This window comes from Streptomyces albospinus (assembly GCF_014648695.1).
Lineage (GTDB): Bacteria > Actinomycetota > Actinomycetes > Streptomycetales > Streptomycetaceae > Streptomyces > Streptomyces albospinus.
Window position 1 is genome coordinate 11,205 of the sequence record NZ_BMRP01000034.1, and the last position, 52,104, is coordinate 63,308.

Here is a 52,104-nt window from a genome sequence, read left to right on the forward strand (position 1 = left end):
AGCAAAAAAAATGGGTGCTATGTTTTATAATATAATTAGAAAAGAAAGAAGTTAAATTACTTTAAAATGCTTTATTTTGATAGTGAGGATTTCATTCCGGCCGGTGTGGTTTGTAGGCGCTAAAGGAAACCTTTTAATTAATTTATTGGTCCCCACCTAACTTTAATCTATTAGTAGCTAGAGGCTTACTACGCTCTTCTAGAACTATAAATTAGTTGGATTGTAAAGTTATGGTTTTAGACCGCTCAACTGTAAAGCAATTAAACTCTGCTGTTATTAATAATCAGGTTAAGATTAGTAATCTATTTAAGTAAGGTAAAAAAGGAGTGGTAAATTGCCTACTACGCTTCGACGGTGACCTCTAATTTTTTTGACCCTACTGCTTTTTTTTTGCTGCAACCCTATTTTGAGCGTTGCGCCGCCTGTATATTATATATATTGCTTTACCTTGATTTAGATTCAATTTATTCGGTCGCTGATTTAAGATTAATTTAAAGACAGAAAGGACCTATTATAAACAATTTAACCTTGAATCTATCATCAAATGATAAGGGCCATCTGCCTTCTAAAAAATATTATGCCTCAATTAGTACCATTTTACTTTGTAAATCAAGTTACATTTGGTTTTGCTGTTCTATTAGTTATGCTATATTTATTTTCTAAATATATTTTACCTAAATATTTAGAATTATTTTTAACTCGAACATTTATTACAAAATTATAAGTTGGTTTGGCACAAAGAAAAAATAAAATGCGGGTCGCCTCTTCTTATTCTATGTTTGTCTTAATAAAATATTAAGCCAACAATATGAACGGCGGCTGGATTTAATCTTGCAAATAGGATAACTATAACCAAAGCCAGCTTACAGCAAAAAATTCTTCTGCTAAATTAAAAGAACGTTAAAATCATAATTATCTTAATCTAGTCGATTTACGTGTCCCTACCGCTAAAAGGAAGAGGACTGACTAAAAAAAAAAAAACAAATTATATAATCTGGAAATATTTTTTAGATTATTATAATAACAACAGAATATTTTAGAAGACAAGTAAAAAAAGCTTTAGTATAAGGCTTCATGTTCTAAGATATCTAATCTAATAATTGCGGTTTGGCCATAAGCCTAGTCGCCTGCGTTCATATTCTTAGCTATTGCTAAAAATAGTGTTTATTATTATTATTATTATTATTATTATTATTATTATTATTATTATTATTATTATTATTATTATTATTATTATTATTATTATTATTATTATTATTATAATAATAACTAGATAAATAATATTATATTAATATATAATAATATTCTTTCGTAAGGATAGAAGGAGAAGTGGCAGATAAAATCTCTCCTAGAGTTAGGATCTAAAGATATCTTATCTTTAATTCTTTTCTATATACTGATTACAAAATAAAAACATAATATCACTTGTATTAAAAATTCTTCTTAATTTAGCAGAGGCTTTTCTTTAAGAGATTTACGCAGTTCTAACTAGTTCTCTTTTTGACAGAGGGCAAAGGGTTCTTTTTTTTTGACCCTACTGCTTTTTTTTTTGCAGCATTAATCCCTTGGACCTTATTTGTAAAAGTTTCTAAGTTATTATAGCAAAAGCACTGTAACAAGAAGTTAAAACAAGAAAAAAAAAATTTTTTTTATGACATATACACATATACAAAGTCCTTTAGAACAATTTGAAATTAATAGTTTAATGGGTATTAATGCACCGTTATTTGGTTATGCCCAATTATCATTAACAAATATAGGATTATATTTTATTTTAGCTTTAATAGTAGTAGTAGGATTTAATGTTATTGCAAATAACAACAACCAAATTATTGCAAACAAATACTCGATTAGCCAAGAATCATTATACACTACAATATTAAATATGGTTCAAGCTCAAATAGCTAGTCCCAAAGGTCAGCTTTACTTTCCTTTTATTTATTGTTTATTCATGCTAGTTTTAGCTGGTAACTTTATTGGAATGGTTCCTTATAGTTTTGCTATTACATCACATTTAATCTTCACTTTATCTGTAAGTATGACTATTTTAATAGCTGTTACTATTATCGGATTCCAAGAACACGGATTAAAATTCTTTTCATATTTTGTTCCAGCAGGAACACCATTAGCTTTAGTGCCTTTATTAGTTCTAATTGAATTAATTTCGTATATTGCAAAAGGTCTTTCATTAGGTATCCGATTAGGAGCTAATATTATGGCTGGGCATATGCTTACAAAAATTATAGGAGGGTTTATTTATCAAATAATGGCCGCAAGTCCTTTAATGTTTGTTATAGGTATTATACCATTAGTTTTATTAGTAGCCATTACAGGATTAGAGTTAGCTATTGCATTTATTCAAGCTTATGTTTTTGCAATTTTAACTTGTAGTTATATTAAAGATAGTTTAGATCTTCATTAGTAACTTAAGCTTATAGCTAATATTAATAGATCTCATTTATATTATCAGACGTTTATTATATAAGCTCAACCAAATGATTATAAATTAATACTTCCCCATTCTTAAATTAGATTATCCCAAATAGTTGGATTAAAACCTAAACAATTAAATCTGAATTTTTCGGCCGTTACACTCTTTTTTATTTTTGTTAATAGATGTTGGTTAGGCAGTGCTTTTTCTAGAGACAGAAGGAGGATTCCATTCTAGTTTACTTACGGTTAGTAGCTCGCGATCCCAAGATATAAACGGCATCCAAATGATAAATCTATGCTCAATTGCATCGGTCCCCCTTTTCTTTTTTATTACTATAAATAGTAATTGGTGTTAAGTATAATATTAATATATTCTATGGTAAATCAAGTCTTATTACAGTCATTTCTATTATTTGTTCTAGAAACTAAAACCAGCTTTCTTTGCTTAATCGGTAGAGCGTGATACTTCTAATATCTTAGTCTAGGTTCAAGTCCTAGAGAGAGCTTATAATATATCTATATATATATTTTAGTAATTTTGTCCAAAAGGAAAGGCGAGTAAATATAAGGCAACTAGTCTAGTTTAATTAAAAATTTGGCTCCTTGTCTTGGAGATGAAATCCAGGGGCGGGGCTGGGCTGGGCTTGGCTTTGCTTTGCTTTGCTTTGCTTTGCTTTTTTTTTTTGCTTTGCTTTGCATGGCTTTGCTTTGCTTTTTTTTTATAGCTGCCCTAACTCTGTAGTGGCAAAAGCTAGCGGTCAATGGTTGTAGCCGGGAAATTTATTTAAGCTTTTTTATAGTGCATATTAGTGTAAATATATGGGGTGGAATTGCATAAGGTATGCATTTGGATTGCAAATCTAACGAAGTGGGTTCGATTCCCACTCTGCCTTATCTCTATAATAATTAAACGGGCGGGCCGCTTTTGGCAATAGAATAATAAATCTCTTTCCTTCTTTGAAAGAATAATATTATTTATAATATTATTTATATTTTAATCTAAATAATCTTTTGATTCTTCCTGTTTGCAGTAAAAAAAAAAGCTAAAAAAAAAAGTACTACTGTAAGAGTAAAATGGATCGCCTTTTCTTATTGTCGGTTGGTTAGGCTGTGTTTTCTATTACTAAGAGAAAAAGGATTTCAAACTAGTTTTACTTACGGTTAGTAGCTCGCGATCCCAAGATATAAACGGCCTAAAATATAAATCCACAGGAACGGTTTTATTTATTTTTTTACTTTTTTTTGGACCCTAGTGCATTTTTTTTATTCTTTTTCTTTAAAAGAAGTAAGAGGAAATAGATTTGTCTAATATAAAAACTATAAAATATATATCTTTCTCGGCCAGTTTCTAGTCCTAGAAAAAATAATATTATAAAGAGGAGATGAAATCTTGCTTCTAATTTAGTATTGAATATTTTTGGATGTTCAAAGGGAACGTGCTAAATATAAAACCTTTTGGTCCCTTTTAGTAATCCTTTAAGGTTTTATTAAAAGAGTGTAGTTTAATGGTAGAATAAGTGGTTCCAAACCATTTGATGAGAGTTCAATTCTTTCCATTCTTGTTAATATTGTACACATAGGGTTCAAAAGGTTTTCTAAAAAAAAGAAAAGCGGCAGCGCAGTGTAAAATAAAAGTCTAATGCTTACAGTAGGGTGGGGGGCGCTAGCTCGCCCTACCCTACCCTACCCCCACTCTGCGGATAAATAATAAAGTTTCTAATCTAATTCTTTCAGTTGTCTTAATATTCCATTAAGCCAACCGAAATAGTGAAAATGTTTTCACTATTTCTTGGCTTCTTGTTTAAAATATAATTCTGCCCTGCTGCATAAAGAGGTTGCATCATAGTTTACTGACCTAAAAACCTAATAATATTGTCTCTAATAGAATAAACAGGTTTCTTCTATAGCTTTGTTAACATAATAAAATTTAATAAATTTGCAGCAAATTTAAGCTTTAAATAAAAAAAAAAGCAGCACGCGAGGGTGACTTTCAAAAAGGTAGCGCACTGCCAAAAGTTGGGGGCTGGCGATTTCGCTACTATCTTTTGGCTAGGTTCCCTTAGAACCTTAAGCCAAATAATAATAATTGTCTTTTCTTATTGTCGGTTGGTTAGGCTATGTTTTCTATTACTAAGAGAAAAAGAATTACAAACTAGTTTTACTTACGGCCAGTAGCTCGCGATCCCAAGATATAAACGGCCTAAAATTGAATCTTAAATTTCTTTAAGAGATCTAAAAACTATTTTATACCTATTTTGTAATATGGTTTTTTAACTTAACGGTTAAAGTGCAAACTTGATAAGTTTGAAATGTTGGTTCGATTCCTTCAAAAATCAACTAATGGACGGGGCGGAGCCTCCTACGGAAAGATAAGGGAGGCGCAAGCTCTCCTTTTAATATGTCGTATATTATAACGAACGAAATTAGTAAGAGTAAAGAAAAAAAGCAGCAAAAAGGATTGCTAGGCGATTTAACCCTAGAACAAATCACCGCATTAATATATTAGTATAAAAAGCATTTTTTGTTATGACCTCTTCTTATTATGAATAATACAAGGAAAAGTGGCTGAGTCTGGTTTATAGCGTAATACTTGAAATATTAAGGGTCTTTGCCCGCGCGGGTTCGAATCCTGCCTTTTCCTTACAGGGAACCTCTAATGGAAAAAATTAGGAGGACTCCATCCCTTCTTTTTGCTGTCATTCTTTTAATGGGCTAAAAATATTTTTTAGCCTACTGCTTTTTTAATTCTTTTTGCTGGATTTCATTCCTTTTTTTTTTTTATTTGGCCAGCTTTAAGTAATACTTGCAAAGTAAAAAGGAGTAGTCGTTGGTTTACTTTGTGCTATTTAAGACTACTAGAGGTTCCCTGATATAGATTTATTTCTATCTAAAATCTTTCTTTTCATAAAAGAAAGATTAGGCTTTAAGTTTATTTTTAGCAAAAGTCGGCGTAAAGCAAAAAAAAAAAGCAGCACGCGAGGGTGACTTTCAAAAGAAAAGAAAAGACGCGCAGCTAAAAAAAAAAAACAAGACTGCCTATTTATAGTAAGTTTTATTTAGCAGCACGCAAGGCTGACCTCCAAAAGATAATATTAATTATATTACTTAAATTGTTTTTAGCTTAAGATAATGGGTTAAAGGTTAAAGCGCTATTTATTTAAACAAAGATATGTTTATATAGACAACTAACCTTAAACTTAAACGAACCTGATTATTTATATATGGGGATATAATTTAGTTGGTAGAATATTGACCTTGCACGTCAAAGAGATGGGTTCAAGTCCCATTGTCTCCAATAGTCATAGATGTAGTGCTTATAATTTGTCTTAAGGTTGAAAAAAAAAGCAGCACGCGAGGGTGACTTTCAAAAGACGCGCAGCTAAAAAAAAAAAAGGGAACTTGCCAAATAATAAGGTTAGTCTCTCTTTTATTCTGGTTTTATTGTAAGTAGTTCTCGGCGGGTCGCCTCTTCTTATTCTATGTTTGTCTTAATAAAATATTAAGCCAACAATATGAACGGCGTTAAAGAGATAATCAAACATAGGGATAGAGTCAAAACTAGAAACAACATATATAATATAACAATATTAGTGCAGCAGCTACTAAATATCTACAGCTATATAAATATATTTTTGCAATACTATAAGGTTAAATAAATTAGATCCATTTGCACTAAGGATCGCCGGAGGCGGTCAGATTGCTAAATCTATTATTTATGGCAGTGCGCAAGCTTTTTGCTAGTTTTTTTTTTTATTTGTTATTAATTTAACAGAAAAAAGTTTTACTGTGCTTTTATAAAAAAAAAAAACAATAGGGTCAAAAATATTATGACTAATGTTATTCTTTTGCTAAATACTCCTTTCCTTTTTTTCTAAGATATAATAATATTATCCTTTCGAGTTTCCCTTATGGGCTAAGGATAAAAGATAAGCCCGGATAGCTTAACGGTAAAGCACAGCCCTGAAGATGCTGTGATAGAGGTTCAATTCCTTTTCTGGGCGGTAATCGCAAAAGCAAAGATCTTTTAAGGCTTTGTATAGATCTTATAAAGATGAAAAATTTGCAGCGCAATTTAAAAGCAGAAGCTTTTCTTTGGTTGATAATATATTTTATAAGATGGCTTTTCTGTCACATAAAAAAGTTTTTTCCGGTCCTTAAAAGTTTGTACGGTTGTGGCGAAATTTGGTATCCGCGATTAGTTTAGGTCTAATTGTCTCACGACATGAGGGTTCGAGTCCCTCCAACCGTAAGTTTGGCTTTTTTTTTAAAGACGGTTGGTCCGCCTTACATAGTTTGAATTAGTTTTATAGTTTTGAGGAGCGCTGTAGAATTTATATAATATATATATAACTAAACAAAGAGTTATTATTATTATTAATTATTATAATTATTATTATTAATATTATTATTAATAATAAAATAAAGCACCTTTAGCTAAATGGTTAAAGCGTCGGTCTTCGAAACCGTCCATTGTGGGTTCAAGTCCTACAGGGTGCTTATCGCAAGTTATTACTATGCGCTAGCAGCTTTTAGCGCTGCGCAGTTTTTAGCAGCAGGAGCAAAATCTAGGTTTTTGATAAGACCGGCTATTTTTTATACCAGTGACAAGTCTAAAAAATAGATCTTTTATACTTATTTTTGACCCTACTGTTTTTTTTTGAGCCTAAAAAAGTATTTTTCTAATCTAATTAGATTAGAAAGGGAATTATTAATAATAAAGCAGGTATAAGTTAATTGGTAGACTCACTGATTTCCAATCAGTTCGTGCTTGTTCAAGTCAGGCTACCTGTAAAAAAAGCAGCAAAAACAAAAAAAGTGAATCGGGAATGAAATAGCGCAAAAAAAAAAAGTAAAGGCTCCAAGGACAGAAACCTTTATTTATAATTTTTGCTGCCGCACTCTTTTTGCTATTACAAATAAAATTTTAGACCAGGAGCCAAATTGGGGATCCTATTGCAGCAATTAAATAGATATAATATTAAAGAGACAGTTAATTATAAAGTTAAATTATTAAAATACAGTGCTAATTAACTCCAAATAATTGAAGGGCTTGTAGCTTAACGTAAAGCTCCAGCTTGTCACGCAGGAAGATGCCCGTTCGTGCCGGGTCAAGCTCGACTAAATGCAAATCAATACTAAGCTTACCGCGGAATAAAAAGAAAGAAAAAGCAGTAGGGTCAAAAAAAATGCGGGTCGGCGACGCTGGCAAAAAATATTGGAGGGTAACCAGTAAGAGGAATTTGTTTACTTCATTTATATATTGTAGAGCTTATAACTCTAGCTATTATCGATAAATTTTTTTGCAGCACAATGGTAAGGGAATAAAAATAACTTTTTACTCTAATAGAGTTTTTAATTTGGCTTAATAAATAAGAGGACTTCATTGGCTTTAATAATAAGTTTTTGGATATTGAGGGTAACCTCATTAAGAAAATACAAATAATATTATTAATAATAATATTCTTTCGTAAGGATAAGAATAAGAATAGAAGGGCAGTAGCTGAACGGCGTCAAAGAACCACTTTGCCGGCCTTTGTCATAACTAAGTCTAACCTGGTTAGAATAAATAAATTAGCAATAAATTTATTCTTCTTTGGCCAATGACTCCAAAGGAAAAATTTCCATAGGTAAGGTAAAATACTTGCTACGTATTTGGATGAAAGTCCTTGAGGGTTCGACTCCCTCTTTTTCCACTTCTACGTATGAACTATAGCGAGGAATGCTTAGCTATTGACTAGTTGTTTTAAATACCACCAACGAAAAGAAATAAGGACGGTCAGCAGCAAATCTGACTGTTATATAATATAATTAGACTATAAATAATTAGTAGTATGAAATAGCACATAGTAAGCTTTAGGAGTGTATTCAAAAAAAAAGCAGCAAAAAGCAGTAGGGTCAAACTGCAATAATAATATTCACTTATTCGCCCTCTTTTTAGCTTAGAGATAATTATATTATATTAATAATATTGTTTGTATTTTTATAATGCAACATTAAGAAAACTTATAATAATTATAATAATTATTATTATTATGATAAACATTTATCTTTAAGAAAGAACTAAGGATGAGAAAAAAAGCAGCACGCGAGGGTGACTTTCAAAAAGAAAATTGTTTAACCATTATTTCTATCCTTAGTCCAAAAGAACAATTAATTGTTATTCATTGTAATTTCCGTTTATATTGTTAGCTTAATGACTAATTAAGACTAGTCTTATTGGCAATATGTTATGACAAATATTGCCAATAGAAGAAGTTTTGGACGGCTGCGCCTTTAGGATTTTATCTGCATATGTCCCCGGTCCTATTACGCAAAGCTCTTCTACTAGGGACAGTGACAGCGTAAAAATAGTTATCATTATAATGATAATTTAATAAAGTTATTTTTAGTTTGCTGCAAAATTATATTATAATACACTTTTGCAGCCGCTTATCTAAGATAATTCTGCTTGGCTATAATCTCGCAAAAATGAACCGAATAGAATAAAATAATTGATTGGAAGTTCCTTTTTAACTTTGCAGCAGTTATTAACTTTAGCCAATTATAGCCTACAATCCATTTGCAGTGCATTATTATAATATTATATATATAAGTAGTATTGCGATATGAAATATATAATCAACGTTCTTAAAAAAAGTGCTCCTTCTCCATAGGTAGAAGGACTACTACGAAATAATATATTATAATATATTATATTCTAGAGAACGAATGTATAAAAAGGGACTATTATGGATTACTAGCTAACATATCAAGGAGGGAGCTAACAATGCAAAATCATAGTTAAAAAATTATCTATGTAACTCCTAAGGGAAACCAATTATAATTACAGAGTGAAGTGAAACATCTAAATAACTCTAGGAAAAGAAATCAACCGAGATTCCATTAGTAGTGGTGAGCGAACGTGGATTAGCCTAAAATATATAAATATTATTTAACTTAATAATATTGAGTTTTATAAAAAAAAGATCTTAATTTGATTAAGGTTCAATTAAGGGATTAATAGATTTGAAAATCTAGCCAAAGATGGTAATGAGCCCAGTATCAACCTTAATATATATTTAAACAAGTAGAACGGCAGAAAAGCTGTTTGAATTGTTTCTCAAGTGGGGGAACCATCCTCTAAGGCTAAATATGGTATGTTAAGCGATAGAGAAAGTACCGTGAGGGAAAGTTTGAAAAGATTTGCCTAAGGCATAGTGAAAAAGAGATGAAATAGTAGTTCTACAAGCAGCCGGAATGAAGCTTTTAATAGCTAATAACGGTGTACCTTTTGCATAATGGGTCAGCAACTTAATCGGTGATGCAAGCAGAAATGCCTAGATAAAACGACTATATAAAGAATGATGGTATAATCTTTCTGCTCCTAATTTAATTTATTAAGAAAGATATAAGTATCCTCGATTAGACCCGAAACCAAGTGATCTTACCATGGTCAAGTATATAAATGACTGAACGGGTAGAAATGCCCATTAGATAGGTGACTATCTATTATTATTAATTAATAGTTAATAATAAGTTAATATAATTAAATTATATTTTCTATGTACCAGCTCAAAACGGTGGAACCCTAAAATAAATATTGAATTTATCATGGCAATACCGTGGGTAAGTTTTATAATTCTAGAAATCAAGAATGCAGTAGGGTCAAAAAATTCTTATTGTTATTTTAACGAGAAATAAATTAACAAGCTTTATAAAACCCTGTAACGACTGACCGAAAGGAAGGCTTTAATTATTATTAAGGCAACACGCTGGCACTCGATGATTTCAGTTCTATTATGAACTAAACTAAACAAAACAAAAATAAAATAACAAAAAAATAAATAAAGAATATAAAGTAATATCTTTTATGACTTTGAGTTATCCCTGTTTAAATTATTACAGTAGGGGAAACCCCACTCTTTTATGTTGATGGAATCAAAATCGTTCCTCTTAACATAAAAGAGATGCTAACTGCTAGAGCATTGGCTCAATGCTGCTTTTAATAAAATATATATTTTATTAAAACTACTTGTATTATTTATATCTATTATTATTTATATATTATATATATACAAATAATAAGTTAATATAATTTATATTATATTATAATATAAATCATCTTTTCTAAATAAGACCAGATAATGGCTGATGGAGGAGCGGATGGAAATGGTTTAAGACTCTATACCAACAGGAGGCAAAGCCCCTCTAAAAAGTATAGAATTACTTAAATCGGCCTAATTTGAAAATTTTGAAATAAAAGCTCAAATTAGCCATGTAAATAAAAAAAGCAGCGCAGCCGCCCGATCAGTATAAACTATATATTCCTGTTGAATCCATGGATAGACTTATAAATCTTGTTAAAGATTATATTTTACCTTCTAGGTATTACAAATTAAATTATTTAATAAGTAAATTAGCCTACTAGTTAAAGTTAAAAGGGATTTAATTTAAATATGATGTTATTTTATTATGTTATCAAAATTTAGATCTACTATAGAAAATCGAGTTGAAGGTATAGTCTAAACATAAGCGAAAGTTTATGCTAATGTAATTGGTTTGTCGCAAAAAGCTCCGATGAACTGTGGTAAGTAAGTGAAAGACAAATCTGACTTGGAGATAGCTGGTATTCCGCGAAACCTATTTTAGTAGGTCATCCATACAATAACTTCTAATGCGAAATATAACTTTGCTGGAAAGTTAACTTATTAGCAGGTACAGCACTTGAATTCCATAATCTTTATTTTAACTTCTTATTTTGTTGCAAAATAAGAATCGCTTTAAAGGCGAAAAGTTGATAAAGCTTTATATTGGGGGGTCGTGAAGGCTCTATCATTGGAAATTAACCTCGGAATGGCAAATAAGAATAATGGACAATCAGACACCTGGTGCTAAGGTCATGTGTCAAAAGGGAAACAGCCCAGAACAAGAAAATTAAGGCTCCAAAATCATTGTGGTCTTATCCTTAGGATAAGACAACTTTTTGACTATTAAAGGTCAAATCAGTTAAGTGAAATAAAGGGAGTTATTCACCTTCTACAGCCATGAAGTGAGCTTAGAGGCAGCTATCTTTTAAAGACCGCGTAATAGCGCAGTGGTCCAAATGAAAATGGGAGAATAGCACCGAAAATTTACCGGATCTAAACAATGTGCCGAAATCTTGTGTTTTATAATTTGGCTTAATGTTTAAAAGCACAGCCAGACAAATTATAAAGCGGTAGCGGAACATTCAGTAAATGGATGAAGAGTAGTGTTTCATTACTTGGACATAACTGAAGAGAGAATGCTGACATGAGTAACGTTAAAGGTGGTCTATTTTAAATAAAAAAGCAGCACTGCGCAGCAAAATAATTTGGACAATGCGCAAGCTTTATCTATTTGCTATTTTTTTTTTATCTTTAATAAATATAATCCACCTCGCCTTAAGCAGAAGGGTTTCAAGGCAATGCTTAACAGCCTTGAGTAAAGTAACGGCCTCTAAGATAATAACCGAAAGGGTTAAAACGATGAGAAAATAAATAAAACTTCTTTCTGAATAAAAACCAGTTATATTAGTATAAAAGGTTCAGGAAAAAACAGTAGTTGCAAGCTTTTTTTTTTTTTTGAAAAGCTTTAGAGTGGTTAGGGACTTGTTTTCTGCCGCTGCAGGTTAGCCTGCAACTATCAAAGAAAGAAGTCTATAAACTATAGGCTTCTTATTAAACCGTACCCTAAACCGACACTGGTTTGCTAGTAGGGAATACTAAGGCGTATGAGAGAACTATCGCGAAGGAACTCGGCAAAATGCCTCCGTAACTTAGGGAGAAGGAGTACCGTTCGTTAATTTAGCCCGTAAGTGTAGAGCTTGCGCATCAAATTAACGAACGGCCACAGAAAATCGTGTTGTACAACTGTTTACTTAAAACACAGTACTTTGCAAAGACGTAAGTCTAAGTATAAGGTATGAAATCTGCCCGATGTCATAGGCTAACTGACTTTCTATTATTTAGGAAAGAAAGGAACCCCTGATCAATGGCGGCCTTAACTATAAGGGTCCTAAGGTAGCGAAATTCCTTGGCCGTTAAATGCGGTCCAGCATGAACGATCCCATGATACAACAGCTGTCTCCGCGATAGACTTAGTGAAATTGGAATAGCTGTGCAGATACAGTTTACCCATAGTCAGACGGGAAGACCCTATGCAGCTTTACTGTAACTAGTTATTGCTTGCGATCGGATTAGGTTGTAGAGTATAAGGTAGTCGATTAGACTAGGGAGATTCCCCGTGAAACACCTTTACCTAATAGGCCGTAAGCTGGTGGAGATATCACTCTACCCTTTTCGCTTTTTTTATATAATTGAGAAAAATAGTAGTGCAAAAAGTTTTTTGTTTAATTAAACATTGACTTATATAAATATAGATTGCTAATTTAGCAAACTTGAATAAGATAAAGTAGCAATTATTAGTTTTTTAACATAATTGTGACAGTGACTAGCTGGCAGTTTTTGTGGGGCGCAATTCTCAAAAAAAGTATCTGAGTAAGTCCGATTAATTAAAGCACTCCATAATTATTAGTAATAATAATTAAGCTTAATTTAAAACATAAAGGTTTGGTTGAACCCAATGGAAATGGGTAGATGAATTCTCTAAAATTTAAACAAGTTATGACAAATATTCAAATTAGTAAAAGATGTTTAAATCAAAAAGAATTTGGTTGACTACTTTATAATAATAATAGTCGATTAAGCATAATCTAACAACAAGTGTAATGGCATAACCAAGCCTAACTGCGAGACCTACAAGTCGAGCAGACACGTAAGTGGGGCATAGTGACCAGATGGTTCATCATGGAATGGCCATCGTTTAACGAATAAAGTTACGCTAGGGATTAGCATAAAAGTCCTCTTAAATTGTGAAATTTAAGTAATAAACTGGGTGAATTGCAAGAACAACCTTATTTGACCGAGTTAAAGTTTAGATTTTATCTAAGTCAATAATTATATATTATTAATATAAGGTCAATTTGCAGCGAAGCTTACTTTTACACTAATTTTTAAGTAAGAACGTTCAACGACTAGAAAGTGAGTAGTGTAAACAATAATCTTTTTATTTATAATTTTTTATAAATAATGACTTTTAATTTGCTTTATTTTTAGTAAATTAGAAGTTTCCACGAGCGCCCGGCGTCTTTAACATATATAATATAAAATATAAAATATAGAGGAAAATAAACTAAAATGAAAAAAATGAAAAATTCAATAATAGGACTAGGTTTAAATAGTAGATTAGTCAATGAATATAAAAATTCATTGACTAAGTTAACTGCTGATCAGTTTCAAGCATCAATAGGTCTAATGCTTGGTGATGCTAGTTTACAATCTCAAAATAAAGGTAAGACTCATAGAATGAAATTTGAATGGGGAAACAAAAATAAACCTTATTTAATGCATGTTTATAATTTATTTGATGAATGGGTATTATCTCCTGCTCACCAAAAAACCAGAATTAGTCCTAAAGGTAATAAGGTTACTAATTGGGCATTTCAAACAATCAGTCATTTAGCTTTTAATGAATTAGCCGAATTATTCTTAATAAATAAAAAGAAAGGAGTGGCAAATAATTTAATAAGAGATCATTTAACTGAAAAAGGATTAGCTTATTGGTTTAGTCTTCCTCTTGTCTTTTAGCAGCAAAGCCAAAGAAAGACCAAGAGTGGATGACGGAGGTAAATTAGATTATAACCTTAATTCCAAAAACAAAAGTATTGTTTTAAATACTCAAAGTTTTACTTTTAAAGAAGTTGAAATGATGTCAGAACAGTTAATGTGTAAATTTAATTTATTATGTGAAACACGTTTAAACAAAAACAGGAGCAAAAAATTATCGTTATTAAAAACGATAGTTACAAAAATTTCCTGGAATTGGGAGCTAGCGCCTCCTCATATTATTTCATAAATGAGATATAAACTACCTTAATAATAATAATTATTATTACTACTACCCCTTTAAATAAAGGGTAGAACATATTATATTTAGTGAAGACGAAGACATAGTCTGAACTTTTGGATTAAGATTATAAATAATTTTAAATATCCATTGTATTTAGATTTTACGATTTATCTCTAATATACAACCTGTAAAGGAAAGAAGCAACATAATTAAAAAGGTTGCGATAACAAAATTGAACAGGCTAATGGCGCAAGAGAGTCCATATTGGCCGCGCAGTTTGGCACCTCGATGTCGACTCGACCTATCCTCCCGGTGTAGGTGCTGGGAAGGGTTCGGCTGTTCGCCGAGTAAAAGGTCACGCGAGTTGGGTTAAGTACGTCGTGAGACAGTACGGTCCCTATCTTCTATGGGAAATTAGAGTCGAAAAAGGATCTGTCCTTTGTACGCAAGGATTTGGATGGACTAACCTCTTGTTTACCTGTTGTTTATTTTAATATAATCTTATTATATTTAGAATTCTATTAAAACTAATTGGAATTTCATAAATAGGCACGGCAGGAAAGCTACGTTGGGAATGGAGAAAGGCTGAAAGCATCTAAAGCCTGAAATCAACCTTTACATACTCTTATAAATACGTAATAGAATATTACGAAACTATTTATTAATTAATCTTTAGTTTTAATTAATAAATTATAGGTAGGAGCTGTAAGCATGGTAACATGTTAAGGTATCTTATACTAATTTATTGTAAACTTGATTATATCTTATCGCAACCCCCCCCATATCTTTAGTATTTTGAACTAGATATTAAATCTTTTAGTAGCGAGAGGTTTACTACGTTCCACTAGCTTTATCTAAATTATTAGATCTAAATAAGACAAAGACGCGCAGCTAAAAAAAAAAAGGAAATTAGCTCAGTTGGTAGAGCGATCGCCTTACAAGCGATTTGTCAAGGGTTCGAATCCTTTATTTCCTAATAAAATTTTGTTGATCCCCCCATTTTTAATCCTGCTCCTAAAATAAGGGCTTTCTTTAAATAAACTTATTATTTTGCTGCATTTTGGACCCTACTGCTTTTTTTGCTGCATTTTTGCTGCTGCTACTTTTTGCTGCTTTTTTTTTTTTCTTAAAAGAAGGAATAAATTGGCTAATTTTATTAATTTTATTATTCTTTATAACTAGCTTTCTAAATTCACCGTTTCCATCATTGAATAAGATTAATAATAAAGGTTCGACTCCTTAATATTCTAAATGAAACTAATAAAAACACATCCACTTTTTAGCTTATTAAATAGCTATCTTATAGATTCACCACAACCGGTAAACATTTCTTATTTATGGAACTTTGGTTCATTATTAGGAGTATGTTTAGTTATTCAAATTATAATAGAAATTTCACTAATATCTTCTAACTTAGATATTGGGTTAGAAACGATAGAATTTTCTACTGTATCCAGTACTTTTTTTTTTAGTTTATCCAGAAATATAAAAAAAAGTAAAAAAAACCTGTCTGTTTCGTTAAACAGATTCATTTGTTGGGTTAATTCATTTGATTTTATTAAAGGTATTTCAATAGGATTATCCGAGGCCAGTTTACCAAAAAACTTAGCAAATTATCATAATAGCATCCTAGGTAGAATAATGAGAGTAATAGGAGGAACTTCAGCCATTATTATTATCTGTAAAGCTGAAGGGATATTGAATGAAAAAGGATTTGCTTTTCTTACTCCTTTTGTTATAGTTTTAGGTCTTTGGCATTTTATTTATGTATTTGCGGTATTTTTTACTAGATTTCTATTTACGATATATCATATTTTGACAGGACCGCCTATCGGCGACAAATGGATACATAAAAATTCTCCCTTGAAATGGTTTTTAAGTGAGGGCCATGGAGCTATTTTATGTTTGCTGCTAAAAGGAATTTGTTACTTAAGTGGTAGTTATATAGGAATGGCTGGAGCTGCTATTACATTAGATCATCTATTAGCTGAACCTTTTTTTTGTGAGCTTCCTATTATAAAAGCACCAGCACATGGATTAAAAACCATAGTCGAAAATATGCAAAATAACGTAACATTTGGGTCTGTAAATAAACCTTTTGATGGTACAAATACTGTACCATCAAAAGTTCTTGGAAAAATAAAAGAATATGAAGAGTTAGCTAAGTTAAAAGATTCTTTAACTGCTGAACCTGAAATTGTTAAAACTTTTACACAGTTAAAACTTGAATATGCTAGAGATATTTTTAAAGAAATAGATGATGAGATTAAAAAAATTAAAGATAAATAACTATTAGATTAAAATACCCCTAAAAATAGGAAACGAAATAGGGTAGGAGAGAACGGACCAACAAAAACATCAAGAAAGACAAAAAGTACCAATATAAAATAGCTGGACAAGCCATTTTTATAAAAAAATATATCTTATAAGGGGGGTAGTATATAAGCGACATATAGAAGGAATATAACTCAAAAAGGAGAAGTGATTGCTGATAATAATAATTATTAATAATAAAGGTTCGAATCCTTAATATTCTAAATGAAACTAATAAAAACACATCCACTTTTTAGCTTATTAAATAGCTATCTTATAGATTCACCACAACCGGTAAACATTTCTTATTTATGGAACTTTGGTTCATTATTAGGAGTATGTTTAGTTATTCAAATTATTACAGGAATTACATTAGGTTATATATTATATATATGGATATATTTTTCTTTTTAAATTAACATACAAACGTTAGAATTTTTTCCTTTTTTTCTATCCACCATTCATTTAAAACTTAATAACTTAAAGTTTAAGTTAAAAGAATATATAAGTTCATTTGATTTTATTAAAGGAATTAAATTTGGATTATCTCTTCCAAGTCTACCTGCAAAGCTAGAAGCGTATCATTCTAGCCCTTTAGGTAGAATAATGAGGGTACTAGGTGCTATCTGTGCTCTTATTCTTATTTATGATCAACAAAAGTCTTTTTATTATCCAGAATCCTTAGTCTTTTCTGTTGTATACAAATTAATAATAGTATTAGGTCTTACGCAGTTAGCCTATATGTTTCTTATTTTTTCTTTACGGTTATTATATACTCTATACTATCTATTTACAGGACCGCCTATCGGCGACAAATGGATACATAGAAATTCTCCGTAAAAATATATTATGTCGGAAGGGTCAGGAGTAATTTTTTGTGTGCTGCTAAAAGGATTTTGCTTTCTTACTGGAACTTATTTTACTATGGCAGCAGCTGCTAATTCTTTAGATAATATATTAGAGGAACCGTATTTTAGAGAATTAGCAATTATTAGAGAACCTGCTTTACAAGTTTTATTAATATTCTATTAAAAAAACCTAAATAATACGAAACAACATAACAATTGGTCCAAAGTTTCACGAAAGAACAGAACAAAAATCAACGTGCCGTTAAAAATTATTGCTAAATTAAAGGAATACGAGGAATTGTCCAAGTTTAAATCATTATTAGTTAAAACTTCTGAGTTTCAAGCAGTTTTTGATGAAATAAAAAGAGAATGCGGTGAAGATATTATTTCGGATATGAAACGGGAGATTGATAAAATAAAAAAAGCCTAAAGATATAGGCTTTTTTCCGCTAATTAATAATCTATAACTACCCCTTTAAGTGCAAGTGCAAGTGCAAGTGCAAGTGCAAGTGCAAGTGCAAGTGCAGTGCAGTGCAGTGCAGTGCAGTGCAGTTTTAAAGCGTCAAGTAAACAGCTTAAAATTAATTCTTAAAAAGGAGCAAAAAGGAAGGGTAGCCTCTTACTGCTGTCCTTATTCTTGGCTTGATGTACCATTAAGACGGACATAGGATAAGAACTAGTGGCCGGCGGCGGTAGTCCTCCTGTCTTTTTACTGCTGTCCTTATTCTTATTCTAAAGCCTAAGGTTAACATTACAACGAAAATAAGAACTAGTGGCGTACAGTAGCCCTTGCAAGCTGCCCTATTAAAAGAAGAATTTGCTCCTTTTTAAGAAATGGTTATTATAAAAAAAACCAGCTTTATTATTAAAATCATCAGTTCTAACTTTAAATGAATCTATTTATTTTTGCTGCTAAATTATAACTTTAATTCTGTTAAATTAGCCCATTAAGGATAAGCTTAGTTTAAACCAAAATGTAACTGTTTCTGATTCGAATATTTTAAGCAAATTAAATGAACAAGAACAGTTAATTAAACTAAAATCTAGTATAACTTAAGGGTCCCGTCTTCCTTAAATTAAGCAAGATTTTTATAATAAAAAAAAAGCAGCAAAAAGAATTAAACCTGGATATTTTAAATGAAATTTAAAAACCGATTTGTTCTCATTCCTGCTGTTAGTGTATTTGAAAATACATTAATGGATATTGCTTTAAGCGAAAATTCAAATAAAAAGAAAAGCTAACGCAATAAATTTAAATCCATCAATTAATAGTTTTATCAAAAACATAGTATATCTAAATAATTTATTTATTTTGAATAAAAAGAGCAGCTGGTTTTCATATTAGACTATAAATAAAAGGGTCCTTGAAAAAAGCTGTTTGTTTGGAGGGTGGTACTGTCCCGTCAATCTTCTTTAGTTTTAGAATAATAAACAGCCTTTAATATATTTTATATATAAGGGATAGTAGTTAATAGTTAAATATTATTTCTACTAAAAATAATTCTACTAGGGTAGAATGCAGTTGCTATATTATAGTAAAAAAAAAAAGACAAAAAAAAAAATAAAAGTAAACGGGATATCTTTCTTAATTGGTAAGAAATTTTATTTATAGTTTAGCAGGACTCCGTCCCGTGAAAATCTAAATGGCAAATATAAATAAAATAATAATTATTAATATATATTAATAATAAGTTAATATTATATATATAATATATATATATATATATATATATATAATATTTTCTAAAAAAGGTTCGAATCCTTAATATTCTAAATGAAATTAATAAAAACACATCCACTTCTTAGCTTATTAAATAGCTATCTTATAGATTCACCACAACCGGTAAACATTTCTTATTTATGGAACTTTGGTTCATTATTAGGAGTATGTTTAGTTATTCAAATTATTACAGGAATTACATTAGCTATGCATTATACACCATCAATTGATGCAGCTTTTATTAGTGTAGAACATATTATGAGAGATGTAAATTATGGTTGGTTAATTAGATATTTACATGCTAATACTGCTAGTTTTTTCTTTTTATTCGTTTATGCACATATGGCTAGAGGACTATATTATGGATCATACAGATCACCAAGAGTATTAGTTTGGAGTATAGGAGTAGTAATTTTCTTAGTTATGATTATTACAGCTTTCCTGGGTTTGTTACATAGCCCAAAATGGATTATATTAAAAAATAAAATTTTAAATAAAACAAGATTATATTAAAAAATAAAATAGTTAAAAATTTTCTAATTGAAAAAAAGTTAAATCCAGTATTTGTATATGATGATTTATCTAATACACAAATCGCTGCGCTGCAAAAATAAAGTATTAAATGAAACACGAGAACTTGCTGCTATTTATTTCATTCTTAACAAGATTACTTTAGATTATTACATAGGTTCGGCCTCAACAGGTAGATTTCATAGTAGATTCGTAAATCATTTATTTTACATGACTGGAAGTAAAATAGTAAAGAATGCAGTTAAAAAATATGCAGTAGGGTCAAAATTTCGAGGTCCCCCTTCATTTGCTTTTATAATTTTACTCCGCAATTATTTGAAGAAAAAGTTACAAGAGAAAATAATAAGAAATTAATGGACTTAGAAGATTTTTATTTAAAATCTCTTTTACCTAATTATAATATTTTAACTGAAGCAGGATCAAGTTTTGGTTACAAACATTCAGAAGTAACAAGATTAAAAATGGAAACTAATTATAGTGAAGAAAGACGATTAATTATTGCAAATCTTAATACTGCTAAAACTTTTAATAGTGAAACTATTGAAGCGATGAAAAAATCAGCTTTAAATAGATAAGTTTAAAGTCGAAAATTATCACTTGAGTCTATTTAAAATCTGCTATTATTATTTATAACGTTAACGGAACAGTTTACGGGGAATTTAAAAGTATAATAGATGCAGCAGCATTTATCGGTACATCTACTAAAACTATTCAAAGAGCTTTAAATAATAAAAATTCAACACCATTTTATAAAAGACGGTTTTTAGCTGAATACGTTTTAACATAAATAATAACCTAATTTATAATTAATAAATTATTAATTATAAATTATATTATATTTAATTTTATTTAATTTAATTTAATTTTATTTTATTTTTGCTGCTTTTTTTTTTTTATAAAAAAAATTTATTAGTGAATATAATTTATAGTCCCATGAGTAAAAATTTTTATGCAATTTGTAGAAAGAAATAAAAATTAAAGTGGAATAACTCGACGGAGTTATTGAACTCTTTTTAATCTTATATTAAGAATAGTTTGGCAATGTTAGTGAAAACGATCAAAGAATTTATTAATCGTTTTATTTTGCAGAAAAATTATGAAATAAGCGTGCTAAAAAATTAGAGATCGTCGGTTATCTATATAATCGCGACAGACTGGGTCACTAATGGGTATCTGAAATGATGCTTAATGTACAGTCGGAATTACTTAGATCAAATTTGTCCTTATGTCCGGATCTAAGTTATAATAAACGAAAAAATAAGTTATTATAGTTTGTTAGATTAATCTCTAATAAATAATATGTATGTATTACCTTATGGACAAATGTCATTATGGGGTAAACTTATCGCCCCAAATGGTGAATTTTTATTAAATTTTATATCAATCGATCAAACACAAAATATATCAAATATAGAGAATTTAACGGTTTTAAGTGGAATTGTTAGTTTTAAACAAACTCGTATAAGGGCTATTAAACGTATAGGACCTCATAATATTAATTTATTATCAATTTTAATTGGTTCGTTACTTGGAGATGCTTCGGCAGAAAAACATGGAAATGGGACTCGTATAGCATTTTACCAAGAAGATAGTCATTCTGCTTATTTATTGTGGTTTCATCATTATTTAGCAGAATTAGGTTATTGTAATGGCACTATCCCTAAATTAGTCAAAAGACTAGGTTTAAAAGGAAAAAGTCGAACAATAATTAGATTTAAAACCTTTACTTATTCAAGTTTTAATTGGATTCATGAAGGATTTTATATTAATAACATAAAACGAGTACCTGATTTTATTGAAATCTATCTAAATCCCATGGCTTTGGCTGTATGGATTATGGATGATGGAGCTAAAGTTTCAGCAGGCTTAAAACTGTGTACCAATTCATTTAGTTATTCAGATGTAGAAAAGTTAGCATCAATATTAAGAAATAAATATGAACTTAAAACTTCTATTATAAAAACAGGTAGATTAGATCAGTATAATATTTATATTGGTAAAAGTTCGATGCAGCTTTTATTTGATATCATCAAACCTTATTTACATAAATCCATGTACTATAAATTTGGCCAGATTGTAACTTTTGGCTTGACTTTTGCGTCAAGCAAAAGGAAAGCTAAAAAATTAATAAAACACTATAGTTAATAAATCTAGTTTATTGCCAATTTACACAAAAAACAATAAATGATAAGATTATTAGCGATATCGATGAAAACGGTTAAAGAGTATTATTTATTATTACTTAAGACCGTCGGTGATGTGTATCATCGCTACAGACTGGTCCATCGATAGGTGGCTTAAATGCTGCTTAATGTACAGTCGGGATCTCTGTTAATAGACAAGATATTATCTCTAGATCTATTAATCACAAGGTTATCTTTAGCCTAAAAGCAATTTATAGATTCTATAAATAAAGATAATACAGGTATTCTTATTAAGAATAAGAGATTTGGCAACAGTTATTACTAATTTAATGTCAGCAATTCCATGGATTGGACAAGATATTGTAGAGTCAAAAAACATTATAGAATTAATAAATTGCACTATTTGTGGATCTGTTATAACAAACAGATTGTCTACAATAGGCATTATTAGTAATAAAGCATTAACAAGAGGAAACAAACGTCGTTTAGAATCACAAAAACAAGAATATTTATCGATACCATCATCATTCCTAGCTTTTTTAGCTGGTTTAATAGATGGAGATGGCTATATTCAAATAACTAAAACAACAAAAGGATTTATTGCAATTAAATTAGTCTTATCGTTACATTTAAGTGATATTTCAACATTAAAATATATCGAATCTGTATTAAAGTTAGGTAAAGTGATTGAATATAAAGATCTTAAAAGTCCAAGTTGTAAACTAATAATAAATCGAACTGATTTACAAGAAGTTCTTTTCCCATTATTTTTACATCATAAAATCTTTTTTTTGACCGAAACTCGTAAAACACAATTTAATTTAGCTATTGATATTTTAAAAAATGATATAAAATTATATGATGAAATAGAAGCTTTAAATGATAGACAAAAAAAAGAAAATAATTCAATTCAAATGCTAACTAGTCCTTCAGATTATCTAAACTTACCTTTTTGGGCAAATTGGATCATAGGTTTTACTTTAGCTGAAGGTTCTTTTTTTATAAAATCAAATAATGATGGTTGTTTTAGTTTTAAACAAAGAATACAGCTAAACCTGTTCGAAGCTTTCAAATTAGTTTTTGACAGCAACAGGAAAATAAGTCTGGAAAAAGATATGTATCATGGGTTTTGTGTTTCAAGTAAATCTGATATACAAAAAGTTATTAATTTTTTTTCATTTTCAGGTCATCATCCATTAATTGGTTTAAAAGGAATTAGTTATTTCAAATGGTTAAATGATTTACAAAAAACACTTCGTTACAAAAACTTAAAGTTTCCTTCAAATTAAACTTATTAATAATAATTATTATTAATTTTCTAAGATAGGCTCCTTAAAACAGTGATGTTTTAATGAAAAATGGGGAGAATTGCAAGAACGTCTTTATTAAAGATAATTTGCAGCGGAGCTTGATTCGGTATTTTATGAATCAAGAACGTTCAACGACTAATGGGTGAGTTATACCAACAATAAGCCTGACACGAGAACCCCACAACTTATCATGTTTAACTCTAATATATTATATTATAATATTACAAAAGAGAAACATTGTTAAGTTGAAGACATAGTCTAAGCTTTTTAATCTTTTAACACCTGCCAAGAGATTAATATTAATAATCAAAAAGATCATTAATATCTGTGAAGAAAAGAAAATAGAGATTAAATGCCCTATTATAAATAAAACTGTTATTTGGGGAGGTTTATACAATGATGAACCACATTATGGTGACATAATGTTAAAAATTCTGCTTAATGCTGGAAACTCTTCCGAAATTGCATACGATTTGATATTAATAACATTATTAATAACTTACGTAAAAATTGCAGTAACATGGAGACAATCAGCAGGGGTGAGAAGTATTTCTACTTCAGAAGCCTCTCAGAGACTAGACGCAGAAAATCTTATTTACGCTTATTTAGTAGGTTTTATAGAAGGAGATGGTTATTTTACTGTTACAAAAAATGGTTTATATGTCAAATATGAACTAGGAATTGAATTATCAATTAAAGATGTAGAATTATTATATAAAATAAAAAAATTATTAGGAGTAGGAGTTATTAGTTTCAGAAAAAGAGATAATGGAAGTGAAATGGTTTTATTTAGAATTAAAAATAAAGATCATTTAAAAAAATACATTCTACCTATTTTTGATTTATATCCTATGTTATCAAATAAACAATATGATTATTTATTTTTTAGAAAATCCTTGCTTTCGAATATCATTTATTCAAATGATTTACCTGAATATAATAGAATTATTGAGCCTAGTTTAAATAATGTTGATTCTATCTTAAATGCTCATTATTTTGAAGCATGGTTAGTTGGATTTATAGAAGGAGAAGGCTGTTTTAGTATTTACAATACAGCAAAAAATAAAAGTCTAGAGTCTTCTATTTATTTAACAGCTAGTTTTGAGATAAGTCAAACAAATGGAAATGTTATTATTTCTGCTATTGTAAAATATTTATCATTTAAAACAGCGATATATATTGATAAAACAAATTCTAGTAAACTCAAAGTTACAGGAATAAGATCAATAGAAAATATAATAAAATTTTTAGATAAAGCTCCAGTTAAATTAATGGGTAATAAAAAATTACAATATTTATTATGGATAAAAGCTTTACGTCAAATAAAAAGATATAGCGATAAAATAAACATACCGTCAAATTACTAAAAAAGCAGTAGGGTCAAAAATAAGTGTTATAAGATTAAGATATAGTCCGATCAATAAAGAGATTTATTGCGTATAGTGAGAAGTTTTAACTTTACTTTACAGGTTATCAAGCGAAGCCTGCAAACCGAATGAAGTTAAATACTGGTGACTATCAACAAAAATGTTCCGTATCAAATGCTACATTAAATAGATTTTTCAGTTTACATTATCTATTACCATTTGTATTAGCAGCATTAATTATTATGCATATGATTGCTTTACATGAAAGTGGTTCAAATAATCCAGTAGGAGTAACAGGAAATTTAGATAGATTAGCAATGCATCCATACTTTATCTTTAAAGATTTAGTTACAATCGTAGCATTCTTTTTAGTTTTATCTTTATTTGTATTTTACGCTCCGAATGTGTTAGGACATAGTGATAATTATATTCCAGCTAATCCTATGCAAACACCAGCTTCTATTGTACCTGAATGGTATTTACTTCCTTTCTATGCTATTTTACGATCAATTCCTAACAAATTATTAGGAGTTTTAGCTATGATTGCTGCAATTTTAGTTTTATTCTTAATGCCTATTGTAGATTTAAGTAGATTAAGAGGAAATGCATTTAAACCATTTAGTAAAATTGCTTTTGCTGTTTTTGCAGTAAACTTCCTTTTATTAATGTGGTTAGGTAGCCAACATGTAGAGTCACCTTATGTAGAAATAGGACAAATATGTACAGCTTATTATTTTGCTCATTTCTTAATTATTATTCCTGCCGTTTCTGTATTTGAAAATACATTAATGGATATTGCTTTAAGCGAAAATTCAAATAAACAAGCTTCTGCTACAGTAAATTTAAATCCTGTCATTAATACCCCTGCTATTAATAATAAGTTTAGATTTCTAAAAGACGTTAGATCATATTCCAATTCAAAAAAAACAAAGGTTAAGTCTTTAACTTATTACAAATTAATTATTAAAGAATTTGTAATAAGTTAATTTAAAGAAATAAAATTTATAGTTCTAAACCCTGTAATTAGTTTTAAAAAATCTTTTAATATCTTAATTTGTAATATAAAATATATTTTTGCAGCAAATTTAAGAGTTATTCAGTTAGCCTTATTATAGTGAGTTTAGGACCCCGATTAGCTACCTATTCCGGGAAGGCGAAGCCTCTCAGATTATTTAGCCAATTCGCTAGAATATCCTTTATTTATCTTCTTTTTTTGCTGCATTTTTTTGCTCTTATTACGTATTTCCTTTTTGGTTTAACATTATATCAATCAACACTACTAATCTTGTTTGCATTTAAAAAAGGTACAATAATTCAAAAAGGTCTAGCAATAATATTTTTTATTAATTCATTCAGTTATGTTTTCGCTATAATTAATATATTTGTCGATTTTAATTATTATTTTAGTAAATATATTATAACACCGGTTTACTGTGCAAATGATAATGTTCCCTCTAGTCCAGGTTTAGACCCATTTAATGATCACTCAGGTAGAGGAGGATTCCAACCGCCGGTAGATATAAACAAAGAAATCAAATCTGGCTACGATTCGGCTATAAAAACTTTGGAAGAAAAAACATCGGTGACTGAACGATATTCAATGGCAATTGGTACAAATACTTGCGCTAAGTTAGCTTACCAAAGTAATAGTAAACTAGCAGCATTAGGATTCGGTCTTGGAACTGCTGTTAGTGCAGTTTCAGCTACAACTGAAATTTTAGATAGCTTTAAAACTAATTACGATGAAGACATGAAAAAATCACAATAAAAAAAAATATTAATGGTAATAGGTTCAATTTGTCATCTAATTAAATATATATAATCTTTAGGCATTTTTTTTTTTATGCCTCTATACAAATAAACAAGCTTCTACTACAGTAAATTTAAATCCTGCCATTAAACCCCTGTTCTAAGCTATATATATAATATAGAGCAGGGGTGGCTGTAAGCCTACTACGCTTCGAGTAGGCTACAGCCACTCCAAATAATATTATACCTATTATATATTTGTTTAATTGAGAGGGAAGTTAGGCTTAAGGCCCCCCCCCTTTTTTTCAGAGTCCGCTTTTTGCTCCTTGTTTTTTTTTTTTTTTGCTTCTTTTTTACTAAACCATTACATGTTTAATCTAGGATTTATATTGCTAATATATAAAAGGAAAGTCCGGGACTTATTAACCATAATATCTTTCATATCTTGTAAGAACAAGGGAACTTAAAAGAAAATAATCTATTATTATATTTATAGCTTTTATAAAGGCAGACATAGTAATGCCTTTAACAGATTATATGAATAGAATAAATGGCGAACTTAAAATCCTATGGTTAGTCAAAAAAAAAAAAGGGCGGGTCGGCTACGGCGGTAAAAGGAATTTCTATTTACAGAAAGAGATTTGTTCTACTATAATAAGTGTAATTAGCAAATAAAACATAATCCGGCTTATTTAAATCTAGATATCAATTATTAAAGGGAAACCTTGCAAGCTCTCCTCTTTTAATTAATTTGGTGAGGGAACTTTTGCAATAAAGAGGCCTCTAAATTTTCTTTACAGATTACCCTCAAATAGTGCTGTTCTTTTTGTTTCTTCATCTCTTTATTCCATATAAGAAAGATAAAAAAATTTTATAAAAAAAAGGTAACAAACAGAGAAAAAAAAAAAAAAAAAAAAAAAAAAAAAAAAATTATGTCCAGATGGTTATTTTCAACTAATGCTAAAGATATAGGTATGTTATACCTTATGTTTGGTTTATTTTCAGGAATGATTGGAACTGCATTTTCAGTTTTAATTAGACTTGAACTAGCGTCTCCTGGAGCTCAATACTTACAAGGAGACAATCAATTATATAATGTAATTGTAACAGCGCACGCATTCCTTATGATCTTTTTCATGGTTATTGCAAAATCAGATTTTAATTCTAATTTCATTTTATTTAAAAAAAATATAGTTAGCATTGCGGCAAATTCTAAGAGCTCAACCTCTTCAACTAATTTTGATTCTAATAGGTTTGAACCTAATATTAGAGCTCTTCCTAAATTTATTGAGATTTTCATTGAAGACCCAATAAATAATAGAACAAAAATTAAAGAAGCAGCTAAAAAAAAAAAAGGTGTATATATTTGGGAATCCGTTTCAACTAATGATATTTATGTAGGTCATTCCATTAATTTATATAATAGAGTTTCATCTTACTTTATGCCTTCTATTTTAAAAACGGCAAATAGAAAAGTTTTAAAATTTTTAAATTATCATGGTTTTAGTGAAATTAATCTCCGTCTTTTAATCTTAAAAGATTCATCAACTGTTGATGAAGTAATTTTATTAGAACAATATTTTATAGATAATCTTAATTCAACATTAAACGTTGATAGAATAGCCCAAGGGACAGGCTATCATTATCCCATGTCAATTGAAATGAGAAACAAATTAAGAGAAATACGAGTAGCCGGAGGCAACTACGCTCCGCTAGGAACTCCTATATTTTTTTATGATAAAGATAATTTAGATTTATTATATATTTTTGCAAGTAAAACTGAAATGTATAATCTAATAAAAATACATCATAAAACATTAGATGATTGTTTATCATTAGGAAAATTATATTTAAATTCTTTCTTTATATCATTAGATATAATAGAAGAAAAAATAAATCTAGATGATAACAAATCACAGCTGCGCCTCTGTATTAAAGAAGAGGCGCAGCTTGTAAATTTAGTGCAGATAAAAAGAAATAATTATGTTTCTATACAACCTAAAGCTCAACGAATCAAAGCAATAAATATCCTGGATGATAAATTAACTAAAGAGTTTAATTCATTAAATGATCTAGCCAAACATTTAAAAGGTGATAGACAAACAATTCGTAATTATATAAATTTAAATAAAGAAAATATTAGTAATAATAAATTATATCGTAAAAGATGGAAATTTATATTAATCTAATTTTAATATGGCATAGCCGGGTAATATAGTAATATATTACTTCTTTTTCACTATTTGCTGGAAACTCCTTAGAGATTTTAACACTAGGTCCTTTAGCAAAATATAATATATTTAGTTTAGGAAAACAGTAACAGTTTATAAATATTGGACAATCAGCAGGAAACTTTGTTTAAATATCAAAGGATCCTCAGAGACTATACGTGAAATATCCTAGGCTTCGCTTCTTAATTAGAAGTTAAGCTTTAAAGGATAAAGATAGAGTCCAGGTTTGTTTTAATCAACAAACGTAAATCGTATGCCTGCAATGGTTGGTGGATTTGGGAACTGGCTTGTACCTTTAATGATAGGGGCAGTCGATATGGCATTTCCCAGATTAAATAATATTAGTTTCTGGTTATTACCACCGTCATTAATATTATTACTATCATCATCCTTATTAGAAGGTGGTGCTGGTACAGGTTGGACTGTTTATGCATTAATCATCGTAAGTATAACTTCATTATTTACTGTATTAGGAATAATAAATCTATTAACAACTATAGTATATTTACCAATACATAAAAAGAGAGAAAAAATAATTTTATTAATAATTATTAATATGTTCATCTATACATACTTTAGCGCTTTAAACTTAAACATAGACAACAGTTTATTTACTAACGAATCAGTTTTACTTCTGGGTAATTACCTGATCGTTGTTTTATGTTTTAGTGGTATTGTTTTTGTAACAACACTGTCTATGCTAATTATTTGTTTATACGGTTCGAGAATACTATTTTTGCAGCATATTTTTATCCTAATTAGTCTTGTTGTTTTAATTTACTTTCGCAGTAATTTAATACTATTAGACGATGAAGAAACTATCAAAGTAACAACAGAACTAAAAGTTGCAACTGTAAAAAATCTCGTATCTAGCACTGTGCATATTGGCGGAACAAGTCTAGTCACAATTGGTTGTGTTAAAGCTATTAGTAATATATCGATAGAAATGATGAAACTGGGAGCAGCAGTCAAACTTCCTGGCTATATTGGAATCGGTATGACTAGTTTTATAGCTGCTGGCTCTTCTTATCTAGCATATAAAAAGGCGGTTAACGCCTCTCAGCTAAAAGCACAATTGACATCTTCAGCTATAAAAAAAAATAATTTAGTAGACGGTGGAGGGTTTTCTTTAGAAATTGCGGAACTAGATTCTCTGGATCTTCTTGTTTTTAGTATGAGATGTAATACAAACGTTACAATTTATTGTGCTATTTGTCTAATACTAGTATATTGTGTGAATAATAACAAATTATCATTAGATTCTATTAGCAATAAATTTATTAGATTTATTGCTATTAGAATATATAATAGATTTAATAAACATGCATTAGTTATTTACCTATTTATTATTGTAAATCAACTAATGCTTGTGTTTTCATTAATAGCAGTACTACCTGTTATACTAAAATAGTTGAATATGTTTAGACTACTTAATATTAAAAGTTTTTTTTTTTTATATCTTATAATGAATAATATGTGGCAAGGTTTACTTTTTTTGTTGATTAAATTAAAGGGTAAGCAGTCCATTAATCCTTCTCTTCTTAATCTTATATTAAGAATAGTAAAAATAAAAAAATTCCACTCGATGCGTGAAACTCCTCAATTCGGAATAAACTACAATAATAAAAAAGCAAACCTTTTAACGGGTTTAATTATTAATGTAATAATGTTTATTACAAGGGGACAATATGCCTGTTGCAACTTAATTATATCGCAACATCAGAGACTTAACGTGGAACATTCGAGCTTTTTATCTTTAACTGTTTCAAATCTAAACTTATGTGACCGTAAAAATAACGAAGAATTAACAGACAGAACAACACCAGTATCAGCTATTTTTGGTAAAACTCTACAGAATAATGTTACTGCTGATAATATTATTTGTAAAAAGGCAACTATAGTTGCCTTTGGCCACCATCCTTATATTGTTGCTCCTAAAAATAAAAAGAGCACTAATTCATCTTCAGATGAGTTTTTTAAACAGTGGTTAGCTGGTATGACCGATGGAGATGGTACTTTTGCAATATATAGTTCTGTTAGTTCATTTAAATCTAATTTAACCTTTAAAGTAAGCCAAAATAAATATAATCTAAGAGTATTGTATTATATAAAAAAAAATCTTAATTGTGGTACGGTAACAGTAGAAAAAAATACAAATAATGCTTCTTTCATAATTCGAGACTTGGAAACTCTAAAAAAAGTTATCTTACCGATATTTGATAAATATCCATTACTAACAAGTAAAGCATTCAATTATGAAAAATTCAAACAAGCTGTTTTAATTCTAGATAATTCTAAGCTAACTAAAGAAGAAAAAATTTTAGAATTAGAAAGGTTAAAGAATCAGGAGATCCCTTCAATTAATTATCTATCTGCCGGTTGGAAAGGGAAAGTGACCTTTAAAGAAGATTTAAATAGTAGTTTGGTTACTAGTATAATGAGTAAAGCTTGGTTAATAGGTTTTGTAGAAGCACAAGGGAGTTTTTATCTTGTAAATAAATCAAAAAGCATCATTTCTTCATCAGAAAAAAAAGAGATTGCACTTAAAGAGGGCGCTGAAAAAACATCTAAAGCTTCGGCCTGTGCTTTTTCTACTCAAAGTCGTATAGTTCATGGTTTTGGAATTAGTAAAAAACTAGATCCTATTTGCTTAGAAGCCATTCGAATAATTTTACATATAAAAACTAAAGTAGTTTATAAAATAAAACATAATTGTTATATGCTTGATACTACTAACTCAAGGGCTATTGAAAATATAATAAGGTATTTTGACAGCAGTATGAAGGGTATGAAATCAGTTGAATATAGAATATGGGCTAGAACTTACTTAAAACACAAGGGAAATTATGCTAGATTACAAGCTATTCGTCAAAATACACGAGTTATGCACAAGTTTAGATTTAAAGAAGAAGAAGAAGAAGATAACTTTTCTTAATAAAAAGGTAATAATGTATTATATTGTATAATATAATATAACTTATGGAGCTTAATCTAAAGATTAAGACTCAATCCATTAAGAAAAGAATAGGTCAAAACTGACTTAAGCTAGATAAAGGTATAGTCCGATCTATAGTGAGAACTATAGCGTATACGCATACTTTCACTATTTACGCCTTTCTTTTTGAGCTTTCATATAAAATATGGTTTATATAATTCTTATATGCTAGGAATAAAACTAGATATAAAAAATAAATAAATTTAGTGCAGAGGGAACCTTAAGAGTAAATGGTAGAAATGAACGTATCAACATAATGTTACCCGCCATTATCATCAATTCAAAGTCACAGTGGAGGAGCTGTAGATTTAGCTATCTTCAGTCTTCATTTAGCTGGAATTTCAAGTATGCTTGGAGCTATGAATTTCATTACAACAATTTTAAATATGAGAGCTCCAGGAATGACATTACATAAAATGCCTTTATTCGTTTGGGCTATTTTAGTAACAGCAGTATTACTATTATTATCATTACCTGTACTAGCCGGTAAACCTCTAATTCTGCCGGCTCTAAATTTGGCCATATGCTGGGAACTCTTATTTAATATAATAAGACAATCAGCAGGAAACCTTATTGATTTGAATCAATTTGGCATCCTCAGAGACTCTATGCCAGAATTTATTTTTTATATTAGTCCAGTAATTATATCACAATCGACAGAAATATTAGACAAACGATTTTTAGATCAAAAGAGCTTAAAGCTAATAAACAATAAAAAATATGCCGACTCTAGTTCAAACAATTTTTCTTATTACTTAACTGGACTAATTGAAGGTGATGGTACTATAATAGTCCCTGATTCAATTAGATCAGAAAAAGGAAGATTAAACTATCCATCTATACAGATAGTATTTCATTTAAAAGATTTACCATTAGCACTGTTAATTCAAAAAGAGCTAGGACATGGTTCTTTATCTAGAAAAAAGGGAGTTAATGCCTATATATTAACTATTAATAATATTTCAGGTTTATTATTAATAGTTAAATTGATTAATGGGAAAATGAGAACACCAAAAATAGTTTCTTTAAATAAATTAATCAAATGGCTAAATTCTAGATATGAATATCTATGTTTAGATTTAAATCCTTTAAATAATGAATTATTAATAAATAATAGTTGGCTAGCTGGTTTTATAGAAGCTGATGGACATTTTGCTTTACGAACAACCGAAACAGGTAAATATCCAAGAGTAGAATGTAAATTAGAAATATCTCAACGACAAAAAGATCATAACAATTTAGATAACTATGATTTTTTAAACGAGATAGCATTATTTTTATTATGTAAAGTTAAAGCTACAAGAATGACATCAAAAACACCTGAATACAAAGTTAGAACAACTAGTGTTAAAGGAAATTTAATATTAGAAAATTATCTAATTAATTTTCCATTATTTGGTAGTAAATATCTTGATGCATGTGATTGGCAAAAAGCTTTTAATATTTTTAAAAAAGGAGATCATTTAAAAGATAAAATGATAAATTTTGAAATATTAAACCTAAAAGCTAATATGAATGAGAGTCGTAGTTTGTTTGTTTGGGATCATTTACAAGAGTTTTATAAATTAAATAAATAAGATCGTGTCCGATCTCGTATGTGAATACGAGCAGCTTTACCCTTTTTATATAGTACGCGCAGCTGCGCGCAGCTACAAAATTGAGATGTTAAAATCATCATGGGACCTAGTCCAGTAAAGCAACAATTAAGGGAATTACAATGTTATTAACAGATAGAAACTTTAATACTAGTTTCTATGAGCCAGCAGGTGGAGGTGATCCATTATTATACCAACATCTTTTCTATAAAAATATTAATTTAAGTTTAATGCCATGTTTATTTAATTATAACCTGTTTATACAAAATTATGAGAAACTAATTTGCACAGATGAAAAAGAGCAATTAAATTTGACCAAAGCTTCAAATAAAAGCTGCGCTTTAAATTATCCTATCGACAATGAATTTTTAGATTGGTTTCTAGGTTTTAGTGAAGGAGATGGATCATTTATTAGAGCTAAAAGAGGAGATATATCATTTGTTATTACACAAGATACTCGCGATATTCATATTTTAAATTTAATTCAAAATGTATTAGGATTTGGAAAGGTAATTAAACAATCAAATATAACGAGTAGATATGTAGTACAAGATAAAAAAGGTTTGTATTTGTTAGCTTTACTTTTTAATGGTAATATTATAACTAGTGCAAAAAGAGAAAGTTTTAAACTTTTTTTGTCTGCTTTAAATAGACATATTTCTAAAGGTCGAATTACATATAAGCCTATTGTTTTTAAAGATAACTTATGTCAAATAAGTTTACAAAATGGTTGGTTATGTGGATTTAGTGATGCTGAATCTTGTTTTGGTGTATCATTTTCATCGGTTAGCTCTAATAATTATAAAATATATTATGATATAGCTCAAAAAGGTGCTTGTAATATTATATTATTTGATTTATTAGCCAAATTATTTGGAGTAGGTAAAACTTATAAACACAGTCAAGAACAGTGTTGGTATTATAGAGTTACAGGATTAGCAAATACTGAAATATTATTTAACTATTTTGATAAATTTCCATTACGAACTAAGAAATTAAAAAGTTATGTTCTGTGGAAAGATTTGCACTGTAGAATTAAAAATAAACAACATTTAAACTTGCAGTTAAGACCTGGGTTGATAATTTTAGCAAAAACAGTAAATAATCAATGGGCCATTTAAACAAAAAGTAGCAAAAATATATTGGAAAAAAGGTTTAGGTTTTATCGTAAGATAAAAAGATTAGTTGCTAAAAGCTTGGCAAACAATCAATAACATTTTAAAAGCAGATAGATGTCATAATAAATATAATTAGACATAATATAGGATTTATCCAAATAAAAGACTTTTAAAATTAAAAGATATTTTCTTACCTAAATCTAGTCTTAAACTTACAGATAAAGTTAACTCTTAGCGAAATTTATCTGAAATAAGTTTAACTAACCCTGACAGGGGCTAGGGATAATTAACTTTCTTTGTACAGCTAAAATATCTTTTATTTTATTTGTTAATTATCTGGCAATGCAAGTGAAAACGGTTAAAATTCATTCGGAACAAGACCGTCGGTTGTTAAGCAATCGCTACAGACTGGGTCACTTGTGGGTACCTGAAATGGTGCTTAATGTACAGTCGGATTCTCTCTTAACATTAAAATAAATTAAAATCTACTTTAAAGGTTAAATAAATGTTAAGCACAAGGCTATTTAGGATGAAATAACTAAATTAAGTAGTCCAACTTTTGGGACGTTATTTTTACCGCGAAATAGTAGTTGAATTCTAAAAAGAAAAATAAAGAATTTAGAATTTAGAGAATTGGGTTCTTTGGTCACCCAGAGGTTGTCACTAATATTTCGTATTATTCAATAACGATTTAAGATAGGCCTCTTAAGTCCGCTATATGCTGGAACCTCCTTAGAGCCGTTATTACTGCATAGATTATATACTATAATATATTGGACTAATTCTAATAAAAGAAAGAAAATCAAAAAATGAACTATTTATTAATTAAATAATTTCTTTCTTTCTTTCTTCTTTCTTTGCAAAATTAGTAGAGAGTGAGAACATAACGGATTGGACAATCAGCAGGAAACCAACATTTAACTTAAATTTACTCATCTTCAAAAGTTAAATTAGTAGGATCCTCAGAGACTTTATGCGGACTCTTCAAAAAAAAAAAAGAAAAAAAAAAAAAAAAAAAACAAAAAAAAATAAATAGCAAAAAGAAAAAAGGAAAGATTACAGGGTAACCTGTAAAAAGAATTTAAATAAGGAAATAAAATTAAATTCTATCATAGACTTTAATTTAGCAGTTTAAATATTTTATAAAAAATAAATAAGGGGGCAATAGAACAAAAAATACAGTACAGTACAGTACAGTACAGTACAGTACAGTACAGTACGGTACGTAATTTTGGACCCTACTACATTGCATTGCTATTTATTTTTGACCCTACTATTTTTTTTTTTTTTAAGAAAGAGAAAGTCCAAATTGTTATTTAAAGATAACAATATTGATGCTATCTCTATTGCATAGCGGTAACTTGGTTTAATTTTGCACTATTTGAAGTTTCTACTATTTGTAGTAGTAATAAAAAGCTGTTAAAAAGTAGTCCAGTAATAATAGGAATAGAAACTACAACTAACGTTTTAGGTGAAAATAATTCAAATTTATTGTCAAATAATGTTCCAGATTTTGAATTTAATTCATCATTTGATGATGAAACTAGATCAGAGGCTTTAGAGCGATTAGAAGAGCAAAGAAGCATTTTCGCAGAACATGATTTAAAAATGAGACTAGCAAAACAAGCGGAGAGCGCCGGTGATAATATGACTAGTACACAGAACGCGACTAGTGAAAATCCAATTGTGAACAATTCAACGGATTCTATTGTAGGTTTAAATGATACTAGCAGCACTATTTTAGAAACAGCTAGCAATGTGATCGGCTCATTACCTGCTTCAACTTTACCCATCTTAGGTTTATTATTTACTTTACCATTCACTTGGCGTAGATTACATTCAGGATATATGTCTGGTCATGCACGTTGGCTTAGAATGATGGCTCCAGCGAGAACTACAATTAGTGTTACTAGTTATCCATGGTACACTGTAAGTCATTGGACTCGTGGTACAGTTACAACAACAACAACTATACCTGCTAATATTAGAACAATTAACCGGGGGGGCGTAGCCTCTAGACATTATCATATGGCAATGACGTTATCAGGATTAGGTATTTTTTCTTTATTACATGCTAGAAATCAGGATTCAACAAGTAAAAGATCTATTATGGATCTTATCTCAAAGAAAAATGTAAATGAAGACTTAAAATTTAACCAAAAACATAGCTCTCCATTATTATTATTTTTAAGCCAAACTCAAATATTGTCTTTCAATGATTTTATAACAAATTATGGATTTGCCATTATAGTATTTATACCAGCCTTAGGTTTCATTTGCCTAACATTGAATCTTTTATATAACATAATTCTAATTATTATTGTGCAAAGTTATGGTAAATTTGACGATAGTAAATATAAATTTATTTTGATAGTTAATTCATTAAAATATTTAAATGAATTAGCAAGCGAAGATAATGTTCTTGCTAATTTTACGAGAATGTTAAAATTTATGCTATTTATGTCTTTTGTTTGGTTATTTGTTGGGTTATACTTATGTTCTTCTTTTTACTAAAAAAGGAAGGTTCGCTGTCTGTTTTTAACTTGGTGCAAATTTAGAACTTCTATTAATACCCCTATTAAGGAAGGGTGGAAGAATTATGTTTATAAAGCTTAGTATTGTTATATAAAAAAAAGATATTCTCTTTTACTAGTATGATAAACGGTGTTAATATAGCATATTTGTATAAAACAGATGAGCTAACTTGCTCTTGTGTTAGCATACGCTCTTGTTCCTTATTTTGGACCCTACTGCATTGTATTTTTAGCTGCGCGTGCTATTTTTTTGGAGGTCACGGTGCTATTTTTTTTTTTTTTAAGAAAGAGCAAGTCCAAATTGTTATTTAAAGATAACAATTTTAATGCTATATTTTAATAATTCCAGGATTTGGAATGGTTAGTCACACAATTTCAGCATTCTCTGGAAAACCAATTTTTGGTTATTTAGGAATGGTATATGCTATGATGTCTATTGGAGTTTTAGGATTTGTAGTTTGGAGTCAATTGGTGGCTCTCTTCTATTGTGAAATAGAAGTAATAAATTTCGCTGTATGCGGGAACAGTTTAGTGCTTTCTGGTACTTTTTATAGTAAAAATTCAGTTAGCTATACTCAATCCGCCAGAAATCGTTTTCCTAATTTAGTCAAAAGACTAAATAGTGCGAGCTCTTCAGAGACTATATGCGAAAAATCTTTCTGCAGTAGCAGTAAAAAGTTTGATAAATTTTGCCCCTTGAATTGTACAATGATACTATTAGCTTAGATCTGCAACAAAGCAGATCTAATAAATTTTTAGATGCTAACTGGTTAACTTGGTTTATAGGATTTTAAGAAGGAGATGGAGCAATATTAGCTTATAATAATAAACCCAGGTTTGTGTTAACTCCAAAAGAAGGAAATGTGCTTAACCATATACAAAAAACATTAGGTTTTGGTAAAATAGTATTCTTTCCACAAACTTGCACAAATACAGGATATCATCGTTATATTGTTACAAATATTAATGAGATATTATTATTAACTTTAATTTTTAACGGTAATTTAATGTTAAATCATCGAATAAATCAATTAGCTTTAGGGATAGAAATTTTAAATAAATCTAAATCTGTAAAAGCCTCTTATTGTTCTAAACGCAATTTAATTATTAATAATGAAGTTAGTTCATTTAGTTTAAATGATAGTTGGCTATCAGGGTTTACGGATGGTGGCTTCGCCCGTTGTTTTAATGTTAATATTACCAAAAGAGTTTAAAGCAAAACAACTTACAGAGTTGTTTTAAGATTTATCTTAGATCAAAAAAACGGCTTTGATGTTTTAACTCAAATTAAAACCCTTTTTTGATTTGGAAGAGTTAATTTACGATCTGGTACTAAAAATGTTTATAGATATCAAAACGATTCATTCAAATCTGTTTTAATTGTGCTGCAATAAATTATTTCGATAGTTATAATTTAAAAACAAAAAAATCTAAATCTTATTTAAATTGGTTAAAAGTTAATGATATTATTACAAATAAAGAACATTTAACTGTAATTGGTATAAATTATATTACACAAATAAAAAAAAAGATAAATATTTTAGATAGTTTAACAAATAAAACAGGAGCTATATCAGCTTAAAAAAAAAAAAGATTAAGAGATAGTCCGATTTATCTTAATATAATTAGATAAACTTTTTTGCACCATATGTATAGTGTAGGATTAGATGTTGATACTCGAGCCTACTTTACAGCAGCAACAATGATTATTGCTGTACCAACAGGAATTAAAATCTTTAGTTGGTTGGCTACAATTTATGGTGGTTCAATAAGATTCACAACTCCAATGCTATTTGCATTAGGATTTGTATTCTTATTTACAGTTGGAGGACTAACAGGAGTAGTACTTGCGAATGCATCAATTGATGTAGCATTCCATGATAGAGAAACAAACTTAGCCGATTATTTTAGCAATGGATTACAAGCAGCTTTAATTTCACAGAATAATAAGACTGTAGATTTTTTAAAAAAATTTTGGGTAGGATTAATGGATGGAGATGGATCGATACAAGTAAATCATTGGCGTAAGCAATCTTTACAATACAGATTAGTTATAAAATTATCTCCATTAAAATCTAATATTGACATGTTAACTTTAATTTCGCAAGAAATAGGTGGTTCAGTCAAATTAGTGCGAAATAAAAAACAAGAATTAGACGCAGTTTTATGGGTTGTTAATAATAAAAATAATATTATTGAAATCTGTAAAATATTTGATTTATATCCACCATTAACTACAAGAATGACATTACAATTAAAATTTTTAAAATATTGCCTTTTAAATCCAGATGTTAATCTGTATTTAGAAAATAGAAATAAAAAATTTGAAAGTCAAAAAGAGTTAATTTTGCTGCACAGTCAACAAAAAAACAGTATTAGAGCAGTGAATTATTTTGATTGTTGGTTAAGTGGATTTATAGAAGCCGAAGGATGTTTTAGTTTACGTCAATCAAATAATCATTCGTTTTCTATTGGTCAAAAAAATGATAAATTTCTGATTGATATGATAAAAAATTATTTTAATTTATCTAATAATATTAGAACTATAAAATATGATTTTTATTTATTAGAAGTTTATAAAAAGGAAAGTCTAGTAAAAATTGTTAACCATTGTCTAAGTCCTAATAATCCATTATTGGGGGCTAAAGCTACAAGTTTAGCTTTATTCCTAACTAAGTTTAAATAAAGTGTCATGTTGTCAATCCACTAACCTTTATACCATAAAATATATTTTATGGTATAAAGGGGTAACTTAATTAAATTAAGTTGCTAACGGTGAAATCTTGTAGATTTTCTTAATGCGGAAAACAACACTTATTTACAAGACAATACCGTGAAAACTTTATTTCTTAAAAAGAGAAACAGATTTAAAGGCTTTGTAGAGACTAAACGTGGATATCGAAAAGTTATTAAGTTAACCCTTTAGATAAGTTATAGTCCGAACCTTCTTGTGAAAGAAGAAAAAAATCGACTTACTATGTTGTAGCCCATTTCCATTATGTATTATCAATGGGAGCTGTATTTGCATTATTTGCAGGATGGTACTATTGGTCACCTAAAATCTTCGGATTATCATATAATGAGTTAGCTGGACAAATTCATTTCTGGATTTTATTTATCGGGGTTAATGTTACATTCTTACCTTTACATTTCTTAGGATTACAGGGTAAAAAAGCAGCACAGCAAAATTTTGTTTGTCAACTTTTTTAATTAAAGTTTTATCAAAAAACAATAGTTTTTTAGTTAAGCTTATCAATTTTGTAAGCTTAACCTTTTTATTTCTATCATTTTTTATATTAATAAATTCTTTATTTAAAAATATTTATCTTTATGATTTAAATGTTTTTTCAATTGCACCTTTATCTGTATCTTTAAAATATCGAAAAAGAAAAAAGGTGGTTGGAGAGTATAATTTTCCAATTGGTCCACATATTAAACCAAAGTGGTTAACACTGCCAATAAGAACATATGAAAATCCTAATCTTTATAGAAATTTAATTGGCCAGGAGAATAGAAAAAGATCTATTATCTATCAATGGATAAATCTTATTACCGGGAAAACATATATTGGAAGTAGTCAAACTGGTTCTGCTAGATTATTAAGTTATTGGAGTCCAAGTTTCTTAAAAAGAAATTCTCCAATTTATCTAAATTTAAACTATTATGGAATTCATAATTTTGCTTTAGCTATTTTAGAAGATTTAGGTCCTGCTTATTCTATCTCTAAAGAAGAAATCTTTAAACGAGAACAGATTTATTTAGATAAACTTTTTAATGAATCTCTTTCTGAGACTCTTAATTTAGCTCCAACAGCTGGAGTTTTAACAGGTTACAAATTTAAGCAAAAACCGGAGTTTGGCTTAAACCGTTTAGCAGAATTAAATCCTATGTATAATAAACCTAAATCCAAATAATTTATAGAAATGCAAATAAAAGATAAAAAAGGAATTAATAATCCCATGTTTGGAATAACAAAATCAGATTCAACGATAGCTAAATTGACTAAACTTGTTTATGTTTATGATGATTTAAATAATCCTAGAGGGGAACCTGATTATTTTATTGGTGAATTTACAACTGTAGATTGTTCTAAACAGTTTGCTGCAAAATGGGAAAAGATACCTTATCAAAATATATAAAAAATGGTAAACGATTTAAAGGAAAATTATTTAGTCGGATAAAACTTCATTAAAAAAAAACAGCACAGCAAAAAAAGCAGCGCTGCGCAGCAAAAAAAATTGCCCCAATAATATTTATAATCTAATTAGATTATAAATATTATTTGAAAATTGGGTGAATTGCAAGAAAAACCTTTGAAGCTGCGAAAAAGTTTCTCAAAGGTCAATTTGCAGCTTATCTTATTACGAAGAATGATTATATTTATATATGATTAGTAATAAGCAAGTTCAACGATTAACGGGTGAGTCTCTTCAACAATAATCCCGACACGAGCGCCCAACATTATAAATTTAGAAGTAAAATTTCTATTTATAATGATGACATAATCTGAACCCAGTAGTAATATTGGGAAATAGGGTTTAAACTACCCTATGTTAACAAATTTGATGCCTAGAAGAATACCCGACTATCCTGACGCTTTTGCAGGATGGAATTTAGTTGCAAGTTATGGATCAATCATGTCAGTTGTAGCTGTAGCCGTATTTATTTACGTAATTTACGATCAATTAGCTAATGGTAAAGCAGTTTCAAATAATCCATGGAGAATTCCAGCATTTTTTGAATCAACTGCCGAATTTAACTTAAATGCTAATATAGCTAGTTCATTAGAATGGTCATTACAATCACCACCAGCTCATCATGCATATAATATGTTACCCGCTGAAACAGTGCAAACAAATTAATTTAAACCCTTTTAGATAGACTAAATCTATTATTATAATATAATTATAAATACCCCTATTTTTTTAAATGTAATAACATATTTTTCATCAAAGATGAAAATAAAAGAAAAGAAAATAAAAGAAAAGAAAAGAAATAAAATAACATTACTACTTAGTAATGGGATATTAAAGTCTCTTAGATTAGAGGTTCCTTTTAAAACTAAAGAAACTATTACAATGCGGATTATCTTAGATATAGTTGGCAAAGTTTCCTCTAATGAAAAAAAAAAAAACAGTAGGGTCAAAAATGCAGCGCAGCAAAAAGCCATTGGCTATCACTTTGGCCAGCATCTAATAAAGAAAAGATAATTATTTATGGAGCGCGTTTAAACGCTAGATCTAAGTGATATATATATACTATATAAGCAAAAAAACAAAATAGCAAAAAGAATGACAGCAGCAAAGTGTTTTATATAATAATATATATTATAATACAAATACGTTTGCAGGCTTCGATTTCGAAGATTAAGACCAAATTAAATAATTATATTTATAATATTATTATATCTGTTGCATTATTTTTTTTTGCTGCATTCTTTTTGCAACTGTTTATTTTATTTTGTTTATTAATTTTGCAGCAAGTGAAAAAATTTTATTTCCGGTACTCGGAGTGCTCAAGTATTTTATATTATATTAATAGTAATATTATTCTTTGTAGCTACAAGGCCGCAAGTTTTGACCGGCACTCTATTTGCTAGTAGGGAATTTGCCACTGCTTTTTGCGATTAAATTCGTTCTATTAAATCTAAATCATGTTAACAATATTACTATTAATTCCTTTAATAGGAATTTTTTCTATGTTATTAGTCCAGCCAGTGTCTGTAGAATCAAATGGACAAAAAACAGAGTCATCAGCCCGTTTATATAAAGACATAGCCTTAGGCTTTTCAATTGTAAACTTCTTTGTATCACTTGTTTTATGGGCAAATTTCGATAGAAATACAGCTGAATCGCAATTTGTAGCAGAATATAATGAATTAAGTTTTTGCCATTTCACATTAGGTGTAGATGGAATTTCTTTATTCTTTATTTTATTAACTTGTTTATTATTTCCAATAATATTTTTAGCTGATTACAAAGCAATTAAAACTAATGTTAGAACATATCAAATAATAATGCTTTTATTAGAAACATTATTAATTGCAGTTTTTACAGTAAAAGATATATTACTTTTCTATATTTTTTTTGAAAGTATACTACCACCTTTATTCTTATTAATAGGACTATTCGGATCAAGTAAAAAAGTAAGAGCTAGTTTCCATTTATTTTTATATACATTATTCGGATCATTAGCTATGTTACTAGCTTTCTTAACTATGTATTACTTAACTGGATCAACAGATATAGAAATTTTAACATCGACTAATTTAAGTTTTGATTTACAAAAAATACTATGGTTGGCAATATTCTTTTCATTTATGATTAAATTTCCATTAGTTCCTTTCCATTTATGGCTTCCTTTAGCCCATAGTGAAGCTCCTTTAGGTGGTTCTATTCTTTTAGCTGGAGTAGTATTAAAATTAGCTTTATATGGTAGTTTAAGAATATTAATTCCATTATTACCAGAAGCAACAATATATTTTACTCCGTTAGTTTATACTATTGGAGTTATAACTATAATCTATGCTAGTTTAACTACTTTAAGACAAATAGATATGAAAGTTATTATTGCTTATTCTAGTATTGGACATGTTGCAATTATTCTTATGGGAGCTTTTTCTAATAACATCCAAGGTATAGAAGGTTCTATTTTATTAGGTATCGCTCATGGATTTATTAGTCCAGCTTTATTTATAATTACTGGTGGCTGTTTATACGAAAGATATCATACACGAGTTTTAAGTTACTATAGAGGATTAAGCACTCAAATGCCTTTATTTTCAGTAATTTTTATGCTTGCAACATTAGGTAATATAGCTGTTCCCTTATCTTCTAATTTTGTAGGAGAATGGTTGTGTTTAGCTGGTGCATTTGAAAGATCACCGATTATGGCAGCATTGGCTGCTTCTGGAATATTCCTATCCGCTGCTTATTCTATTTGGTTCTATAACAGAGTTTGTGGAGGAGCTTGGAGTCCATATTTAGCCATTACAACTGATTTATCTAGAAGAGAGTTTTATGTTCTTTTCCCTCTTATCTTTTTTGCTTTCGGTTTAGGAATTTTCCCTAACGTAATTTTAGATTCTATTCATTATTCAGTTTCAACTGTATTATATCAAACTATTACCCCTAAAAAAAAAATAGAACTCTTGTCTCGACAAAAAGAGAAACTGGATTTTATATCAAAGAATAAAGCACTCACTCTCACTTATTAAATAATATTGTAGTAATATTAGTTATAAATAGTTTAACATTAAAAAATTTTTTTCTACAGTGCGTCAAAGTTGAGCTCAAACTATTATTATCTTTAATTTAATAAAACATTAAAGAGAGAACTGGACCGACTACGTCGAAGGGAAGATTTCATTCCCCTCTTATCCCCCTACTACTAAAGTATATTATATATATAACTATAATTATATTATAATAATAAGAAGAGGTAATTTTCTTCGCTTTCTATATAATATTGCAGGTTACTTTCTAATAGTATTACTGCTGCGCAGCGCTGCATTTTTTATAGATAAAAAGCTTATAAACTTATAAGAAAGTAACCCTTAAACCTTTTTACTTTCTTATAAGTTCAATAAATGATGTGGCAGAAGAAGATAAAAAAGCAGCGCAGCGCAGCAAAAAAAAAAGCAGCGCTGCGCAGCAAAAAAAAAGTATCAATGTTAATATCAGGATTATTTATATTATTATTTATATCAGCAATATCAGCAAAAAGAATTAATGGAATCATTATAAACAGAGCAGCTGCTTTAATTTTACTTTATTCTTTTATTCTATCAATTTATACACTAAATGTATCTATTATAGGATCTGGAGTAGGAGTATTTGGAGGGCTCTATCAAGTTACAGTATTATCTAAAGTAATAGAAGGTTTTATCTATTTATTAGGAGCAATGATTTTATCAAATACAATGTTTGTAAGTTCCATGGTAACTTCTAATGGGCAAAAATCAAATAACAAAGGAACAGGGCAAAACCCCCTTCCAGCAATAAGATCAGAGTATTCTCTAATTGCTTTATTTACTGTAGTAGGAGGAATATTATTAATAACAAGTAACGATCTAGTTTCTATGTATTTATCGATTGAACTTCAAAGTTTTGGACTTTATGTTTTAGCTACAATTTATAGAGATAGTCAAGCAGCAACTTCTGCTGGTTTAAAATATTTCCTATTAGGAGGGTTATCATCAGGATTTATTTTATTAGGATCATCAATTATTTATGCGTATTTAGGAGTTACTAATCTAGAATCAATATATCTTTTAATGTCACAAGAAGCATCAGTTGGTTTAAGTAATTTAACAGAAAAATCAATAGAACTATCATCATTTAGTTTTTCAGCAGAGCAATCAATTAGATCACCATTCGGTGCGGATTTAGGACTATTAATAATGACAGTAGGATTTTTATTTAAAGTAGCATCAGCTCCATTTCATAATTGGGCTCCAGATGTTTATGACGGAGTACCCACAAAAGTAACAACTTGGTTAGCAATTATGGCCAAAATTTCTATTTTAACTTTCTTATTAGATTTAGTTATAGGATCAGGAAGCTTATATCTTTTAGAACCATCTTTATCGTTAGTAAATCTAATGTTAATTGCCTCGTTTCTTTCTTTATTAGTTGGAACTATAGTTGGATTAGCTCAATCTAGAATTAAACGATTATTAGCTTATAGTACTATTTCGCATGTAGGATTTTTACTATTAGCTATAGCAATTAATACTGAAGATTCAATTGAATCATTTATCTTCTATTTAATTCAATATAGTTTAACTAGTGCTAATGCCTTTTTTGTTTTAATTGCATTTGGTACCTTATCTCTATCTTTATCAAAAAAAAATAATTTGGCAGAAGCAGATGGTGTCTTTTCATATCAAGAAGAAGATCATAATGCAGAAAGAGAGTATTCGCCTATACAATTCATTGCACAATTAAGAGGACAATTTAATGCTTTAGAACCTTCTCCTTTATTGGCTTTATCTTTGGCTATTATTTTATTTTCTATGGCAGGTATACCACCATTAGTAGGGTTTTTTGCTAAACAAGCAGTATTATTATCAGCAGTAAAAAATGGTTTTATTTTTTTAGCATTAGTTGGTATTATTACTAGTGTAATTAGTGCTGCCTATTATTTAAGAGTTATAAAAGTTATGGTATTTGATTCGAGTTTAGAAAAAATTAATGACAAGGTTGAATTAAAAAAAGTTGCATCAAATAAAAAGCTTGTTGCCGAATCAGATAAATTATTATCAATAAATGCATCTACAGGCTTACCTTTGGACATTAATGAAAATACACAATTATCTAACAGTTTAAGTTTTTCAATATCAATTTTAACTGTTTTAACTTTATTCTTTGTATTGAAACCTACTTTAATATTAAACAGTGCACATATTATGGCATTAAGTTTATTCTACCTATAGTTATGGCAACAATTAATACTTTATCCGTTTTATTTATTCTTGTTCCTATTTTAGGAGCTTTATTATTAGTTTTAAATTTACTATTAGCCGTTCATAATCCGGACAATCAAAAAATTCAAAGTTTTGAATGTGGTTTTAGTGCTTTTAGTCAAACTAGATCAAGATTTAGTGTAGCTTTCTATTTAGTCGGTATACTATTCTTATTATTTGATCTTGAAATTATTTTAATTTTTCCTTATGCAGTTTCAGCCTATAATAATGAAGCTTATGGGCTTTGGATGGTTGTTATCTTTATTTTAATCCTAACTTTAGGATTTGTTTTCGAATTTGGTAAAGGAGCTTTAAAAATAAGTCTCGTAGAATCAGATTCTAATTCAGCCTCTAATTCGAAAAACGATTACATTATTTAACTAAAAAGCATAAGTGGCTGGAAGCCTACTACGCTCCGCTAGTCGATCTCTTTAGTAGAGGTCTTCGTTTGACTGAGACTCTCGGTCTTTTCTTATTTTATGTCCGTCTTAATGATAGATTAAGCCGACAATAATGAAACGAGGGCCCCAAATAACTCTTTTAAAGTCTAGAAAAAAAAAGGTGACTTTGGGTCTATTTTAGACTTTATCAGGCTGTGCTTCAGGCTGCGCTTCAAATTAATTTATTACCCCTATTTATAGATAATCATCTTTAAGTTCTTATGACCTTGACAGGCTTCGTTTATCCTAATTCTAACCTTAACCTATTTTGCTGCATTCTTTTTTTTCTATAAACAGTAAAAAAAATAGCGAAAAGACGCGCAGCTAAAAAAAAAAAAGAAACTAATAATAAGAGCGTTAAAGAAATGTTTTTGCACTCTTTTTGACCGTACCGGGACTTGTTCTAGTTATCTTTTTATTATAATTAATAAAAAGAACACTCTTTTTGCCGTTTAGCTAGTCTATCATTTATAGATTTGGCTTAATGTAACATTAAGACCAAATTAGTACTGAATATTTCTTAATGTAAAAAAAAAAAAAGTAGCTCAAATATTAATATAATATATATTTCCACCTAAGGGCGCCTCTATCTTTATTATTGCTACTAAAAAAATATATTTATATAAACTATATTTAATATAAAATATGCAGCGCAGCAAAAAAAAAGTTTTTGCAGTACTATTAATTAGTATATAATAATATTCAGGCTTTAACAAAAATGCAGCAAAAAAAAAACAAAAATAAATAACAAAAAAAAAAAAATAAAAAAAAAAAAATGCTTTTAAATTTAATTATTAATAAAGGTGACGCGCAGCTACAAAAATTATTTTCACCAATCTTAACTGATGCACCTACACCTTGGGGATTATACTTCCAAGACGGAGCTAGTCCCTCATTTGAAGGAATCGTAGAATTGCATGACCAAATCATGTTTTACTTAGTAGTAATTTTATTTGGTGTAGCATGGATTATGGGTTCAGCAATGAAAACTTTTTCAAGCAATCAAACAAAAATCGTACACAAATATTCTAATCATGGTACTTTAATCGAATTAATTTGGACAATTAGTCCAGCTTTAGTATTAGTTGCAATTGCATTCCCTAGTTTTAAATTATTGTACTTAATGGATGATGTATTAGATCCTGCAATGACAGTTAAAGCAGTGGGTTTGGTTTAAAAACCGGTGGCCCCAAATTGTGTTTAAAAAATAAAATAAAAGACACTTCTTTAAAAAGAAGTCAAAAAAATGTTATTTTTAATAATAGTAATATATTATTCAATAAAAGTTTCTTCTCTATAAAAAAAATTTGGTCTAATAATTTTACTCAAATAAACTTAACAAGATATTTTCATCAAAGAGTTCGATCTATAAATAGAATTGGTCCACACAACTGTGATGTAATATCAGTTATAGTTGGATTAATGTTAGGAGACGGATACTGTAATGTTAGAACTGGTGAAGGGACAAGAATATGTTTACGTCAAGGAGCAATTCATAAAGAATACTTATTTTATCTATATGCATTCTTTTTAGAAAGAGGCTATTGCAGTAAACTTGAACCTAGACAATATACCAGAAAATTAAACCATAACGGTTTAACAAAAACACATTATGGTTATGAGTTTAATACTTATACATTTAGAAGCTTAAATTGGATTCATAAATTATTTTATAAAAATGGTAAAAAGATAGTTCCATTAAATATTGAATATTTAATAACTCCATTAACATTAGCTGTGTGGATTAGTGATGATGGAGGATGGGCAAACGGAGGAGTTCGAATAGCAACAAATGAATTTACATTAGCTGAAGTTACTCTATTAGCAAACATTTTAAGATCAAAATTTGCATTAGATGTAACAATACAAAAAATATCCATCGAAAATAAATTTTGTAGCTGCGCGTCAATTTATATAAAGAAAAATTCGGTATCTAAATTAAAAGAAATAATATTTCCTTATTTAAATAGTTCTATGTATTATAAATTAGGTCTAAAAACAAAAGTTTAATTTATTTAGTAAAATACAAGTAAGTCTCTATTAAGAATAACCTTCTTTCTTTTTCAGTAGTTTTATACGGTCATATACAGGCCAGTTAAAAATAACCAAGTTCTTTTAACTCCACCAATTAAACATAATAGTCGTGAAACATAAAAATTAATTTGCAAAAGCGTACTACAAGAAAAATTAGCGTTACCGTAAAAAGGTAATTTAAACATTTTTATGTTTCTAAAAACTCGACAGGGTTTTTTAAGTTTATAGTAGAAATATTATATTCTTTGGCGACATGAGTGAAAACAGTTAACATATTATAATAATTACGCAATACCAGATTATAATACAAGACTGTCAGTAAGCCTTTTATTTTTTTCCGAGCTTATTGCAACAGACTGGGTCACTTGTGGGTAAGAAATAATTCTTGCTTAATGTACAGTCGAAAACGCACCAATGGTATTGGTCATACGAATATTCAGATTTTGTAAATGATGACGGAGAGTCAATCGAATTTGATAGTTATATGATACCAGGAGAAGATTTAGTTGATGGACAATTAAGACAATTAGAGGTTGATTCAAGAGTAATTGTTCCAGTTAATACTCATATAAGATTTATTGTGACTGGAGCTGATGTTATTCATGATTTTGCTGTGCCTGCTTTAGGATTAAAAATTGATGCTACACCTGGTAGATTAAATCAAGCTTCAGTTTTAATTCAAAGAGAAGGAGTATTCTATGGACAATGTTCAGAAATTTGCGGAGTATTACACTCAGCTATGCCTATTGCTATAGAAGCTGTTTCAGTTGAAAAATATTTAGCCTGGTTAGATTCACAAGCTTAATTTATTACTTGCACTAAAGATCTAAATTTTCTTATCTATAATTTAGTTAAGATAAATTTGAAAGAACCTGCTGAAGCTTTTTAATTATAATTCCCCTATTAAAATGGGACGCGCAGCTCTAAAATTTATTTTACACTAAACTAAACTCTTTAACCGTCCATATAATAAAAAGGTGCTAGTAAGAAATTTGTTTGCACATAGTAAAAGCTACTGTAGCCCCCCTAAACTTATTTTCATCTAAAATTTGACCTTAGCAGTATTAAAAATAACTACAGCAGCGCAGCGCAGAAAAAAAAAAAAAAAAAAAAAAAGCAGTAGGGTCCAAAATAATATAATATTATTGTCATTAGGTTAGGCTGCCTGTTGTGCAAAAGAAGAAAACCAGTAAGACCTTCTTTAAATTTCTTACAAATTTTAATAGTATGTTATATTGTCTCTAAGTTATAGCTAATATTAAATAATAATTTTATTAGTTCAGTAGGAATTTCCTTAGTACGCTTCAAAAGGAACCCTCTATAATATTAGTTTTTCTTATAAGAAGTATAGGATTATAACAATATTTGTTATTTGGTAGCCGATTTGAAAAAAAAAAGCAAAGCAAAAAAAATAGATTATAAAAAGAGATCTTAGATTTCTAAAAAAAGATGAGTTTGATGTTGGCTCCGAATGAACGCTGTCCAGAAGCTTTAACACATGCTAATCGAACGATCAAACCTAACCTTTTTGTTCTTAAATTTATGTAGAAGGCTTTGTTTTTCTACACTTAAATAAGACTAGAAGATGGTTTGAAAGTGGTGTACAGGTGAGTATAAAGTAGGAAGACTAGCCCAAAGAAAGGCATAAAATACCTTATAGAGAGGGTGCAGATAAACCCTAAAAGATATATAATTTCGCTTTGGGATGAGCCTACTCGGGGAGGTAGTAGGAGAGGTAATTGCTTAACTAGCCTAAGATCCGTAGTCGTATCTGAGAGGATGATCGACCACATTGGCTCTGAAACAACAGCCAAGTCTACCCATAAGGGAAACCAGCAGTGAGGAATATTGGTCACTGACCGCAAGGTTGAACCAGCTATCTGGAAGGGTGTAAACTAAATAAGGATAAAGCCCTAAAAAAGAGAGGATAATGACGTTATCTTTTTGACAAGTCTCGACCAAATCACGTGCCAGCAGTCGCGGTAAAACGTGGGAGGCAAGCGTTATTGATCTTAAATGGGTCTAAAGGGTCCGTAAAACGGTAAATTAAGCGAATACCTCTCCTATTTGGGAAGGTAGTTTAATCGAACTGATTTACTAGAGTCTTATAGAAGAACAGAGGAATTGCAAGAGTAAGGATGAAATCTATTGATACTTGTAGGACCGCCAAAGGCGAAGGCATCGTTCTAGGTAAAGACTGACGTTGAGGGACGTAGGCGTTGGGAGCGAAAAGGATTAGATACCCCTGTAGTCAACGCTGTAAACGATGAGTGCTTAAGATTAGTAATAATTATTAATAAGTAATTAGGCTTTAATGCCTTTAACTATTATAAAATGCCGTAGGGTAAAAATTAGTCTCGAAATGAAGATGTTAAGCACTTCACCTGGGGAGTACTGTCGCAAGGCTGAAACCCAAAACATTAGACGGTCACGGAAACCAGCAGTGAAGCATGTTATTTAATACGATGATCCGCGTACAACCTTACCACTTCTTGAATGTCCTTTTCTGTAAAAAGAAAAGGCCTATTTAATTAAAAAAATAAACATTAATTAAATTTGGATAAATACAACAGGCGTTGCATGGCTGTCTTCAGTTCGTGTCGTGAGATGTCAGGTTCATTCCGGTCAACGAATGAAACCCTTCTTTCTTAATTTTGCTTTTTTTTTTTTTTTATTAATTAAAATTAAATTTGCTGCATTAAGATGACCCTTGGAAAACGAGGATATAATGGGGATTAAGACAAGTCGTCATGGCCTTTATGAAGTGGGCTATAGACGTGCCACAAAAGCTTTTACAATGGGATGCTAAGACGTGAGTCAGCGCTAAACCTTAAAAAAAGCTATGTTCGGATTGTAGTCTGCAACTCGACTACATGAAGCAGGAATTGCTAGTAATCGTAAATCAGGACGTTACGGTGAAGTATTAAATCTGTGATGTACTAACTACTCGTCAAGCGCGGAAAGGTGCGTGGCCCCGAAGAGGTTATCCCTTTTCCTTATTAATATGGGGAAAAGGGATGGTTTCGACTGGTCGGCGCTGATTCGTGTTAAGTCGAAATAAGGTAGGTGTAGGGGAACCTGTACCTGAATAATTAATATCCAACTACCCCTTTATTATTAAATATAACTTTGCTGAAAACTATAATTAGGGTTATCTTAATAGAACATTCAGAAAACTTAAATTACTAAAACAAATTACAATATAAAGGGTGGGCCTAGTTTTAGTACAATATTATACATAATAAGTGTTCTTAATGCAACATTAATAACCCCTAAATAATATTATTAATATGATATTATTATTTGGCCCTCTCCTTATCCTTTCGCTAAAGGAGGACTAAGGATAAGGTTTATAATAATATAATTATA

At 29.4% G+C, this 52,104-nt stretch carries 34 protein-coding genes, 11 tRNA genes, 2 rRNA genes and 2 pseudogenes; all 49 read left to right on the forward strand.

Features of this window, described 5'->3' with window-relative positions; all coding sequences use genetic code 11:
• Positions 1 to 1,148 precede the first annotated feature (1,148 nt).
• The 49 genes and pseudogenes from IEZ17_RS45755 to IEZ17_RS45995 all read left to right on the forward strand — a co-directional run bounded on the left by IEZ17_RS45755 (position 1,149) and on the right by IEZ17_RS45995 (position 51,835).
• Positions 1,149 to 1,277 (forward strand): hypothetical protein, encoded by a 129-nt coding sequence (locus tag IEZ17_RS45755; RefSeq protein ID WP_268249862.1) that lies wholly within the window; start codon positions 1,149 to 1,151, stop codon positions 1,275 to 1,277.
• Positions 1,278 to 1,651: 374 nt separating this feature from the next.
• Complete coding sequence (locus IEZ17_RS45760; protein ID WP_189306096.1) at positions 1,652 to 2,422, forward strand: F0F1 ATP synthase subunit A; 771 nt, start codon at positions 1,652 to 1,654, stop codon at positions 2,420 to 2,422.
• Positions 2,423 to 3,255: 833 nt separating this feature from the next.
• Positions 3,256 to 3,326 (forward strand) — tRNA-Cys (locus IEZ17_RS45765).
• Between the two features lie 598 nt (positions 3,327 to 3,924).
• Positions 3,925 to 3,995: transfer RNA gene (locus IEZ17_RS45770), tRNA-Trp, on the forward strand.
• Between the two features lie 702 nt (positions 3,996 to 4,697).
• Positions 4,698 to 4,769: transfer RNA gene (locus IEZ17_RS45775), tRNA-Ile, on the forward strand.
• 219 nt (positions 4,770 to 4,988) lie between these two features.
• A tRNA-Ser gene (locus IEZ17_RS45780) sits at positions 4,989 to 5,074 on the forward strand.
• A 582-nt stretch (positions 5,075 to 5,656) separates the two neighbouring features.
• A tRNA-Ala gene (locus IEZ17_RS45785) sits at positions 5,657 to 5,728 on the forward strand.
• Positions 5,729 to 6,363: 635 nt separating this feature from the next.
• A tRNA-Phe gene (locus IEZ17_RS45790) sits at positions 6,364 to 6,434 on the forward strand.
• A 423-nt stretch (positions 6,435 to 6,857) separates the two neighbouring features.
• Positions 6,858 to 6,930 (forward strand) — tRNA-Arg (locus IEZ17_RS45795).
• A 222-nt stretch (positions 6,931 to 7,152) separates the two neighbouring features.
• Positions 7,153 to 7,224 (forward strand) — tRNA-Gly (locus IEZ17_RS45800).
• Between the two features lie 255 nt (positions 7,225 to 7,479).
• Positions 7,480 to 7,550, forward strand: a tRNA-Asp gene (locus IEZ17_RS45805).
• 494 nt (positions 7,551 to 8,044) lie between these two features.
• Positions 8,045 to 8,126 (forward strand) — tRNA-Ser (locus tag IEZ17_RS45810).
• A gap of 1,012 nt (positions 8,127 to 9,138) precedes the next feature.
• Positions 9,139 to 13,328 (forward strand): 23S ribosomal RNA (locus IEZ17_RS45815).
• Between the two features lie 309 nt (positions 13,329 to 13,637).
• A complete protein-coding gene (locus IEZ17_RS45820) occupies positions 13,638 to 14,078 on the forward strand; it encodes a hypothetical protein (RefSeq protein WP_189306098.1) in 441 nt (146 codons plus the stop codon).
• On the forward strand, positions 14,068 to 14,346 hold the full coding sequence (locus IEZ17_RS45825) for a hypothetical protein (RefSeq protein ID WP_189306100.1): 279 nt from the start codon (positions 14,068 to 14,070) through the stop codon (positions 14,344 to 14,346). The genes IEZ17_RS45820 and IEZ17_RS45825 overlap by 11 nt, the downstream gene beginning before the upstream one ends.
• 897 nt (positions 14,347 to 15,243) lie before the next feature.
• A tRNA-Val gene (locus IEZ17_RS45830) sits at positions 15,244 to 15,316 on the forward strand.
• Positions 15,317 to 15,591: 275 nt separating this feature from the next.
• On the forward strand, positions 15,592 to 16,629 hold the full coding sequence (locus tag IEZ17_RS45835) for a hypothetical protein (protein WP_189306102.1): 1,038 nt from the start codon (positions 15,592 to 15,594) through the stop codon (positions 16,627 to 16,629).
• A 249-nt stretch (positions 16,630 to 16,878) separates the two neighbouring features.
• Positions 16,879 to 17,067 (forward strand): hypothetical protein, encoded by a 189-nt coding sequence (locus tag IEZ17_RS45840; RefSeq protein WP_189306104.1) that lies wholly within the window; start codon positions 16,879 to 16,881, stop codon positions 17,065 to 17,067.
• Between the two features lie 690 nt (positions 17,068 to 17,757).
• Positions 17,758 to 17,931, forward strand: coding sequence for a hypothetical protein (locus tag IEZ17_RS45845; RefSeq protein ID WP_189306106.1), 174 nt, complete (start codon positions 17,758 to 17,760; stop codon positions 17,929 to 17,931).
• A gap of 1,344 nt (positions 17,932 to 19,275) precedes the next feature.
• Positions 19,276 to 19,734, forward strand: a complete 459-nt coding sequence (locus IEZ17_RS45850) for a cytochrome b N-terminal domain-containing protein (RefSeq protein ID WP_189306108.1) — start codon at positions 19,276 to 19,278, stop codon at positions 19,732 to 19,734.
• 371 nt (positions 19,735 to 20,105) lie between these two features.
• Positions 20,106 to 20,327, forward strand: a complete 222-nt coding sequence (locus tag IEZ17_RS45855) for a hypothetical protein (RefSeq protein WP_189306110.1) — start codon at positions 20,106 to 20,108, stop codon at positions 20,325 to 20,327.
• Positions 20,328 to 20,377: 50 nt separating this feature from the next.
• Entirely contained in the window at positions 20,378 to 20,539 is a 162-nt protein-coding gene (locus IEZ17_RS45860; RefSeq protein WP_506005269.1) for an NUMOD1 domain-containing DNA-binding protein, read from the forward strand.
• A 512-nt stretch (positions 20,540 to 21,051) separates the two neighbouring features.
• Positions 21,052 to 21,897: an LAGLIDADG endonuclease gene (locus IEZ17_RS45865; RefSeq protein WP_189306112.1), complete on the forward strand. Its 846-nt coding sequence runs from the start codon at positions 21,052 to 21,054 to the stop codon at positions 21,895 to 21,897.
• Positions 21,898 to 22,201: 304 nt separating this feature from the next.
• The gene (locus tag IEZ17_RS45870) at positions 22,202 to 23,185 is read left to right on the forward strand and encodes an LAGLIDADG family homing endonuclease (RefSeq protein WP_189306113.1); all 984 of its coding nucleotides are present in this window, start codon (positions 22,202 to 22,204) and stop codon (positions 23,183 to 23,185) included.
• A 443-nt stretch (positions 23,186 to 23,628) separates the two neighbouring features.
• Positions 23,629 to 24,573: an LAGLIDADG family homing endonuclease gene (locus tag IEZ17_RS45875; protein ID WP_189306115.1), complete on the forward strand. Its 945-nt coding sequence runs from the start codon at positions 23,629 to 23,631 to the stop codon at positions 24,571 to 24,573.
• Positions 24,574 to 24,701: 128 nt separating this feature from the next.
• Positions 24,702 to 25,559 carry a cytochrome b N-terminal domain-containing protein gene (locus IEZ17_RS45880; RefSeq protein WP_189306117.1) on the forward strand — a complete coding sequence of 286 codons (858 nt, stop codon included), beginning with the start codon at positions 24,702 to 24,704 and terminating at the stop codon, positions 25,557 to 25,559.
• Between the two features lie 299 nt (positions 25,560 to 25,858).
• Positions 25,859 to 26,341 (forward strand): hypothetical protein, encoded by a 483-nt coding sequence (locus IEZ17_RS45885; protein ID WP_189306118.1) that lies wholly within the window; start codon positions 25,859 to 25,861, stop codon positions 26,339 to 26,341.
• Between the two features lie 913 nt (positions 26,342 to 27,254).
• On the forward strand, positions 27,255 to 28,511 hold the full coding sequence (locus tag IEZ17_RS45890; protein ID WP_189306120.1) for an NUMOD1 domain-containing DNA-binding protein: 1,257 nt from the start codon (positions 27,255 to 27,257) through the stop codon (positions 28,509 to 28,511).
• A 295-nt stretch (positions 28,512 to 28,806) separates the two neighbouring features.
• Positions 28,807 to 29,964, forward strand: coding sequence for a cbb3-type cytochrome c oxidase subunit I (locus IEZ17_RS45895; RefSeq protein ID WP_189306122.1), 1,158 nt, complete (start codon positions 28,807 to 28,809; stop codon positions 29,962 to 29,964).
• A gap of 63 nt (positions 29,965 to 30,027) precedes the next feature.
• Positions 30,028 to 31,488 (forward strand): LAGLIDADG family homing endonuclease, encoded by a 1,461-nt coding sequence (locus IEZ17_RS45900; RefSeq protein ID WP_189306124.1) that lies wholly within the window; start codon positions 30,028 to 30,030, stop codon positions 31,486 to 31,488.
• A 332-nt stretch (positions 31,489 to 31,820) separates the two neighbouring features.
• A pseudogene (locus tag IEZ17_RS45905) lies at positions 31,821 to 32,036 on the forward strand (cbb3-type cytochrome c oxidase subunit I); the annotation flags it as partial.
• 120 nt (positions 32,037 to 32,156) lie between these two features.
• Positions 32,157 to 33,125, forward strand: a complete 969-nt coding sequence (locus IEZ17_RS45910; RefSeq protein WP_268249864.1) for an LAGLIDADG family homing endonuclease — start codon at positions 32,157 to 32,159, stop codon at positions 33,123 to 33,125.
• Positions 33,126 to 33,265: 140 nt separating this feature from the next.
• Positions 33,266 to 34,264, forward strand: a complete 999-nt coding sequence (locus tag IEZ17_RS45915; protein ID WP_189306128.1) for an LAGLIDADG family homing endonuclease — start codon at positions 33,266 to 33,268, stop codon at positions 34,262 to 34,264.
• Between the two features lie 1,488 nt (positions 34,265 to 35,752).
• Complete coding sequence (locus IEZ17_RS45920) at positions 35,753 to 36,775, forward strand: hypothetical protein (RefSeq protein ID WP_189306130.1); 1,023 nt, start codon at positions 35,753 to 35,755, stop codon at positions 36,773 to 36,775.
• Positions 36,776 to 37,137: 362 nt separating this feature from the next.
• Positions 37,138 to 37,521, forward strand: a complete 384-nt coding sequence (locus tag IEZ17_RS45925; protein ID WP_506005270.1) for a hypothetical protein — start codon at positions 37,138 to 37,140, stop codon at positions 37,519 to 37,521.
• A 113-nt stretch (positions 37,522 to 37,634) separates the two neighbouring features.
• Entirely contained in the window at positions 37,635 to 38,009 is a 375-nt protein-coding gene (locus IEZ17_RS45930) for a hypothetical protein (protein ID WP_189306132.1), read from the forward strand.
• A 434-nt stretch (positions 38,010 to 38,443) separates the two neighbouring features.
• Positions 38,444 to 39,481, forward strand: a complete 1,038-nt coding sequence (locus IEZ17_RS45935; RefSeq protein ID WP_229852836.1) for an LAGLIDADG family homing endonuclease — start codon at positions 38,444 to 38,446, stop codon at positions 39,479 to 39,481.
• A gap of 293 nt (positions 39,482 to 39,774) precedes the next feature.
• A pseudogene (locus tag IEZ17_RS45940) lies at positions 39,775 to 40,005 on the forward strand (cbb3-type cytochrome c oxidase subunit I); the annotation flags it as partial.
• Entirely contained in the window at positions 39,990 to 40,709 is a 720-nt protein-coding gene (locus tag IEZ17_RS45945; RefSeq protein WP_189306137.1) for a GIY-YIG nuclease family protein, read from the forward strand. The pseudogene IEZ17_RS45940 and the gene IEZ17_RS45945, both read left to right, overlap by 16 nt.
• Positions 40,710 to 40,718: 9 nt before the next feature.
• Positions 40,719 to 40,934 carry a hypothetical protein gene (locus IEZ17_RS45950; protein ID WP_189306138.1) on the forward strand — a complete coding sequence of 72 codons (216 nt, stop codon included), beginning with the start codon at positions 40,719 to 40,721 and terminating at the stop codon, positions 40,932 to 40,934.
• A 498-nt stretch (positions 40,935 to 41,432) separates the two neighbouring features.
• Positions 41,433 to 41,657 (forward strand): heme-copper oxidase family protein, encoded by a 225-nt coding sequence (locus IEZ17_RS45955; RefSeq protein ID WP_189306139.1) that lies wholly within the window; start codon positions 41,433 to 41,435, stop codon positions 41,655 to 41,657.
• 93 nt (positions 41,658 to 41,750) lie between these two features.
• Positions 41,751 to 42,005 carry a hypothetical protein gene (locus IEZ17_RS45960; protein ID WP_189306140.1) on the forward strand — a complete coding sequence of 85 codons (255 nt, stop codon included), beginning with the start codon at positions 41,751 to 41,753 and terminating at the stop codon, positions 42,003 to 42,005.
• A 443-nt stretch (positions 42,006 to 42,448) separates the two neighbouring features.
• Positions 42,449 to 44,011, forward strand: a complete 1,563-nt coding sequence (locus IEZ17_RS45965) for an NADH-quinone oxidoreductase subunit M (RefSeq protein WP_189306141.1) — start codon at positions 42,449 to 42,451, stop codon at positions 44,009 to 44,011.
• A gap of 372 nt (positions 44,012 to 44,383) precedes the next feature.
• Positions 44,384 to 46,231, forward strand: coding sequence for an NADH-quinone oxidoreductase subunit N (locus IEZ17_RS45970; protein WP_189306142.1), 1,848 nt, complete (start codon positions 44,384 to 44,386; stop codon positions 46,229 to 46,231).
• A gap of 2 nt (positions 46,232 to 46,233) precedes the next feature.
• The gene (locus tag IEZ17_RS45975; protein ID WP_189306143.1) at positions 46,234 to 46,641 is read left to right on the forward strand and encodes an NADH-quinone oxidoreductase subunit A; all 408 of its coding nucleotides are present in this window, start codon (positions 46,234 to 46,236) and stop codon (positions 46,639 to 46,641) included.
• 835 nt (positions 46,642 to 47,476) lie between these two features.
• A complete protein-coding gene (locus IEZ17_RS45980) occupies positions 47,477 to 47,878 on the forward strand; it encodes a cytochrome c oxidase subunit II transmembrane domain-containing protein (protein ID WP_189306144.1) in 402 nt (133 codons plus the stop codon).
• A gap of 17 nt (positions 47,879 to 47,895) precedes the next feature.
• Positions 47,896 to 48,711, forward strand: a complete 816-nt coding sequence (locus tag IEZ17_RS45985) for an LAGLIDADG endonuclease (RefSeq protein WP_268249863.1) — start codon at positions 47,896 to 47,898, stop codon at positions 48,709 to 48,711.
• Between the two features lie 409 nt (positions 48,712 to 49,120).
• Positions 49,121 to 49,540 (forward strand): cytochrome c oxidase subunit II, encoded by a 420-nt coding sequence (locus IEZ17_RS45990; protein ID WP_189306148.1) that lies wholly within the window; start codon positions 49,121 to 49,123, stop codon positions 49,538 to 49,540.
• 638 nt (positions 49,541 to 50,178) lie between these two features.
• Positions 50,179 to 51,835: ribosomal RNA gene (locus IEZ17_RS45995) — 16S ribosomal RNA — on the forward strand.
• Positions 51,836 to 52,104 lie beyond the last annotated feature (269 nt).

Excerpts from the sequence above, each read along its gene's own strand:
- IEZ17_RS45960 (WP_189306140.1), top strand. The coding sequence starts at position 41,751 with ATGAAAATAAAAGAAAAGAAAATAAAAGAAAAGAAAAGAAATAAAATA.
- IEZ17_RS45875 (WP_189306115.1), top strand. The coding sequence starts at position 23,629 with ATGTTAAAAATTCTGCTTAATGCTGGAAACTCTTCCGAAATTGCATAC.
- IEZ17_RS45950 (WP_189306138.1), top strand. The coding sequence starts at position 40,719 with ATGCAAATAAAAGATAAAAAAGGAATTAATAATCCCATGTTTGGAATA.
- IEZ17_RS45975 (WP_189306143.1), top strand. The coding sequence starts at position 46,234 with ATGGCAACAATTAATACTTTATCCGTTTTATTTATTCTTGTTCCTATT.
- IEZ17_RS45820 (WP_189306098.1), top strand. The coding sequence starts at position 13,638 with ATGAAAAATTCAATAATAGGACTAGGTTTAAATAGTAGATTAGTCAAT.
- IEZ17_RS45935 (WP_229852836.1), top strand. The coding sequence starts at position 38,444 with ATGTATAGTGTAGGATTAGATGTTGATACTCGAGCCTACTTTACAGCA.
- IEZ17_RS45835 (WP_189306102.1), top strand. The coding sequence starts at position 15,592 with ATGAAACTAATAAAAACACATCCACTTTTTAGCTTATTAAATAGCTAT.
- IEZ17_RS45865 (WP_189306112.1), top strand. The coding sequence starts at position 21,052 with ATGTATGTATTACCTTATGGACAAATGTCATTATGGGGTAAACTTATC.
- IEZ17_RS45895 (WP_189306122.1), top strand. The coding sequence starts at position 28,807 with ATGCCTGCAATGGTTGGTGGATTTGGGAACTGGCTTGTACCTTTAATG.
- IEZ17_RS45965 (WP_189306141.1), top strand. The coding sequence starts at position 42,449 with ATGTTAACAATATTACTATTAATTCCTTTAATAGGAATTTTTTCTATG.
- IEZ17_RS45760 (WP_189306096.1), top strand. The coding sequence starts at position 1,652 with ATGACATATACACATATACAAAGTCCTTTAGAACAATTTGAAATTAAT.
- IEZ17_RS45890 (WP_189306120.1), top strand. The coding sequence starts at position 27,255 with ATGTCCAGATGGTTATTTTCAACTAATGCTAAAGATATAGGTATGTTA.
- IEZ17_RS45840 (WP_189306104.1), top strand. The coding sequence starts at position 16,879 with ATGAAACTAATAAAAACACATCCACTTTTTAGCTTATTAAATAGCTAT.
- IEZ17_RS45970 (WP_189306142.1), top strand. The coding sequence starts at position 44,384 with ATGATGTGGCAGAAGAAGATAAAAAAGCAGCGCAGCGCAGCAAAAAAA.
- IEZ17_RS45880 (WP_189306117.1), top strand. The coding sequence starts at position 24,702 with ATGAAGTTAAATACTGGTGACTATCAACAAAAATGTTCCGTATCAAAT.
- IEZ17_RS45915 (WP_189306128.1), top strand. The coding sequence starts at position 33,266 with ATGTTATTAACAGATAGAAACTTTAATACTAGTTTCTATGAGCCAGCA.
- IEZ17_RS45910 (WP_268249864.1), top strand. The coding sequence starts at position 32,157 with ATGCCAGAATTTATTTTTTATATTAGTCCAGTAATTATATCACAATCG.
- IEZ17_RS45980 (WP_189306144.1), top strand. The coding sequence starts at position 47,477 with ATGCTTTTAAATTTAATTATTAATAAAGGTGACGCGCAGCTACAAAAA.
- IEZ17_RS45955 (WP_189306139.1), top strand. The coding sequence starts at position 41,433 with ATGTCAGTTGTAGCTGTAGCCGTATTTATTTACGTAATTTACGATCAA.
- IEZ17_RS45900 (WP_189306124.1), top strand. The coding sequence starts at position 30,028 with ATGTGGCAAGGTTTACTTTTTTTGTTGATTAAATTAAAGGGTAAGCAG.
- IEZ17_RS45850 (WP_189306108.1), top strand. The coding sequence starts at position 19,276 with ATGAAATTAATAAAAACACATCCACTTCTTAGCTTATTAAATAGCTAT.
- IEZ17_RS45855 (WP_189306110.1), top strand. The coding sequence starts at position 20,106 with ATGGACTTAGAAGATTTTTATTTAAAATCTCTTTTACCTAATTATAAT.